Genomic DNA, 57,671 nt, shown 5'->3' on the forward strand with positions numbered 1-57,671 from the left:
ATGCCCACCGCGGCACGTCACCGAACCTCGAATGCCACAGCAGATGATCGTGGTGCGCGTGCGTGGCGAATCCGCCCATCACGTCGAGCCCGCGCGCGTCCAGCCATGCCGCGAGTCCGTCGAGCTCCGCGGGCACCCAACCCGGGTCGACGAGGAATGCCTGATCGGATGCCGCGAGCACGGTCGATGTCGTGTGCATCACCCGGCTCGTGGCGACATGCACGCCCGGTGCGATCTCCTGCAGTTCCCGCATCCGTTCTCCTTCCGCGCAGGCGCCGTCAGTGCAGCGCCCCGCCGGGCACCACGTCGTCCTCCGCCGTGTCGAGTGTCGTCCGCACCGCGATCTCGAGCGCCCGCGCGATCGCGTCCAGCGGCATCTCCGGCTGCCCGCCCGGCGCCTGCCCGGTCGCCCACGGCACATGCACGAACCCGGCGCGGCGCCCCGCGGCGGCGGCCCACAGCGCGGCGCGGAAGAACACGTGGTTGCAGACGAAGCTGCCCGCGGAGAGGGAGAGCTCCGAGCGGATGCCGGCATCCGACATCTCCCGCACGATCGCCTTGGCGGGCAGCGAGGTGAAGACGGCGGGAGGTCCTCCCGGCACCGATTCCGCGTCGACGGGCTGCGCGCCGGCGCTGTCGGGGGTGCGCGCGTCCAGCAGATTCACCGCGACGCGTTCGACGCTGACCGCTGCGCGGCCTCCGGCGAGACCGGTCGCGATCACCGCATCCGGGCCGTGCATGTCGATGAGCCGGGAGAGCTCCTCGGCCGCGCCCGCGAACGTCACCGGCAGCACGGCGGTGACGAGTCGCTCCGGGCCGGTCCACTGCGTCGCCGCGAGCGAGACCGCCTCGCCGGAAGGGTTGTGCGCGTCGCCGGCGAAGGGCTCGAATCCGGTGAGGAGCACGGTGGTCATCGAGCCAGACTATCTCTGTCAACCCCGTCCCCCTCCGGCTCCGACGCCGCTAGCGTGGGAGTCATGAGCACCGTCGAGAAAGCCCAGACCCTTGCCCGCCTGTATGACGCTCCCGAGATCCTCCGCGTGGTGAACGTGTGGGACGTCGTCTCGGCGAAGGCGATCGCCGACCTCCCCGAGACGACCGCGCTGGCCACGGCCGGCCACTCGATCGCCTCGACCTTCGGGTTTCCCGACGGTCAGATCCCGCGTGAGCTCATGATCGACATGGTCGGGCGCATCGCCGCCGCCGTCGACCTCCCGGTCTCCGCAGACCTCGACGACGGCTACGGCGACGCGGGGGAGACCACGCGGCTCGCGATCGGCGCCGGCGTCGTCGGCGCGAACGTCGAGGATCGCTTGAAGCCACTGTCCGATTCGGTCGCCGTGGTCGAGGCGATCGTGCGCGCGGGCGAGGCCGAGGGCGTGCCCTTCGTGCTCAACGCCCGCACCGATGCGATCGTGCGGGGCGGCGACCGTCCGCTGTCCGAGTCGCTGGTGGATGCCGTCGAGCGCGGCCGGGCGTTCCTCGACGCCGGCGCGCACTGCGTCTTCGTCCCGGGCATCCTCGACGTGGAGGCCACCAAGACGCTCGTCGAGGGGATCGGCTACGGCAAGGTCAGTGTGATCGGGCTTCCGGGCGCACTCGCCGCGAACGAGTACGAGTCGCTGGGTGTGGCCCGCATCTCCTATGGCCCGCTGACCCAGCGTGTGGCGCTCACGGCGCTGCAGGATGTCGCGAGCAGCCTGTACGCCGACGGCGTCATCCCCGAGGGGACGCGGGCGCTGAACTGACGCGGCTGCGCCTCACTGCGCGCAGCGCGTTGAGGCGAGCCGGGTCAGGTCGAGCGAGCCCGCGCGCAGCGCGAGTGAGTCGAAACACTCCTGACGGGATGACCAAGGACGTCGGATGCCGAGCGCGCGGTTCACGGCCACGCGAGAAGCGCAGAGCTGACCTGCACGGCCCCGACGCCGTAGCGCTCATCGAGATCCTGCTGGATCGATCCGTTGTCGAAGATGACCTCGACGTGAATCGTGCTCGTCGTGGTGTCCGGCCAGGAGGATAGGAGGTCCGAGCGCTCGGCGGTGATCTTCTCCACGATCCCGCGCAGCTCGGATTCGCTGCGCTCGGCGGCGCTGACGCACAGCATGCCGCCCCAGCGATCCCTGAGCGCCGACTCGGTCCGGGCGACGTCGCCGGTCGTCTTGACGTTGATGATCAGCAGCTCCGGATCGTTCATGCTCAGTTCGATGCGGAGGTTCTCGTCGTCGTCCTCGCCGAGCGGGGCATTGTTCAGCGGGTTGGGCGACTGATCGAGCCAGGCGCCGGCGTAGCCGGCGAGCGTCTCGGCGAGCATGAGCACCTCTTCCATGCTCTCCTCGGTGGTCAGCGCGGGGTCGAGCACGCGCCAGCCGCCCGCGGGCTCGGGGCAGGGCGAGGTGAAGTCGACCTCTCCGACACCGCTCGTGTCGGGCCAGTCATGTTCTTCCGCGGGCTCTGCGTCCTCCACGGCGATGGTGGACTCCCAGGGGTTGTAGTAGCCGGCGACCCAGAACGTCCCCAGCGCACCCCGGAGGCCTCCTCGTAGTGACCCTCCCAGTCGCTCCAGTCCCAGCCGGTGAGCGCAGGACCGCCGCACTGGGGCGGGTGCGACTCCATGACACCGCCGAGGCACAGCTCCGGTCCGCTCCCGTCGTCGAGCACGGTCGCGTGGTACGCGGTCGACACGCCCAGCTGCGTCCCGTCGCCGGGAGGGCTCGTCGGGGCGCCGGCGATGCCACCCGCACAGGACACCAGCGCCGTCGCGCTCAGCAGGGCGGCGGCGATCGCGAGGACGCGTCGTGGGGTCATGGGCTCCATACTCTCCAGTGTCGGATGCCGGCGGATCGTCTCAAAGCCGATCCCGCGCTTTCCGCCTCTCCTGTCGGTCTCACTTGTTGCGGGTGTCTTGCCGCGGAGGTCGCGTTTTGTGAGACACCGACGAGCGCCGGTCTCATTCGTGGTGGCCTTCAGGCATCGGATGCCGCAACAAATGAGACCGCCGCGGTCAGGTGCTGACGAGCCGACGCGCCTCACTAGACTGGCACCGTGGTCACACGTCTCTCCAACTTCTTCCTCCGCACGCTCCGCGACGACCCGGCAGACGCCGAGGTCCGCAGCCACAAGCTGCTCATCCGCGCAGGCTACATCCGCCGTGCCGCGCCAGGCATCTTCACCTGGCTGCCGCTGGGGCTGAAGGTCAAGGCGAGGATCGAGCGCATCATCCGCGAGGAGATGACCAACGCCGGCGCGCACGAGGTGCACTTCCCGGCCCTGCTTCCGCGCGAGCCCTACGAGGCATCCGGTCGCTGGGAGGCCTATGGCGACGGCATCTTCCGTCTGAAGGACCGCAAGGATGCCGACTACCTGCTCGCGCCCACGCACGAGGAGATGTTCACGCTCCTCGTGAAAGACCTGTACTCCTCGTACAAGGACCTGCCGCTGGCGATCTATCAGATCCAGGACAAGTACCGCGACGAGGCGCGCCCTCGCGCGGGCCTGCTCCGCGGCCGCGAGTTCACGATGAAGGACGCCTACTCGTTCGACGCGAGCGATGAGGGCCTCGAGGCGTCGTACCAGGCGCAGCGCGACGCCTATGAGCGCATCTTCCAGCGGCTCGGCCTGGAGTACGTCATCGTCAACGCCGACAACGGCCTGATGGGTGGCGCGCGCTCGGAGGAGTTCCTGCATCCGACGCCCATCGGAGAAGACACCTTCGTCCGCTCGGCCGGCGGCTACGCGGCCAACGTCGAGGCGTTCACCACGGTGGTTCCCGAACCGACCCCGTTCGACGGGCTGCCCGCGCCGGAGATCTTCGACTCGCCCGACACCCCGACGATCGAGACGCTCGTCGCGCACAGCAACGCGGTCCTCGGCGGCGAATACACGGCCGCCGACACGCTCAAGAACGTCGTCCTCGCCCTCACGCACCCGAGCGGCGCCCGCGAGGTCGTCGTCGTGGGCATCCCCGGTGACCGCGACGTCGATGACAAGCGCGCCGAGGTCGCCTTCGCGCCCGCCGACGTCGAGCCCGCCACGGACGAGGACTTCGAGCGGCATCCGCTGCTCGTCCGCGGTTACATCGGCCCCTGGTCCGAGACCGGCCCGATCCTCGGCGAGGAGTCGGCGACCGGCATCCGCTATCTCCTCGACCCCGGGTCGTGGACGGCACGTCGTGGATCACCGGTGCGAACATCGATCAGAAGCACGTGCACTCCCTCGTCGCCGGCCGCGACTTCACGGCCGACGGCTTCGTCGAGGTCGCGGACGTGCACGCCGGGGACCCCGCGCCGGACGGCTCCGGCCCGGTCGAGCTGGCCCGCGGCATGGAGATCGGTCATGTGTTCCAGCTCGGGCGTTTCTTCGCCGAGGCGCTGGGTTTGAAGGTGCTCGACGAGAACGGCAAGCTCGTCACGGTCACGATGGGCTCGTACGGCATCGGCGTCACCCGCATCCTGGCGATCCTCGCCGAGTTGAACAACGACGACAAGGGCCTCCTCTGGCCGGCATCCGTCGCCCCCTTCGACGTGCACGTGGTCGCCACGGGCAAGGATCAGGTCGCCTTCGACCTGGGCGCCCGGCTCTCGGCGGATCTCGAAGCCGCCGGACTCGAGGTGCTCTTCGACGACCGCCCGAAGGTGTCGCCCGGCGTGAAGTTCGGCGACGCCGAGCTCATCGGGGTGCCGCAGATCGTGATCGCCGGGCGGGCTCCGCCGAGGGGCAGGTCGAGCTGTGGGATCGCCGCACGGGGAGCGCGAGGTCGTCGCCGTATCGGATGCCGTGGCGCGCCTGACCGGCCGCTGAGCCGGAGCGCGCAGGCCTCAGGCCTTCATCGAAGGTGTGCACTCGAGAGCACGGAGCGGGGGAGAGGAAGTCGGCGGGTGAACGCGCTCGCCGGCATCCGGCGTGAAAGGGTGGAGGCATGACGGATGAGAGCAATTCCCTGCCGCCCGAGGTGACCGACGCGATCCGCGTCCTGCTCGACGAGGCGGGGGTGACCGCGAACAAGGCGCTCATCGCCCGCATCCTCGCCACCGGGGTCATGCTCGGCACCGACGGCACCTCGCGGCTGGATCTGAAGATCACCTCGGCCGCGATCGCCGAGATGCGCGAGGCCTTCGCGCTCTTCCGTCCCTTCGCCTCCCGGCGCAAGGTGACCGTCTTCGGCTCGGCGCGCACGCAGATGGACTCGCCGTTGTATCACCGGGCGCGCGATGTCGCCGCGGCGCTCGCCGCCCAGGACTGGATGGTCGTGACCGGCGCGGGCCCGGGGATCATGCAGGCCGCGGCCGAAGGCGCCGGGACCGACATGTCCCTGGGCGTGTCGATCCAGCTGCCCTTCGAGGAGAAGCCCAACGACATCGTCGCCGATGCGCCGCGCGTCGAGATGAAGTACTTCTTCACCCGCAAGCTCATGCTCGTCAAGGAGTCGTCGGGGTTCGTGTGCCTGCCCGGGGCTTCGGCACGCTGGACGAGATGTTCGAGCTGCTGACGCTGCAGCAGACCGGCAAGGCCGTGCCGGTGCCGATCGTCCTGCTCGACGAGCCGGGCGGCACTTTCTGGACGGGCCTGGAGCGCTACGTCCACGAGCACATGGTGCCCGCGGGCGTCATCTCTCCCGACGACTTCGAGCGCGTGCTGGTCACGGATTCGGTCGAGGAGGCCGTCGCCGAGATCACCGGATTCTGGCGCAACTACGACTCGCTGCGATGGGTCGGCGACAGGCTCGTGCTCCGGATGAGGCAGGCACCCACCGACGCGCAGCTCGCCGAGCTCAACGAGCGCTTCTCCGGCGTCTGTGCCGAGGGCGGGATCGCCCGGACCGAGGCGCTGCCTGAAGAAGTCGCCGGCCGTGACAAGACGGATCTGCCGCGGCTCGTGCTCGTGCCGAAGCAGCGGCACATCGGGTCGCTGCACCACCTGATCCGCGCGATCAACGACTTCGGGTCGGATGCCGCCGGCTGATCAGCGGCATCCCTCGCCGTCATCGGTGGTCGTCGCGGCCCGTCAGTCCTCCGTGTGGAGACGGTCGCGGTGCTTCTCGTCGCGATCCTCCTTGGTCAGTACGCCCAGGGGACCGGTGACGGTGATCTCGTCCTCCCAGCACTCGATGCCCTTGACCTCGGGCAGCTGATCGCGGGTGAAGACGGGGTCCTTGCCTTCTTTGCGCTGCCGTGAATAGTTGCGGATGAGCTTGAAGGCGATCGGGGAGAGCAGCAGCACGGCGACGAGGTTGATCAGGGCCATGAACCCCATGACGCCGTCGGCGAGGTTCCAGATCAGGTCGGCGCCGGCGATGCAGCCGAGGAAGACCGCGACGATCACGAACCAGCGGAAGATCGTGAGGTAGCGCGGACTCGAGGTGATGAACTGGATGTTCGACTCGCCGTAGTAGTAGTTGCCCAGCACCGAGGTGAAGGCGAGCACGAAGATGATCACGGCCAGCAGGATGCCGGTCCAGTCGCCGAGGGCGCTGGCGAGGGCGTTCTGGGTCAGGTACACGCCGCGCTCCGCGGTGGCGAGGTCGGGTGCGGAGACGAGGATGATGAAGGCTGTGATCGAGCAGACCAGCCAGGTGTCGAAGTAGACGCCGAGGGTCTGTACGAGTCCCTGCTTGACGGGTGGGTGACCGCGGCGGTGGCTCCGGCGTTCGGCACCGAGCCGAGGCCGGCCTCGTTCGAGAACATCCCTCGGCGCACGCCCTCCATGATGATGACGCCGAGCGTGGCCCCGATCACCTGGTTCGGTCCCCACGCGTCGGTGAAGATCGACGCCGCGGCGGCGGGCAGGTGCTCGGCGTTGATGCCGACGATGATGATCCCGATGATGAGGTAGGCGAAGGCGACGGCCGGGATCGCCGCCTGCGAGATCGTCGCGATGCGTCGGATGCCGCCGAAGATCACCAGTGCGGTGAGCGTGGCGACCACGCCGCCGACCACGAAGGGGATCCACGCCGGCGAGGTCTCGCCTCCCGTGACGCCCACGATGGTTCGCGAGAGCGTGTTCGCCTGCAGGGCGTTGAAGGCGAAGGGAAGCAGATGAGCAGGGCGATGGCGAAGACGATGCCGCCCCAGCGCTTGCCCAGGCCCTTCTCGATGTAGTACGCCGGGCCGCCGCGGAACGAGCCTTTCTCGCGCACTTTGAACAGCTGGGCGAGCGAGGACTCGAACAGGCTCGTCGCTCCGACGATGAGTGCCATGAGCCACATCCAGAAGATCGCCCCGGCCCCGCCCGACGACGATCGCGGTGCCCACACCGGCGATGTTGCCGACGCCGACGCGGGAGGCGGCCGACACGGTGAACGCCTGGAACGCCGAGATGGACTGCGGTCTGCCGTGCTCGTCGAGAGGGGAGCGGTCGGTGACCGTGCGGAGCATCTCTGGAATCCAGCGGAACTGGATGAACCCGGTCCGGATGCTGAGATACAGCCCCACGCCCGCGACGAGTGGCGCGAGCACCCAGGTCCAGAGGTTGTTCTGGAAGCTTCCGAGAATGTCTGCGATGACGTCCATGCGCGAAGTATGGCGAAGATCCGCGCCGAGCGGCAGGGGTCGGCCTTCCGGGGTGCCGGAAGGAGCGGTCTTCCTCGCGCGGTGCGCGAGTTCCCGCCCACCGCGGCATCCGGTACCGTAGTACGGATATCCGCAGCGAGCGTGTGCGGATGAGAGCTGAATAGAGGAGAGTGTCATGGACATCGAGCTGAGGCTTCTGCAGACGATCGAGAAGGAGAAGGGCATCCCCTTCGATGAGCTCGTCAGCATCATCGAGCAGGCCGTTCTGACCGCTTACACCAAGCACGTCTCCGCTGACGGTGCGCCTCTGGAGGGCGTGCGCGTCGAACTCGACCGCAAGACCGGTCACGTGGCGGTCATGGAACCCGTCCTCGACGAGGAGGGCGCCGTCATCGGGGAGGCGGAGGCCACGCCTGAGGACTTCGGCCGCATCGGCGCCTTCGCCGCCAAGCAGGTCATCAACCAGCGCTTGCGCGACGTCGCCGACGATGCGGTGCTCGGCGAGTTCCGCAGCAAGGAGGGCGACATCGTCGCCGGCGTCATCCAGCAGGGCCCCAACCCCAAGATGATCCATGTCGACCTCGGCTCGGTCGAGGCGATCCTCCCGCCCGAGGAGCAGGTGCCGGGCGAGGACTACGCGCACGGCTCCCGCATCCGCGTCTACGTCACGAGCGTGGCCAAGGGCGCCAAGGGCCCTCGATCACCGTGTCGCGCACGCATCCCGGTCTTGTCCGCCGGCTCTTCGCGCTCGAGGTCCCCGAGATCGCGACGGGGCTCGTGGAGATCGTCTCGCTGGCCCGCGAGGCCGGTCACCGCACGAAGATCGCCGTGGTCGCCCATGACCCCTCCATCAACGCCAAGGGTGCCTGCATCGGCGAACTCGGTCGTCGCGTGCGCGCGGTCACCGAGGAGCTGGCCGGCGAGAAGATCGACATCGTCGACCACGACCCGGATCTGGCGACCTTCGTCGCCAACGCGCTCTCGCCGGCGAAGGTCACCTCCAGTTTCGTGCTGGATGCGACCACCAAGGCCGTGCGCGCGCTCGTCCCCGACTACCAGCTCTCGCTCGCCATCGGCAAGGAAGGTCAGAACGCGCGTCTGGCCGCCAAGCTGACCGGTGCGAAGATCGACATCCAGCCCGATTCGATCCTTGAGTCGTGACGGATCAATGCCCGGAGGGCGTTGATGCGGCATCGACTCAAGATTGAGCGAGGACGCGCAGCGACCGAGTCGAAGTCTCTCACGGCGCGGAGGGGTAAGATGGAACCCGTACGAACGTGTGTCGGATGCCGCGAACGTGCGCCCCGATCCGCCCTGCTGAGGGTGGTCGCGGAAGATTCCTCCCTCATCGTCGATGAACGGGCGAGTCTGCCGGGAAGGGCGCGTGGGTGCATCCGACCGCGGATTGCATGGAGGCCGCGCTGCGGCGTCGTGCATTCGCACGAGCACTCCGTGTGTCCGAGCCTTTGGACACGCAGACCATCGAGAAACGGCTGAACGGCTATGGAAACAAAGTGAACGGCTCGAGATGAGACCCGTCCGCGACTAGTGGTCTGCCCTGCCTGGGTAGACCGACCCAGACAGGAGAATTGTGGCTGCCAAACCACGTGTACACGAGATCGCCGCTGAACTCGGCGTCGACAGCAAGTTCGCGCTTGCGAAGCTGAAGGAGATCGGCGAGTTCGTCAAGAGTCCCTCTTCGACGATCGAGCCGCCCGTCGCGCGCAAGCTGCGTGCGGCGATCGAGGCCGACGAGTCGGCCAAGCCGGCGGCGAAGCCCGCCGAGAAGGCGGCGCCGAAGAAGCCCGCCGCGGCCAAGCCCGGACCCAAGCCCGGCCCGGCCAAGCCCGCCGCGCCCGCACCGGCCGAACCGCCGGCGAGCGAGCCGGCACCCGCGGCCGAGGCCGCTCCGGCAGCCGAGGCCGCTCCGGCAGCCGAGGCCAAGCCCGCCGCCGCTGAAGGCGGTTCGGCTCCCGCGCCGGCGCCGCGTCCCGGTGCCCCGCGTCCGGGCAACAACCCCTTCTCGTCCTCCCAGGGCATGGGCCAGCGTCCCGCCGGTCCGCGTCCGGGCAACAACCCCTTCGCATCCGCCCAGGGCATGGGCCAGCGCCCGACCCCGGGCAACATCCCGCGTCCCCAGGCGCCGCGTCCCGGTGCCCCGCGTCCGGGCGCTCCGCGTCCCGGTTCGCCCCGTCCCGGCGGCCCCGCGGCGGTCAGGGCGGTCGTCCCGGCGCACCGTTCCAGCAGCGTCCCGGCGGCGCGGGTGGCGGCGGTCGTCCCGGTGGCGGCGGTCCCGGCTTCCAGCAGCGCCCTGGCGGCGGCCCCGGTTTCGGCGGTCGTCCCGGTGGTGGCGGCGGTCGCGGTCGTGGTCCCGGCGGCGGCACGGCAGGTGCCTTCGGCAAGGGTGGCGGCAAGTCCAAGCAGCGCAAGTCGCGGCGGGCGAAGCGGCAAGAGTTCGAGATGCGGGATGCCCCGCAGGTCGGCGGCGTCAACGTCCAGAAGGGCAACGGCGAGATCATCCGCCTGCGTCGCGGTGCATCGATCGCCGACTTCGCCGACAAGCTCGAGGCGCTGAACGGCTACACGGTCCAGCCCGGCACGCTCGTGACGATCCTCTTCAACCTCGGCGAGATGGCCACGGCCACCGAGTCGCTGGACGAGGCGACCTTCGAGGTGCTCGGCGAAGAGCTCGGCTACAAGATCCAGATGGTCTCGCCCGAGGACGAGGACAAGGAGCTCCTGGAGGGCTTCGGTCTCGACCTCGAGAAGGAGCTGGAGGAGGAGAACGAGGACGACCTCGAGATCCGCCCGCCGGTCGTCACTGTCATGGGTCACGTCGACCACGGTAAGACCCGTCTTCTCGACGCGATCCGTCAGACCAACGTCATCGAGGGCGAGGCCGGCGGCATCACCCAGCACATCGGCGCCTACCAGGTATGGACGGAGCACGAGGGCATCGAGCGCGCGCTGACCTTCATCGACACCCCGGGTCACGAGGCGTTCACCGCCATGCGTGCCCGTGGTGCGCAGGTCACCGACATCGCGATCCTCGTGGTCGCGGCCGACGACGGCATCATGCCGCAGACGGTCGAGGCGCTCAACCACGCCCAGGCCGCGGGCGTTGCGATCGTCGTCGCGGTCAACAAGGTCGACAAGCCCGAGGCGAACCCCGCCAAGGTGCGCCAGCAGCTCACCGAGTACGGGCTGGTCGCCGAGGAGTACGGCGGCGACGTCCTGTTCGTGGATGTCTCGGCCCGCCAGGGCACCGGCATCCAGGAGCTTCTGGACGCCGTGCTGCTGACCGCCGACGCAGGGCTCGACCTCACCGCCAACCCCAACAAGGCTGCCCGCGGTGTCGCCATCGAGGCCAAGCTCGACAAGGGCCGTGGTTCGGTCGCGACGGTGCTGATCCAGTCGGGAACCCTCCGGGTCGGAGACGCGATCGTCGCCGGCACCGCCTACGGTCGCGTGCGTGCGATGCTCGACGAGAACGGCGACGCCGTGACCGAGGCCGCCCCCTCGCGTCCGGTCCAGGTGCAGGGTCTGAACTCCGTGCCCCGCGCCGGCGACGTCTTCATCGTCACCGAGGAAGACCGCATGGCGCGTCAGATCGCCGAGAAGCGCGAAGCCGTCGAGCGCAACGCCCTGCTGGCCAAGGCCCGCAAGCGCATCTCGCTCGAGGACTTCACCCGCGCACTCGAAGAGGGCAAGGTCGAGACGCTCAACCTCATCATCAAGGGCGACGTGTCCGGTGCCGTCGAGGCCCTGGAGGAGTCGCTCCTCAAGATCGAGGTCGACGACTCGGTGCAGCTGCGCATCATCCACCGGGGCGTCGGCGCGATCACCGAGTCGGATGTGAACCTGGCGACGATCGACAACGCGATCATCGTCGGCTTCAACGTCCGCCCCGACACGAAGGCCGCGAAGCGGCCGCCCGCGAGGGCGTGGACGTGCGCTTCTACTCGGTCATCTACGCCGCCATCGACGAGATCGAGAACTCGCTCAAGGGCATGCTCAAGCCCGAGTTCGAAGAGGTCCAGTCGGGCGTGGCGGAGATCCGCGAGGTGTTCCGTTCCTCGAAGTTCGGCAACATCGCCGGATGTATCGTGCGCTCGGGCACCATCACGCGCAACGCCAAGGCGCGCATCATCCGCGACGGCGTCGTGGTCGCCGATGGCCTGGCCATCGAGTCGCTGCGTCGCTTCAAGGATGACGTCACCGAGGTCCGCACCGACTACGAGTGCGGTATCGGCCTCGGCAAGTTCAACGACATCCAGGTCGGCGACGAGATCGAGACGACCGAGCTCGTCGAGAAGCCGCGAGTCTGATCGATGGATCGGTGAGGGGCGCCCACGGGCGCCCCTCATTCGTCACGAAGGAGAAGGAAATGGCTGGAGAACGACAGGCACGCCTCGCGGACCGCATCCGCGTGATCCTGGCCGAGCGGCTCGACAAGGGCCTGCGCGACCCGCGACTGGGCTATGTGACGATCACCGACGTGCGTGTGACCGGCGATCTGCAGCACGCCTCGGTCTTCTACACGGTGCTCGGCACCGACGAAGAGCGCGCCTCCTCGGCGGCGGCGTTGAAGGCGGCCACCGGCCTGCTGCGCACCGAGGTGGGCAAGCAGCTCAACACCCGGCTCACCCCCTCGCTGGAGTTCATCCCGGATGCCCTCCCCGAGACGGCGGGGCACATCGCCGAGCTGTTGCGCGAAGCGCGCGAGCGCGATGAGGCCGTGGCTGGTCTCGCCGCCGGCGCGCAGTACGCCGGCGATGCCGACCCCTATGTCGCGCCGCGCGAGGCGGACGAGGAGTAGCGCGCCGCGCGGAGGCGCCGGCACCACGGCATCCGGGCTTTGATCATCCTCGAAACATATGTAAAGTAGCTTGACTTTCACATTCGGATCAGGGGGATCGGAGGGCCGGGTGAAAGAAGCGACGTCGAGGCCGCAGATGGGCATGCCCACTGTCTCGCTCCTCGAACGACCGCTCATCACCCTCGATGATGTCCTGACGCTGCTGCGCGACGATGGGCTGACGGTGGCTCCGCATGTCGCCAGCGCCCTGTCGGCAGCGCTCGCCGGAGACGCGCGCGCCGTGCTCGAGACCGCCCGCATCCTCTCTGCCTCCCAGCGTTCCGGAGGGCGGTTCCTTCCCGATCCTTTGCCGCTGACCGACTCGGTTCGCCTGCGTTTCGAAGACATCGAGCTGGAGGGCTGGGAGCGCGAGGTGCTCCTGGCCGCCTCCGTGTGCGTCGACGATCGTCTCGACGGGATCCTCCTCGGCTTCGGACGCTCGATCGAGGAGCTCGTGACCAGCAGGGTGAGCGCTCTGGTCACCCTCGCGGCCGGCCGCTTCGCCTTCTCCGACGCCCGGACGCGCATCTGGGTGCACGGCACGGCCTCCCTGGAGGAGCGCACCGTGGTCCACGCGCGGCTCGCCGAGGCGTACGGACGCCTGGGCGATTCCGACCGTGCGGCGTGGCATCGCTGCCTGACGGAGTTCGGCGGCGATCCGTGCGTGGTCCCGCAGCTGATCGGGCTCGCCGACGCGGCCGCCCGCAGCGGTGAATCTGCACGCGCGTTCCGCATCGCCCGTGAGGCCGGTGCCCGCGCCCGTGGCGACGACCTGACCCGCGCTCGTGCGATCGCGGCGGATGCGGCGTTGGCCGCCGGGTGCCTCGACGACGCCGTCGAGTTGCTCGAGACGATCGGCGCGACGCATCCGTCCCGGCGCTGGAGCTTCCTGCCCTCGCTGTCGGTGGCCAAGACGCTCCGTTCGGGGCTGGCCCCGACGATGGAGCTGCTGCGCTGGCATCCGGGGGCGGACGGCGACAAGAACTGGGCGTCGTGGGCCACGCGGCCGGACTCGTGGCCGGGCTCTGCGCCGAGCGCGGCAGCCGTACGGAGGCGCGGGAGTGGCTGGCCCGTGCCCGCGATGCCGCGGTCAGGGAACCCTCGGGGCGCGTGCGTCGTGACCCGGCCGAGGCCTGGACGCTGTTCCTCCTCGGTGAGATGCCCGATCCGGAAGAGCCGGTGAGCGTCGGTCTGCTCTCGGGCACGGTCTACCGTGCGCTGCGCGCAGGACTCGAAGGAGACACGAGTGCCGGCATCCGCCTCCTCCGCGACAGCGATGCGCTCGACGAGGTGGGCACCGATCCGCTCGCCGCGGGGTTCGAGCGCACACCGATCGTCCAGGCCTATCGTGCGGTGGCCGAGTCGCTGCTGTGGCTGTGGCAGGGAGATCTCCGGGCGGCTCGCGACGCGCTCTCGCTCGCCGCGGCGAGCTATCCCGTGGCGCTTCCCTTCGCAGGTCTGGGCGTCGCCCTCGCCCGGCGTCTCGAACTGGCCGTCGACGGTCGTATCGGAGTCCTGTCGCGGGCGCTCGCGGAAGTCCTGCCGCCGACGATGCGCATCGACCAGCTGGTCGATCGTGCGCTGAGCGCCTATCTCGCCGGTGAGACGGATGCCGCGGCGGTGCAGATGTCGCTCTGGAAGGAGCGTGGCGCGGTGCAGGGCTGCTTCGCGCTGCCGGGGCTCGACGAGGTCGGCCCGCTGAGCGTGCCGGTGTCGTGGGAGCCTCCGGATGCGGCCGAGGCCCGCCGTCTGCGCGAGGTCGTGCGTGCGGCGCGGGGCGGCTCCTGGGAGCCGGAGCTGCGCAGCGTCGCCGACTCTGGCCGGGCGATCGTCTCTCCCTTCGAACGTGCGCGCGTCGAGGCCCTGCTGGGCACCGCTTATGTGCTGCGCGAGGAGTTCGCCTCGGGGCGGCGTCATCTGCGGGTCGCCCAGAGCCTGTTCGCCGAGGCAGGGGCTGGAGCCTGGGTGCGTGCGGTCGACACACGCCTCACCCGGCTGGCGGAGGCGGAGGCGGCCTCTCTGCGTGTCGAGACCGGTCCGATACCGACGCTGCCGGCGGGTGATCCGCTCGAGCGCTGCCGCATGGCGTGGGCGCCGTTGCTGACCGAGCGGGAGCTCGAGGTGGCCATGCTGATCGCCGGCGGCGCCAGCAACCGTGAGATCGCCGACCGGCTGAAGGTCTCGGTGCGCACGGTGGAGGTGCATGCCGGCCGGGCCTGCACGAAGCTCGACGTGCGCACCCGCGCGAGCCTGACGGTCCTTGCGTACCGCACCGGTCACCACGTCTGAGCGTCGGATGCCGCGGCGACCCGGGAGCGTCACGCCCGGGGCAGCGAGAGGAGCCCTTCGGAGGCTTCGACGAGGCCGTCCGCGATGAGGGAGTCGATCGCGCGATCGCGCTGTGCGGCATCCGGCCAGTCGTGCAGAACCGCGTCCAGGGCGACGGGTTCTGGGGCCGCAGCCCGCAGCGTGCGCAGGGCGGCTCCGCGGGCCTGCCGGTCCGAGCCCTCGTAGCGGGCTTGACGGCGTCGGGTGTCGCCCGTGTCGGGATAGCCCGCGGCGCGCCAGGCGCACATGGTCTGGATCGGGCACGCCTCGCAGCGGGGCGCCCTGGCGGTGCAGACGGTCGCCCCGAGCTCCATGGTCGCGGCGTTCAGCACCGTCGAGTCCTCCTCGATCGCCTCGAGGAAGGACTCCATCGCGACGAGGTCGCGCCGCGCCGGCGGGCGGGCAGAGACCGCCCGTCGATGGCCCGCGCGAGCACGCGGCGGGTGTTGGTGTCGACGACCGGGTGGTGCTCTCCGTAGGCGAAGACGGCGACGGCACGGGCGGTGTAGTCGCCGATGCCGGTAAGTGCGAGGAGGGAGCCCACATCCCGCGGGACGACGCCGTCGTGCCGATCGCGGATCTCGACCGCGGCGCTGCGCAGCCAGAGCGCGCGGCGGGGATAGCCCAGGTTCGCCCACTGCGTCACGGTCTCGGCGGGCGTCGCCGCCGCCTGCGCCGTGGGGTTGGGCCAGCGGGCGAGCCACGCCTCCATGTGCGGAATCACCCGGTTCACGGGCGTCTGCTGCAGCATGAACTCGCTCACCAGCGTGCCCCAGGCTCCGAACTCGGTGTGAAACTCCGCGCGGCGCCACGGCAGATCCCGCGCGTTCTCGCGGTACCAGGCGGCAAGCGCATTCTGAGCGCTTGCTGAGTGCCTTGCATCCGGAGTCATCATGTTTCAGCCTAGGCGGACATTCCGGGGTGCTGCCGCCCGGGTACGAGGGCAAGGAGAACGAGACGATGCGTACACATCGAGCGAGCGTGATGATCGCGGCCGCACTGGCCGCTGTCGCCCTGGCCGGATGCTCCGCGGGATCGCCCGCACCGACCACGCCGATCGAACCCGATCCGGTGCTGACCGATGACCCGGGGGCCGCTGCCGCTCCGGAGGATCCGTCGACCTGGCTGATCGACGACGCCGGGATCGGCCCGGTGGTCATCGGCGGCGACTTCGCGGCGACGCTGGGCGAGCTGCCGGAGGGGTGGAACAACGACGAGCAGTGCGCGTATCTGGCGTACTGGAACGCTCCGGATGCGAGCTACACGGCGTCCTTCTCCCAGGATGCGCAGGACGACAGCGCGCCGATCTCGCTCGTCGCCGTGTCCGTCCCCGCAGACGCGGTGACACCCGTCGGCCCGGTGACCGCCGCCGGCCTGGGCATCGGCGCGACGAAGGAGCAGGTGCGTGCGGAGTATCCGCAGGCCGAGGAGGGAGAGGCCTCGATCGGCGACGGCTCGACGTGGATGCGGGTGCCGTTCGAGGGGGAGGCCGCAATCTTCTTCCAGTACGCGCCCGATGCCGAGGAGGCCTTCGCGGTGGTCGTGACGACGCTCCTCGAGCCGCCCTACGAGCAGTGCGCCTGAGCGCCGTCGGCCGGGACGCACCCCCATTAGGCTGAGGGAGTGACAACCCCGGCATCCTGCTCGTAGACAAGCCCGGCGGCCTGACCAGTCATGACGTGGTGGCCCGCACACGGCGGGCTTTCGGCACCCGCAAGGTCGGGCACGCCGGTACGCTCGATCCGATGGCGACGGGGCTGCTCGTGCTGGGCATCGAGGGCGCGACGCGGCTGCTGACCTATGTCGTCGGCGCCGACAAGACCTATGAGGCGACCATCCGGCTCGGCGCCTCGACGACGACCGACGACGCCGAGGGCGAGACGCTCGCCCATGCCCCCGCCGACGCGTGGGAAGCCGTGACGTCGGAGCGCATCGCGGAGGAGATCGCGGCGCTCACCGGCGACATCTCGCAGGTGCCGAGCGCGGTCTCGGCGATCAAGGTCGACGGGCGTCGCGCCTATGACCGGGTGCGCGCGGGGAGGAGGTCACCCTCCAAGCGCGCGAGGTGACGGTCTCGCGCTTCGAGGTGCTCGCGCGACGGACTTCGGTCCCTGGGCCTTCCCCGGTCCCTGGGTCGTCCTCGGTCCCTGAGCTCGTCGAAGGGCCCGCGTCTTCGGTCCCTGAGCCTGTCGAAGGGCCCGAAGACCCAAGGACAGCCGAGTTCCTCGACCTGGACGTGATCGTCGACTGCTCTTCGGGCACCTACATCCGTGCGCTCGCTCGTGATCTGGGGGCCGCTCTCGGCGTCGGCGGGCATCTGACGGCGCTGCGCCGCACCCGGGTGGGTCCGTTCACGGTGTCGGATGCCGCGGGCCTCGACGATCTCGCGGATGCTGCCCTGCTCACGCCGGCCCAGGCGGCATCCGATGTCCTCGGGGCGATCGAGGTGACCGCGGAGGAGGCGCGCGATCTGCGCCACGGCAAGCGGCTCACCGGGCAGGCGCATCGCCTGACGGGGCGTCACGCGGCGGCGATCGATCCGGACGAGCTGCTCGTGGGGATCGTGGAGCGACGCGGCGATGATCTGAAGAGCGCGATGAACATGCCCGAGGAGGCTCGATGATTCTCTGGTTCACGGTCGTGCAGATCGCCGTGGCGATCGCTGCTGGGATCCTCTGCCTGGTGCTCGGCTTCGCCGGGCGCCGCCCGAGCGACCTGAGCGTCGGGAGTCTGGCGCTGGTCGAGCTGCTGCTGATCGTGCAGGTCGTGATCGCGATCATCGCGCCCTTCGCCGGCAATCCGCCCACCGGTGATCTGCTGGAGTACTGGGTCTATCTGGTCTCTGCCGTGATCCTCCCGGTCGGCGGCGTCATCTGGGCGCTCATCGAGCGCAGTCGCTGGAGCACCGTGATCCTCGGCGTGGTGGCTCTCGCTATCGCCATCATGGTCTGGCGCATGCACGTCATCTGGACGATCCAGATCGCTTGAGCGCGCGGCGAGGGTCCGCCGCCCGCCTAGATGAGTGAGTCCGTTTGCCCTGATCGGCTCTGATGCGGCGTGGACGCTGTTAACGAGGGCGGAGGGCGTTAAGCCCTGTGTGTGAAAACCGACCTCAACACCCTCCTTGTCACACTCTACGTCCATCTCGATGACCGGATCCTCCCGGCGATCGGCTGCTCGCGCGACCACACGCCGGGCCGAAAGCCGGCGCTCAACGATGTCGAGCTGCTCTGCCTGCTGGTCGCGCAGCACCTGCTCGGGATCGCATCGGACCGCAAATGGATCCGGCACGCCCGCGCTCACCTGAGAGGCATGTTCCCGGGTATCCCGAAGCAGTCCGGATGGGGGAAACGTGTCCGCCAGTCCACTGCTTTGCTGTCAGCGGTGATCACCGAACTTGCCCGCGATACCCCGTCGTGGAACGAAGTGACCCGGCTGATCGATTCCACCCCGGTGCCGTGCGGGGCGTCCCGGGAGACCGTGAAACGCTCCGACCTGGCCGGGCACGCCGGCTACGGCTACTGCGCCTCCCACTCCCGGTTCTTCTGGGGTCTCCGGCTCTACCTCGTCTGCGCTCCCGACGGCATGCCGATCATCTGGGGGCTCGCGAACCCGAAGATCGGGGAACGCGAGGCCGCCACCGCGATGCTCGATCACGACCGGCACCTCATCGCGCCGGGGCAGGTGATCGTCGGCGACAAGGGCTTCGCCGGGAAAGAGTTCGAGACCTTCGTCACCGATGACCTCGGCGCGCATCTGGTCCGCCCCGACCGCAAAGACGAGAACCCCGGTTCGGGCGCCTCGGCGGGATCCGGCAATGGATCGAGTCGGTGTTCGACACCCTCAAGGGACAGCTCACCCTCGAACAGCACGGCGGCCGCACACCAGCGGGCGTCTACTCCCGCATCGCCGCACGCCTCCTCGCCCTCGCCGCCGGCATCTGGCACAACTGGCTCAGAGGCGTGCCAGCGAAACGCTCCCTCATCGCCTACGACCACTGAAAGCAAACGGACTCACTCATCTAGGATGGAAGGCGCTATGAGCACCGTTTCCTCGCGCCCTCGGATGACCGGCATCGGCCGCGTCCTGGTGATCGTCTACGCCGTGATGGCCCTCGCCTCGACCGGACGCTCCTTCGTGCAGATCGTGCGCGACTTCGACGCCGCGCCCTTGGCCTACACGCTCTCGGCGGTCGCCGCCGTCGTCTACATCCTCGCCACGCTCGCGCTCATCCTCGCGCACAGGCCCGGCTGGTACACCGTCGCCTGGATCGCGATCGTGTTCGAGCTGACCGGCGTGCTCGTCGTCGGCACCCTGAGCCTGGTCAGCCCCGCCCTGTTCGCCCATGCCTCGGTGTGGTCGTGGTTCGGCATGGGGTACCTGTTCGTCCCCCTCGTCCTGCCGGTGTTCGGCATCTGGTGGCTGGTCTCGCATCGCCCGCAGAAGGCCGGGGCATGATCGTCTTCCGCGACCGCGCGGAGATCCCCGCGGACTTCGGCCCCTCGGCCGTCGCGATCGGCAAGTTCGACGGTGTGCACGTCGGGCATCAGGCCGTCATCGAGCGCTTGAGATCGGATGCCGCGGCATCCGGTGCCCGCGCCGTCGCCGTGACCTTCGACCGCAACCCGCTGGCCCTGCTGCGCCCGGAGCTCTGCCCCGAGAGCATCGTGAGCCTGGAGACCAAGCTCGAACTGCTCGCGGAGCTCGAACTGGACGCGACGCTGGTGCTGACCTTCGACGAGGAGTTCGCTGCACTCGCGCCCGAGGAGTTCGTGCAGAGCTATCTTGTCGACGCGCTCGGTGCGACGACAGTGCTCGTCGGCGACGACTTCCGCTTCGGTCGCGGCGGCGCGGGAAACCCGGCTTTGCTCGCAGAGCTGGGCCCGCAGCACGGCTTTCGCATCGACGTCATCCAGGACGTCCTGCTCCCGGACCTGGAGCGTCGCGTGTCGTCGAGCTGGATCCGCGAGCTGCTCGCCGAAGGCGATGTCGCCGGGGCTGCGCGGGTGCTCGGGCGACCGGTGGCGGTGCGCGGCGAGGTCGTGCACGGGCACAAGCGCGGGCGGGAGCTCGGGTTCCCCACGGCGAATTTGTCGCCCCTGACGGATGCGATCGTCCCGGCCGACGGCGTGTACGCAGGTTGGCTCGACGACCACGACACCGGCATCCGGCATCCGGCGGCGATCTCGGTCGGCACGAACCCGACGTTCGACGATGTGCTCACCCGTCAGGTGGAGGCGCACGTGATCGATCGCGACGACCTCGACCTCTACGGGCACCGCGTGACGGTGGAGTTCGCGCAGCGTCTGCGCGGAATGGTCGCCTTCGAGGGCATCGAAGCGCTCAAGGAGAAGATGAGCGCCGACGTCGTCGAGGCGCGCGAAGTGCTCGCCGCCCGGCCCTGAGCATGTCCGGTCGTTGAGCGAGCACCGCCGGAGGCGACCGAGACGAAACGCCTTGGCGTGTCCGCGATCGACGCCAGGGCGTTTCGTCTCGGTCGCCTTCGGCGTCCTCGCTCAACGACCGGAAAGGGCGCCTCGCTCAACGACCGGGGGCGGGGTTGTGTTGCGCACGCCGGGTGTTGAGCGCGGGGATGCACTGCTCGTGCTCATATGCGCATGCTGGTGCGCGGATGGCGGTGCGCGCCTAGGCTGGTCTTGAAGGAGGTGCGCATGGACGACGAGCTGCTGATGGTCCGGGTGGCCGAACTGACCTACGACCAGGGCAAGTCCCAGGCCGAAGTCGGCGCACTCCTGAAGATCTCGCGATGGAAGGTCGGGCGACTCCTCGCCCGCGCCCGCGAAGAGGGCATCGTGCGCATCGAGATCGTGCATCCGCGGGCGCGCCTGCTGAGCCTCGAACGAGAGTTGAGCGCACGATTCGGCCTCGCCGGCGCCGCGATCGTGCCGGTCTCCGAAGACTCCGAGAGCACACTCGAGCGGGTGGCCGTCGCCGCTGCCGACCTGCTCGCCGCGATTCGCCCGACGCCGCGCGTGCTCGGTGTGAGCTGGGGGCGTACCCTCGCGGCGGTGGCCGAGGCGCTTCCCGAGGACTGGGCGACCGGCATCTCCGTCGTGCAGCTCAACGGCGGAGTCAGCCTCAACCGGCGCTCGGGCGGCGCGGCATCCGTCGCCATGACGATCGCGCAGCGCGGGGGAGGGCAGGCGACGCTGCTGCCGAGCCCCGCGATCCTCGAAAGGGTCGAGACGAAGGAGGCGATCGAGTCCGATCGCACCGTCGCCGGCATCCTCGACGCCGCGGCCCGCGCGCAGGTGCTCCTCTTCTCCGCCGGCCCCTGCGACCACTCCTCGGCGCACATCGAGAACGGCTACCTCAGCCCCGACGACATCGACGAGCTCAGCCGCAGGGGCGCCGTGGGCGACGTGCTGGGCCGCTACATCGACGCCGACGGCAACATCGTCGATCCGCAGCTGGACGCCCGCACGGTCGGCGTCGGCCTCGATCGCCTGCGCGAGGCGACGACCCCCTCGATCTTCGTCACCATGGGCGGCGCGAAGTACGACATTGCGCGTACAGTCGTGACCAGCGGGCTGTGCAGCGTCCTGGTGACCGATGAGATGACGGCCCGAGTCCTGTTGGAGGAGAAGTGACGGTCAAGGAAACCAGCCGCAGCAGCGCCCTGGCGGTGCTCGGCGCCGCCCCGATGAGCAGACGCTGCGGCGTTTCCTGCACGGGCTTCCCGGCGTCGACGCCGTCGGGCTCGAGCAGCGCGCGGCCTCTCTCGGAACCCGCTCGATCAAGACGAGCTCGAAGCAGTGGGCGCTGGAGAAGATCATCCGGCTCATCGACCTGACGACCCTCGAGGGCGCCGACACACCGGGCAAGGTGCGCTCCCTCGTGTCGAAGGCGAAGCATCCGGATGCCGCAGACCCGACCTGCCCGCCCGTCGCCGCGGTCTGTGTCTACGGCGACATGGTCGGGCACGCCGTCGACGCGCTCGGCGCCGCGCACGGCGACCCGGATGACGGCGCGATCTCGGTCGCCGCGGTGGCCACGGCCTTCCCGAGCGGCCGCGCATCGCTCGACATCAAGCTCGCCGACACGGCCGACGCCGTCGCCGCAGGCGCAGACGAGATCGACATGGTCATCGACCGCGGCGCCTTCCTGACCGGCAACTACGGTCTGGTCTTCGATCAGATCGTGCAGGTAAAGGAGGCCTGCCGACGCGCCGACGGCACCTACGCCTCTCTCAAGGTCATCCTCGAGACCGGCGAGCTGAACACCTACGACAACATCAAGCGCGCCTCGTGGCTGGCGATCCTCGCCGGCGGCGACTTCATCAAGACCTCCACGGGCAAGGTGCAGCCGGCGGCGACGCTGCCGACGACGCTCCTCATGCTCGAGACCGTGCGCGACTGGCATCGCCTCACGGGGGAGAGGATCGGGGTGAAGCCTGCAGGCGGCATCCGTTCGTCGAAGGATGCCGTGAAGTACCTCGTCACCGTCGCCGAGACGACCGGCGAGGAATGGCTGCAGCCGCACCTGTTCCGCTTCGGCGCTTCGAGCCTGCTCAACGACGTGCTCCTGCAACGTCAGAAGATCACCACCGGTCACTACTCCGGTGCCGACTACGTCACGATCGACTAAGGGAACGAAAACATGTCATTCCTGGAATATGCACCGGCTCCCGAGTCGAAGGCGATCCTGAACCTCCGTGAGAGCTATGGCCTCTTCATCGATGGCGAGTTCGCAGGCGGCGGCGGCACGCCCTTCCAGACGATCTCGCCGTCCGACGAATCCGTGATCGCCACCGTGTCCGCGGCCGACGAGGCGGACATCGACCGCGCCGTCGCGGCGGCACGTCGCGCCTACGACAAGGTCTGGTCGAAGATGAGCGGCCGCGACCGCGGCAAGTACCTCTTCCGCATCGCCCGTCTCGTGCAGGAGCGCGCTCGCGAGCTGGCCGTCGCCGAAAGCCTCGACAACGGCAAGCCGATCAAGGAGAGCCGCGACGTCGACGTGCCGCTCGTGGCGGCCTGGTTCTTCTACTACGCCGGATGGGCAGACAAGCTCGATCACGCCGGGCTCGGCGCGAACCCGCGGTCACTAGGTGTGGCCGGTCAGGTCATCCCGTGGAACTTCCCGCTGCTCATGCTCGCGTGGAAGATCGCCCCGGCGCTCGCCGCGGGCAACACGGTCGTGCTCAAGCCCGCCGAGACCACGCCGCTGTCGGCGCTGCTGTTCGCCGAGATCCTCCAGCAGGCGGACCTGCCTCCCGGTGTCGTGAACATCGTGACCGGAGCGGGAGCCGCGGGCGCGGCGCTCGTGCGGCATCCGGATGTCGACAAGGTCGCCTTCACCGGCTCGACCGGCGTCGGTCGCGACATCGCCAAGGCGGTCGCCGGTACGCACAAGAAGGTCACCCTCGAGCTCGGTGGCAAGGCCGCCAACATCGTCTTCGACGACGCGCCCCTCGAGCAGGCCGTCGAGGGCATCGTCAACGGCATCTTCTTCAACCAGGGGCACGTGTGCTGCGCGGGCAGCCGCCTGCTCGTGCAGGAGTCCATCCACGACGAGGTCATCGACCGTCTCAAGTCGCGCCTGTCGACCCTGCGGCTGGGCGATCCGCTCGACAAGAACACCGACATCGGGGCGATCAACTCCGCCGCGCAGCTCGACCGCATCCGCGAGCTCAGCGCGATCGGCGAGCAGGAGGGCGCCGAGCGCTGGAGCGCCGACTGCGTCATCCCCGACAAGGGCTTCTGGTTCGCGCCGACGATCTTCACCGGCGTCGAGGCCTCGCACCGCATCGCGCGGGAAGAGGTCTTCGGGCCCGTGCTGTCGGTGCTGACGTTCCGCACGCCCGCCGAGGCCATCGCCAAGGCCAATAACACCCCCTACGGCCTCTCGGCAGGGATCTGGACCGACAAGGGCTCGCGCATCCTCGCCGTGGCCGACAAGCTGCGCGCCGGTGTCATCTGGGCCAACACCTTCAACCGCTTCGACCCGTCGAGCCCCTTCGGCGGCTACAAGGAGTCCGGCTACGGCCGCGAGGGCGGACGCCACGGGTTGGCTGCGTACCTCAAGCCGGCCTCCCGGTCGTTGAGCGAGCCGAAGGCGAGTCGAAACGCAGAGACGAAACGCAGCACCGCGAAGGGAGCACGAGCATGAGCAAGCGCCTCAGCATCCCCAAGACCTACAAGCTCGCGATCGGCGGGAAGTTCCCCCGCAGCGAGTCCGGCCGCACCTACGAGGTGCTCTCCGCCAAGGGCGACTTCCTCGCCAACGCCGCTCTGGCTTCGCGCAAGGACGCCCGCGACGCCGTCGTGGCCGCCCGTGCCGCGGTCAAGGGGTGGTCGGGGGCGACCGCCTACAACCGCGGCCAGGTGCTCTACCGCATCGCGGAGCTGCTCGAGGGGCGCCGTGCGCAGTTCGTCGACGAGATCGTCGCGCAGGAGGGCGTGAGCGCTTCCGCCGCCGGCGCCCAGGTCGACGAGGCCATCGATCGGTGGGTCTGGTATGCGGGCTGGTGCGACAAGTACGCGCAGGTCGCCGGGAACGCCAACCCCGTCGCCGGGCCCTACTTCAACATCTCCGTACCCGAACCCACCGGCATCGTCGCGATCGTCGCGCCGCAGGACACCGCGCTCCTCGGACTCGTCTCGGTCATCGCCCCGGCGCTCGTCACCGGCAATGCCGTCGTCGTGATCGCCAGCGAGCGGCATCCGCTCTCCGCGATCAGCCTCGCCGAGGTGCTGGCGACATCCGATGTCCCCGGGGCGTCGTCAATGTGCTCACCGGCTCGCCCGCCGAGATCGCCCCGTGGCTGGCCTCGCACGCCGATGTCAACGCGATCGACCTCGCCGGGGCGGCGGAGACCGACTGGGTCGACCTTCAGATCGCCGCCGCCGACACCCTCAAGCGGGTGCTCGCGCCCGAGCCCGACACGGCCTCGGTGCCGCTGAGCGTGGACCGGATCACGGCCTTCACCGAGACGAAGACCGTCTGGCACACGAAGAGCCTGGTGTAGAGGCGGCCGCGGTCGGGAGCGGCGATACAGTGCCGACTACAGCCGTAACACTCGCCCCTCGCGGCCAGGACGCGCATAGGCTCGATGCGTCTTGGTGCGTTGCCCGAGTGGTCAGGGAGCGGCCTGCAAAGCCGTGGACACGGGTTCGAATCCCGTACGCACCTCTCTTGCGCGTGAGTGTGTCGCTAGGGTCGAAGCATGGACCTCATCGACAATCCCGCCGCGCGATCACGAGCGGGAGGGCTCGTCGCTGTCGCCGCGCTGGTGGTGCTTCTGACGGGCTGTCAACCCGAACCGCTTCCGACCGACGAACCGACCCTTGAGCCTTCGCCCACGCCGTCGATGAGTGAGAGCCTCCCGGCCGAGCCGGAGGAGATCGCGCTGCCCGGCGACTGCGGCGAGGTGTTCGACGAGGCCTTCACCGCCGACATGGAGTCCGCGAACCTCCCGCTGAACGACCCGGGGCTCACCATGCCGTCCGCAGAGCTTCCCGGAGCGCTCGACCTCCTCGAGACAGTGCCCGCGCTGCGCTGCACATGGGGGACTCCCTCCGAGGTGGGGATCGCGACGACGGTCGCGCTCGTGACACCGGAGCAGGCGTCCGCGCTCCTCACCGAGGCGCAGGCGAACGAGTTCGCGTGCGCGGCGGCCACCGATGCCGAGACCCGGTGCACGTTCCTGCTCGAGGGCGGCGACGACGAATTCGGCACCTTCCGTCAGGGTGGGGAGTACGTCCTGCGCGACAACGTGTGGATCGCGACCCAGTGGCTGAACGTGGAGATTCCGGAATACGCCGACCACGCCGTCGCGATGATCTGGGACTGAGCGCCCCGATGGCGTAAACTGGACGCAGGCTCGATTCCTCGGTGCCGTGCGCTGTCGGCACGGGCGGTGCGAGCTGCTGCCCGCAGTCCTGGCGCACGCCACAAGCGGGCATGGAGTAAGACCCCGACGCCTGCAGGCGTCCTGTGATTCAGGCTCAGGAGGAGCATGCCGACTACGGCACCCGCCGCTCAGCGGCGAAAGAAGACCTCGCGTCGAGACGACGAGGCACCATTGATCCCGATCCTCGCGCGCAAGGTGCGCGAGACCGAGGCCAAGGCCCAGCGCGGCAAGCTGGGCCCGACCAACCGCGTCAAGTTCCAGGTGATCGCCTTCCTGGTGCGTGAGGAGCGCGCCCGCGTCAAGGCCGACACCGAGCTGACGGATGCCGCGCGAGCAGAGCTCCTCAAGCGACTCGACGGCGTGGCGACCATCCTCGCCAAGACCGCGGCCCGAGACACCTCTCTCATCCAGCTGCTCGAGGCCGACCAGGCCACGAGCCCCGTCGCCAAGCGCATGCGACGCGATTGGCTGCTGGAGTCGGGTGCCGAACTGCCGCCCGAGGAGCTCATCATCACCGACGCGGCGCCTGCGGCCAAGGCGCCCGTGGTCCCCGAGGCGCTCGCCGAGCGCCAGGTGATCCCGCCGGCGGTCGAGTCGCGTCAGCTCGCGAACCCCTTCCTGGCCCCCGATCTCACCCCGCGGCCCGCCGCGACCCCCCGCCGTCGTCTGGACGACTGGGAGCTCATGGGCCCCCTGTACAAGGCGTTCGAGACGGGCGCCGGCGGCGCCTCGGCGAGCATGGAGCTGCCCGAACCGCCCGAGTACGACCGACTCTCGCCCAAGGGGCGCGAGATCATGGTGCACCAGTCGCGGTTCCTGGAGTCGGTGCGCGAAGGGCATCGCTCGTTCCTCCTGGCAGATGAGCCGGGCCTGGGCAAGACCGCACAGTCGGTGCTGGCGGCATCCGTCGCCGGTGCCTACCCGCTGCTGGCCGTTGTGCCCAACGTCGTGAAGATGAACTGGGCGCGCGAGGTCGAGCGCTGGACGCCGCAGCGCCGCGCCACCGTCATCCACGGCGACGGCGCCGACATCGACGCCTTCGCCGACATCTTCATCGTCAACTACGAGATCCTCGACCGGCACCTGTCGTGGCTGAGCTCCATCGGCCTCAAGGGGATGGTCGTCGACGAGGCGCACTTCATCAAGAACCTCACCTCGCAGCGCTCGCAGAACGTCCTCGCCCTCGCCTCGCGCATCCGCGAGCAGGTGCGCGATCCGCTCATGCTCGCCCTCACCGGAACCCCGCTCATCAACGACGTCGAGGACTTCGACGCGATCTGGCGGTTCCTGGGCTGGACGACGGGCGACAAGCCCGGCCCCGTCCTCATGGAGAAGCTGGATGCGACCGGCCTCACCCCGCCGACAAGGCCTTCTACGCCGAGGCGCGCGACGCCGTGATCTCGATGGGAATCGTGCGGCGCAAGAAGAAGGATGTCGCCGCCGACCTCCCCGACAAGCTCATCGCCGACCTCCCCGTGGAGCTCGACGACGAGTTCGGGCGCTCGATCCGCCAGGCCGAGCGCGAGCTGGGGAGCGGCTGGCCGCCAAGTACCGCCGCATCATCGAGTCCCGCGGAGACCGCGGGCTGGCTCCCGGCGAGATCGACGACGACATCGTGCGCCTGGTCGCCCACAACGAGCTCGAGGAGTCCAAGGCCGCCGGTGCCGGGGAGACAACGTCTTCACCATGGTGCGCAAGATCGGTCAGGCCAAGGCCGGGCTCGCCGCCGACTACGCCGCGCAGCTGCAGCGCTCGGTGGGCAAGGTCGTGTTCTTCGCGAAGCACATCGACGTCATGGATCAGGCCGAGGCGCACTTCGCGGCCTCCGGCATCCGATCGGTGTCGATCCGCGGCGACCAGACGACCCCCGCCCGCCAGGAGGCCATCGACGCCTTCAACGGCGACGAGAGCGTCGGCATCGCCGTGTGCTCGCTGACCGCCGCCGGCGTGGGGCTGAACCTGCAGGCCGCGTCCAACGTGGTGCTCGCCGAGCTGTCGTGGACCGCCGCCGAGCAGACGCAGGCGATCGACCGCGTGCACCGCATCGGACAGGACGAGCCGGTCACCGCGTGGCGCATCATCGCCGCGCACACGATCGACACGAAGATCGCCGAGCTCATCGACCAGAAGCAAGGACTGGCCGCGCGCGCACTCGACGGCGACACGTCGGATGCCGCGGCAAGCGAGTCCGTGCAGCTCGCCGCTCTCATGCACCTGCTGCGGGAGGCGCTCGGCTCGGCATGACCCCCTCGGCGTGGAACGCCGCGTCCGGATCGTCTAGTGTCTGAAAGGGCACCGTCGCCGCATCCTGTATCCCCCGAATCGTCTATCCCCCGAATCGAAGGAAGCACCTGCATGAAGATCGGCATTCTCACCTCGGGCGGAGACTGCCCCGGACTCAACGCGGTCATCCGCGGCATCGTCCTCAAGGGCACGACCACCTATGACCTGGAGTTCGTCGGCATCCGCGACGGCTGGCGCGGCGTCGTCGACGCCGACTTCTTCCCGCTGACGCGGCACGAGATCAAGGGCCTGTCGAAGGTCGGCGGCACGATCCTCGGCACGAGTCGCACGAACCCCTACGAGGGGGAGCGCGGCGGCGCCGAGAACATCGCCAAGACGCTCTACGGGCACCGCATCGACGGCATCGTCGCGATCGGCGGCGAGGGAACGCTGGCGGCGGCCGACCGGCTCGCCAAAGACGGCATCAACGTCATCGGCGTTCCCAAGACCATCGACAACGACCTGCGCGCCACCGACTACTCCTTCGGCTTCGACACCGCGGTGAACATCGCCACGGATGCGATGGACCGCCTCCGCACCACCGGCGACTCCCACCAGCGCTGCATGGTGGCCGAGGTCATGGGGCGCCACGTCGGCTGGATCGCCCTGCACGCGGGCATGGCTGCCGGCGCCCATGCGATCTGCATCCCCGAGGTGCCCATGTCGATCGACGAGATCTGCGAGCTCGTCACGAGCGCCCACGACCGCGGCCGCGCGCCGCTCGTGGTGGTCTCGGAGGGCTTCACCCTCAAGGGCATGGACGAGGCGTACAGCGACAAGGGCCTGGACGCCTTCAACCGTCCGCGCCTGGGCGGCATCAGCGAGGTGCTCGCCCCGAGATCGAGCGCATCACCGGCATCGAGACCCGCTCGACGGTGCTCGGCCACATCCAGCGCGGCGGCTCGCCCTCGGGCTTCGACCGCGTGCTCGCCACGCGCCTGGGGCTGCACGCAGCCGACGCACTCGTGGACGAGGCCTGGGGCAGATGGTGGCGATGCGCGGCACCGACATCGTGCGCGTGCCCTTCGCCGAGGCGCTGGGCGAGCTCAACACGGTCCCGCTCTACCGCTACGAGGAGGCCGCGGCGCTCTTCGGCTGAGCGCGCGCCCACTCGCTCCTCTCTTCCCCCACTCGGTGCCGGTCTCAGTTGTTGCGGCATCCGTGGCGGTTTTCTCGCATCTTCTGAGACAGCCGACTTTCGCTGTCTCAGAAGATGCGCTCTTCGACGAGCGGATGCCGCAACAACTGAGACCGCCGGTGCGACGTTGGCCGGACTATGCCTCCGCCAGCCCCAGCACGTCGAGGATCCACGCCAGCTCGAAGGCGCGCTCGCGCCAGGAGTTGTAGCGACCGCTCACGCCGCCGTGGCCGGCGACCATCTCGCACTTGAGGAGCACATCGGATGCCGCGGCATCCCGCAGCCGGGCCACCCACTTGGCGGGTTCGACGTACAGCACGCGCGTGTCGTTGAGCGAGGTGACGGCGAGGATGCGGGGGTACTCCACCCCGTCGCGCACGTTCTCGTAGGGCGTGTACGACTTCATGTACGCGTACACCTCGGGGTCGTGCAGCGGGTCGCCCCACTCGTCCCACTCGATCACGGTGAGGGGAGCGAGGGGTCGAGGATCGAGGTGAGCGCGTCGACGAAGGGGACGCCGGCGATGATCCCCGCGAACAGCTCGGGGGCGAGATTGGCGACGGCGCCCATGAGCAGTCCGCCGGCGCTGCCGCCCTCGGCGACCATCCGATCGGGCGTCGTGCAGCCGGTCGCCACGAGGTGCTCGGCGCAGGCCACGAAATCGGTGAAGGTGTTCTTCTTGCGGGTGAGCTTGCCGTCCTCGTACCACTGGCGGCCCATCTCGCCGCCGCCGCGCACATGCGCGATGGCGAAGATCACGCCGCGATCGAGCTCGGAGAGCCGCATGGTCGAGAACGCCGGGTCCATCGAGGCCTCGTACGAGCCGTAGCCGTACAGGTGGAGCGGCCGGGGCGCGTCGCCGGGCGCGCCGAAGGAGCGCTTCCAGACGAGCGAGATCGGCACCCGGGTGCCGTCGGATGCCGTGGCCCACTCCCTGGCCTGCCCGTACGCGGACGGGTCGTAGCCGCCGAGCACCGGCTGCTGCTTGCGCAGCACCAGCTCCCGGGTCGCAAGCTCCAGCTCGTAGACGCTTCCGGGCGTCACGAAGGATCCGTAGCCCAGGCGCAGATAGGGCGAGGCCCACTCCGGGTTGCCGCCGGTGCCCACCGAGTAGAGGGGCTCGTCGAACTCCAGCTCCTCGACGGCATCCGACTCGTAGTCCAGGAGGCCGAGCCGCGTGAGGCCCTCGCGCCGGTACTCGATGGCGGCGTAGTCGCGGAAGCAGTCGATGCCCTCGAGACGTCGTCCGGGCGTGTGGGGGAGGATCACGCGACGCGGGCCGGCAGGATCGGATGCCGCGACACTGACGAGCTCGAAGTCCAGCGCATCCTCGTTGTGCAGGATGAACAGCCGGTCTTCGCCGCCCACGACGGCGTGGTCGACCCCGTACTCGGTGCCTTCGCGGCGCTCCCAGACCAGGCGGGGTTCGCCGATGGGGTCGTCCGCGTCGACGATGTAGTTCTCGCTGGTGATGCTCGATCCGACGCTGATGACCAGGTAGCGACGGCTGCGGGTGAGCCCGGCACCCAGCCAGTAGCGCTCGTCGGGCTCGTGGAAGAGCTTCACGTCGTCTTCGGTCGGCGTCCCGAGGCGGTGCAGCCACAGGGTGTCGGGGCGCCAGGCCTCGTCGATGGTCGTGTAGATGATCCCGGTGCCGTCGGGGGTGAAGAACGCGCCGCCGGTGTTCGGGATCTCGTCGGGAAGGGTCTGGCCGGTCGTGAGGTCGCGCACGTGCACGGTGTAGCGCTCGTCGCCCTCGAAGTCGGTCGACCACAGCAGGAGGGTCGCGTCTTCGGAGGTGCCGAAGGAGCCCAGGGAGAAGAACTCGTGGCCCTCGGCCTCGGCATTGCCGTCGAGCAGGATCTCCTCGCCGGGCACCGGCACACCCGGCTCGAGCACGGGCGGCTCCCACTGGTCGTCTTCCACGGCGGCACGGCAGTGCAGCGCATACTGCGAGCCCTCGACGACGCGGCTGTAGTACCACCAGTCGCCGCGGCGTGCCGGCACGGAGAGGTCGGTCTCGAGCGTGCGGGACTTGATCTCTCCGAAGATGCGCTCGCGCAGGTTCTCGAGGTGCGCGGTGCGCTCCTGCGTGTAGGCGTTCTCGGCTTCGAGATGCGCGATGACCTCCGGGTCCTCCTTCGCGCGCAACCACTCATAGGGATCGTCGAAGGTGTCGCCGTGGTGGCTGCGGACGTGGGAGCGGCGGGCGGCGCGGGGCGCCGGGAGTGCGTCGGAAGTCACCACACCACGTTAGCCGAGCCGGAGTTGACCACGGCGGGTGACGGTGCGACACTTTTTCGGGGCCGGTTAACGGGAAATGAACCCACGGCGAACTCTTCGTTCGCCACGTCGATCACGTCGACACCTCTCTTCCTGCACTCTGACGGAAAGTGAACGGTGGAAACCGCAGCCCTCATAGTTTTGCTGGTGATCGCACTGGCACTCTTCTTCGACTTCACCAACGGGTTTCACGACACCGCGAACGCGATGGCGACGCCGATCGCCACGGGCGCGCTCAAGCCCAAAACGGCGGTGCTCCTGGCAGCGGTCCTGAACCTCATCGGGGCCTTCTTGTCGGTCGAGGTCGCCAAGACGATCTCGGGCGGCATGATCCGCGAGGAGCAACTGGTCGGCACCGACATCTTCCCCTCGCTGATCTTCGCCGGTCTCATCGGCGCGATCTCCTGGAACATGCTCACCTGGCTCCTCGGACTGCCCTCGAGCTCCTCGCACGCGCTCTTCGGCGGTCTCATCGGTGCGACGCTCGTGGGTGTCGGCGCCTCCGGGATCGACTTCGGTGTGGTGCTGTCGAAGGTGATCCTGCCCGCCTTCATCGCTCCGCTGACCGCCGGCATCATCGCGTTCACCGTCACCAAGATCGCCTACGGCATCACCCGGCGCTACGACGGCAAGCCCGACGGGCGCGACGGCTTCCGCTGGGGCAGATCTTCACCTCTTCGCTCGTCGCGCTCGCCCACGGCACGAACGACGCCCAGAAGACCATGGGCGTCATCACGCTCGCGCTCATCTCCGTCGGATGGCAGGTCACCGAGCGAGACGGGGACGGACCGTTCTTCTGGGTCATCGTGGCCTGTGCAGTCACGATCGCCCTGGGCACCTACCTCGGCGGCTGGCGCATCATCCGCACGCTCGGCAAGGGCCTGACCGACGTCAAGCCCGCCCAGGGCTTCTCCGCCGAGGCGTCGACCTCGGCAACGATCCTCGCCTCCTCGGCGCTGGGCTTCGCCCTCTCCACGACCCAGGTCGCTTCCGGCTCGGTCATCGGTTCCGGTCTCGGCCGGCGCGGAGCGGCGGTGCGCTGGCGGACAGCCGGGCGCATCGCGGTCGGTTGGCTGTTCACCCTCCCTGCGGCCGGCGCCGTGGGCGCGCTCGCCGCGCTGCTGGTCGTCGCCTTCGGCGGCTGGGGCATCGCGATCGACGCCGTCTTCGCGGTCGCGATCATCCTCGGCCTGTACCTGTACTCCAAGCGCAACGAGGTCAACGCCTCGAACGCGATGAGCGATGTCGCCGAGTCCGGCCACGCCGTCGACGTTCCCGACGCGCCGCCGCCCACCCGTCGCCAGCGCCGCATCCTGCGCGCCGAGGCGGCCGAGAAGGCGCGCCGGGAGCGGATGGCGAAGAAGGCCGAGAAAGCCGCGAACGCCAAGCCGAAGAAGGTGAAGAAGTGACCATCGCCATCAACTGGGCCGCGTTCGTCCAGGTCTTCGTCGCCTCGATCCTGGGGCCGGGGCCGTCGTCACCTTCTACGCGCTCGGGCTGCGTCTGCTCGTGCGCAGCGGGCGGGCGCCGGTGGTGACTCCCGCGCAGTTCACGGACGCGATCACGATCATCTCGCCCAAGGAGGCCAAGCGCGCGGCGAAGATGGCGGAGAAGGCCGCCAAGAAGAGTCCGCTGACGCCTCGGCAGAAGCAGGTCGCGCTCGTGGGCGCCTACGGCTGCTTCGCGCTGTGCGCGGTCGCGGTGCTCATCGGCATCGTCATCCTCGTCGTCGGACACTGAGCGCGGCATCCGCTGCTCCTGAATAGGCTGAGGGCATGTCCGCACGCTTCGCCTTCGGTCAGCACCCGCCCGCATCGCACACGGTCGTCCATCTGAGCGATCCGCATTTCCTGGCAGGCGGCGCGCGACTGGGCGGGCGGTTCGACGTGGAGACGACGTTCGCGCGCACGCTCGAGGCGATCGCGGAGGCGGCGCCGCACCCGGATGCGCTGGTGATCACCGGGGATCTCGCCGACCTCGGAGAGGCGGATGCCTACCGCCGACTCAAGGGCGCTTTCGAGCCGGTGGCCGAGCGCCTGGGGGCGCCGATCGTGTGGGTCGCGGGCAACCACGACGAGCGCCCGGCGCTGCGGGCCGAGCTCCTCGGGCTCGAGCCGAGCGAGGAGCCTGTGACCGGGGTGTGGAACCTGGGCGGGCTGCGCGTGATCGCCCTCGATACGAGCGTTCCGGGCTGGCACCACGGAGATCTGGATGCCGGACAGCTGGAGTGGCTCGCATCCGAGCTCGCCACGCCGGCCCCGCACGGCACGCTGCTGGCCATGCACCATCCGCCGATCCCCAGTCATATCCCGCTCTTCGGCATCCTGGAGCTGCAGCACCAGGACGCGCTGGCGTCGGTGGTCCGGGGGAGCGACGTGCGCGGAATCCTCGCGGGGCATCTGCACTACTCCTCGCACGGCACCTTCGCAGGGGTGCCGGTGAGCGTGGCGTCGGCCACCTGCTACACGATGAACACCGCCCGTCCTCCGGAGGAGGTCAACGGCATGGACGCCGCCCAGGCGTTCCAGCTGGTGCACGTGTATCCCGACACGATCACGCACACCGTCGTGCCCGTGACGGATGCCGCGACAGGCGATGTCTTCTCCACCGCCTGGGCGGAGGAGATGGCCGTGCGAAGCCCTGCCCAGCGGCTCGAGATCTTCTCGCGGAAGCAGGGTCGCGGCGTAGGATAGAGGCATCCCCCTTCGTGTATCCGCCACCTACCCACAAGGATGTGTCATGGCCGCAGTTGCGCCTGCCCGTACCCGAACCGAATCCGATTCCCTGGGGAGCATGGAGATCCCCGCGGACGCCTATTGGGGTATCCACACCGCCCGTGCCGATGCGAACTTCCCGATCACGAAGCGGCCGATCTCGGTCTACCCCGACCTCATCCGAGGGCTGGCGATGGTCAAGCAGGCCAGCGCCCGGGCGAACCGCGACATCGGCACACTGGATGCCGAGCGGGCGGACCTCATCGACCGGGCCGCGCAGCGCGTCATCGACGGGGAGTTCCACGACCAGTTCACGGTCGGTGTGATCCAGGGCGGGGCGGGCACCTCGACCAACATGAACGCCAATGAGGTCATCACCAACATCGCCCTCGAGATGGCGGGGCACGAGAAGGGCGACTACGCCTTCCTCTCGCCGATCGACCACACCAACCGCAGCCAGTCGACCAACGACGTGTATCCGACGGCGATCAAGATCGGCCTCTCACTGACGTTGCGCTCACTGCTGGAAGAGCTCGACCTGCTGCGACAGTCGTTCCTCGGCAAGTCGCGGGAGTTCCGCGAGATCCTCAAGGTCGGGCGCACGCAGCTGCAGGATGCGGTGCCGATGACGCTCGGGCAGGAGTTCCACGGCTTCGCCACGACCCTCGGCGAGGACCACAGCCGTCTCACCGAGAACGCCTCGCTGCTCTTCGAGATCAACATGGGCGCCACAGCGATCGGCACGGGCATCACGACGCACCGCGACTACTCGGCATCGGTGCTCGGGCACCTTCGCGAGATCACCGGGCTCGACCTCTCCACGGCGACAGACCTCGTCGAATCCACGAGCGACACGGGTGCCTTCATGTCGTTCTCGTCGACACTCAAGCGCAACGCGATGAAGCTGTCGAAGATCTGCAACGACCTGCGGCTGCTGTCGTCGGGTCCGCAGGCGGGGTTCGGCGAGATCAACCTCCCGCCGAAGCAGGCGGGATCGAGCATCATGCCCGGAAAGGTCAACCCGGTCATCCCCGAGGTCGTCAACCAGGTCGCTTTCGCCGTCGCGGGAGCCGACACGACGGTGACGATGGCCGTCGAGGGCGGGCAGCTGCAGCTCAACGCCTTCGAGCCGGTCATCGCCCACTCGATCTTCCAGTCGATCACCTGGATGCGCCAGGCGATGTGGACGCTGCGGGTGAACTGCGTCGACGGCATCACCGCCAACGAAGACCGCCTGGGCGCCATGGTGGGCTCCTCGGTCGGTGTCGTCACGGCGCTGACGCCGTTCATCGGCTATGCCGCATCCGCCGCTCTGGCCAAGACGGCGCTGCTCACGCATCGCAACGTCGCCGATCTGGTCGTCGAGGCCGAACTCATGACCCGCGAAGAGGTCGACAAGCAGCTCTCGCCGGCGCGCCTGTCGGGGCTCGAGGCGGTCACGGCCGCCATCCCGATCATCGCGGACGAAGACCTCGAAAGCTGATCTCTTCTCTGCCACCGGCGAGGACGCTTGCCACCCCGTGCCGTCCTCGCTACGTTCGGGTGGGTCGGTCGTACGTGATCGACTGTACGACTCCCCATCGAGAGAGAGCCTGAGATGACCTATCCCCCACACCGCCGGAGCAGCCCGGTCAGCCCGCCCCGCCCGTCGCCCCTGTTCCGGGAGCCGTGGCCGCACCGGTTCCCGGCAAGACGCTCGGGATCGTCGCGCTCGTCGTGGCCTTCTTCGCGTCGCTGATCGGCATCATCCTCGGCTTCGTGGCGAAGTCGCAGAGCAAGAAGGCCGGCGTCCGCAACACGCCGGCGACCGTGGCGATCGTGCTCGGTTTCGTCTTCCTCGCGATCCAGATCATCGTCGGCATCGTCCTGATCGTGACCTTCGGCAGCCTGGTCGCGCTCTGCGGAGACCTCGGCCCGGGCACGCACATCGTCGATGGCGTGGCCTACACCTGCGGCTGATCTCCGGCCGCCGTCAGCAACGAACGCCCCGCATCCGACCTCGTCGAGCGCGGGGCGTTCTGCGTGTGCCCTCTGAGGTCAGTCCAGGACGCGGCAGTGGGTCGTGAGCGTGCCGATCTCGTCGATGCCCACCGAGACGGTCGAGCGGTCGCGCAGGAAGATCTGCGGGTCGCGCGAGTAGCCGGCACCGCCGGGGCTCCCGGTCGAGATCAGGGTTCCCGGCAGCAGCGTGATCGACGAGGAGAGGTGGGCGATGAGCGTCTCGACGCTGCGCACCATCTGGTTCGTCGAGGCGTCCTGCACCGTCTGACCGTCCACGACCGCCCAGATGTGCAGATCGCCGGGATCGGCGATCTCGTCGGCGGTCACGACGACCGGGCCGGTGGGGGTGAATCCGTCGAAGGACTTGCAGCGCGACCACTGCGCCTCGGAGAACTGGATGTTGCGGGCGGTGATGTCGTTGACGACCGTATAGCCCCACACATTGTCGAGCGCGGCATCCGCTGTGACGTTCTTGGTGGGGCGGCCGATGATGACGCCCAGCTCCGACTCGTAGTCGACGGCCTGACTGAGCTCCCGCGGCCAGGACGTCGTGCCGCCGTGCCCGGCCAGCGAGTTCGGCCACAGCGTGAACACGGTCGGAGCGGCATCCGTCTTCAGCCCCAGCTCACTGGAGTGCGCCGCGTAGTTCAGTCCCACCGCGAGGACCACGGGCGGGTTCAGCACTGCGGAGTCGAACGCGAAGTCCTCGAGCGGATGCCGCGGAGCGGTGCCTGCGGCGAACGCCTCCCGCACCGCGGCGAGGGCGTCGTCACCGCCCTCGATCAGTTCCTGCAGCGTCGCCGGAGGCGCGTCGAGAAGATCGGTGAGGAGGATCGCCTCCGAGCCGTCGACGACCGCGAGACGCGGTGCGAGGTCATCGGGGCGGTGCAAATGGGCAAACCGCATACCGTCTACGCTACCCGGGCGGACAGGGGCAGCGGGTACGCCTTGGAGGATCTTGAGGAAGGATCTTCTAGGCTCGGAGTATGACTTATGTTCCGCCGTCGCCGTCCCCGCAGCCGGGTCCTCCGCAGGGCCAGGCCCGCGGCTTCGTGTCGGCGCTGGAGCAGCCCACCCGCTATCGACCGCCGGCGACGCCGTCCTCCCACCTCGCGCCACTGCCTCTGCAGGTTCCGCCCGCACCCGTGCACGCCCACCGCACCGCTCTGGTGTGGTTCTTCGGCGTGCTCGGTTTCGCCCTGCTCGCGCTGGTCGGCTACTTCGTCACGGCGCTGGGGCTCGTCGCCTCCGGCATCGGACTCGTACTCGCGCTCATCCCGCTGGCGATCGTGCTGGCCGGGGTGCGGCACATCGACCGTTGGGAGCCCGAGCCGAAGGGGCTCGTCGTCTTCGCTCTCGCCTGGGGGCGATCGCGGCGGTCGGGCTGACGCTGCTGGTGGATCTCGCGCTCACCATGGCGGTGGGGCCGCGCTCGAGCGAGTTCGCAGCGGTCGTCCAGGCGCCCATCGTGGAGGAGATCGCCAAAGGGCTCGGAGTGTTCCTCATCTTCGTCATCGCCCGGGCCAACTTCGACGGCCCCGTGGACGGCGTCGTCTACGGGGCCCTCGTCGGCGCCGGATTCGCCTTCACCGAGAACATCCAGTACTTCGCGGTCAGCCTCATCGAGGGCGGGGGAGCTGAGCTGACGGCCACCTTCTTCATGCGCGCGATCATGTCGCCCTTCGCGCATGCGATGTTCACCGCACTCACCGGATTCGCGATCGGCCTCGTCGCCCGGCGCGGCGGTTCTGTCTCCGCCGCCTTCACCGCGGGGCTGGTCGGACTCCTCGGCGCGATCGTGCTGCACGCCTTCTGGAACGGCTCGGCCGTCTACGCCAACTTCTTCGCCCTCTATGTGACGCTGCAGATCCCGCTGTTCGTCGGCTTCATCCTCGCGATCGTCGCACTCCGGCGCGAAGAGGCCCGTCTCACCTACGAGCGGCTCGGCGACTATGCGCACGCCGGCTGGTTCACCCCTCAGGAGGTCACGATGCTCGCGACCAAGCAGGGACGCCGCGCGGGCCTTGCCTGGGCCGCAGCGTTGCGCGGCGACCGCACCGAGCTCATGAAGAGCTTCATCAAGGATGCGACGGCCCTTGCGGCCCTGCGGCAGCGGGCGATCTCCGGCCGCGACCCGCACACGGCCGAGCGCGAGCGGATGCTGCTGGCGCGCACGACCGCGACGCGGCAGGCGCTGCTGGCCTACTGAGGATCGACCTCGTCGGCGATCGTCGAGAGGTTTCGACGCGCTCGCCTGCGGCGTGCTTGCTCAACCTTGCTACGACCGGGCTCAACGCGCTTCGCGCATTGAATCGAAAGGTTGAGGTTTCGACGCGCTCGCCTGCGGCGTGCTTGCTCAACCTTGCTACGACCGGGCTCAAGGCGCTTCGCGCATTGAGCCCGGTCGTAGCAAGACTCAGCGCCCGGTGCTGCGGCGATGCCTGCGAGTCTCCCGGGCGCTGAGTTGAACTGTTTCCAGGGTGCCTCGGAGTTTTCCCTCTGTCAAGACCCTCCTCGTTCGTTTTCACATCGCCGACCGCCACGATGATGTGGAGCAGGCGGCAGCGGTTGCCGCGGCATCCGCACGTCGCATTGACCGCGCCCTGCCGCTCGGGTTGGATGGAACCATGACAGATCGCACCAAGCCCGAGTTCGACGCACCCACCGGTCCCGCTCCGACGGAGCTGAAGATCCGCGACCTCATCGAAGGCGACGGCGCCGAGGCGAAGCCCGGCGACACCGTGACCGTGCACTACGCAGGGGTCGAGTTCGACTCCGGCGAGGAGTTCGACTCGTCGTGGGGGCGCGGCGAGACGATCCAGTTCCCGCTGCGCGGACTCATCCAGGGCTGGCAGGAGGGCATCCCCGGCATGAAGGTCGGCGGGCGTCGCGAGCTGGTCATCCCGCCCCACCTGGCCTACGGCGAGGCGGGCGGGGGCACTTCCTCTCCGGGAAGACCCTCATCTTCATCATCGACCTCGTGGGCGTCGGCTGAACACCGTTCGCCCAGACCCGAGAACCTCGTGGCCCGCTCAGGGCGCGGGGTTCTCCGCGTCGTAGGCGAGGAATCCTCGTGCGCCCCGGACGATCACCGCGACGAGCGCGATGATGACGATGCCGCCCAGCAGAGGGGGGAACCACAGCGCGCCGAAGGCGGACAGCAGCCCGACGTAGAGGGCGCCCAGGCGCGGTCCGCCGGCGACGACGACGATGAAGACCCCCTGCAGCCGGCCGCGCATCGCGTCGGGGACGGAGGACTGCATCATGGTCTGGCGATAGATCGCGCTGACGTTGTCGGCGGCCCCGGAGAGCGCCAGGGCGAGGCAGGCGAGCACGATGAGCGCCAGGTTGGGCGAGGTCTCGCCCACCTCGGGACCCCACACGCCGCACAGCAGGACCACACCGAACAGGAGGATCGCCGCGCCGTAGGCCTGCACGGCGCGGGCGATGCCCCGGCCGTGCCAGCGGTAGCGCACGATCCTGCCCGAGAACAGGCTCGACAGGAACGTGCCGGCGGCCACGGCCGCCGTCAGCAGGCCGGTCGTGATCGCGCCGCCGCCGAGCAGCACGGTGCCGAGGGCGGGGAAGAGCGCGAGCGGCTGGCCGAAGGTCATGGCGATGAGGTCGAGGATGTACTGCATCCGGATGTTCGTCGAACGCTTCAGGAATCTCCAGCCGTCCACGAGCGAGGCCAGGCCTGGTCGCACGGTCTCGCCCTCGGGCCTGAGTGCCGGCAGCGACCACAGACCCAGGAACATCGCGAGCATGAGGAGCACATCGACCGTGTAGGTCCATCCGTAGCCCGTCCAGGCCACCAGAAGCCCGGCGAGGGCGGGACCGACCATGACCATGAGGCCGAAGGTCATCCCCTGGAGGGCGGATGCCGCGGCCAGCTGATCGCGGGGGATGAGCCGGGGCACGATCGCGCTGCGAGTGGCCATGCCGACCGAGTTCGCGGCGGAGTTGATCATGCTGAGTGCGTACAGCCACCAGATCGTCTCCCACTGCGCCCACGTGAGGGCCGCGAGGAGAGCGGTGGAGAGGAAGGTGATGGTCGCGGCGATGAGGGCGATGCGCCGTCGGTCGAAGGCGTCGGCGAGCATGCCGCCGTAGAGGCCGGCGAGGATCATCGGGACCAGGCCCGCCACCGCGACCATCGCGACGGCGAAGGTGCTCCCGGTGAGGGTGAACACGTGCAGCATCACGGTGACGATCGTGAGCTGGCCGCCGAGACCGGCGAGCGTGGATCCCACCCACATCCGGGCGAAGGCCGGACTCGTCTTCAGGGGGCGCAGGTCGATGAAGTGGCCGCGCCGCTCGGCGCTCACTCGTCGACCTCGACGCGCTTGATGCGCGAGGCGTGACCGCGCAGGATCGTCACCCGGGAGGGTGCGACGCTGAAGTGGGCGGCCAGGGTCCGCTCGACCCCTTGTTCGCGGCACCGTCGACAGCGCGCTCGCGGACGAAGACGGTGAGATCGCCCTTCTCGTCCTCCTCGACGAGGGGACCCTTCTTGCTGCCGGGCTTCACGCGGACGGTGTACTGCACCAGACGAGGCTATCGGGGTTCCCGCGGGTCGGGGCTGGTCTGCGGCATCCGATCCCGACTGGTAGACTCTTGTGGTTGCCGTTTGATCGGCCGCGGATAAAGAGAGCCCCACACGCCAGGTGCGGGGCGCCGCGCAACGAGTGAAAGGGGATCGAATCTATGGCACTGGAAGCAGACGTCAAGAAGGCGATCATCGAAGAGTACGCGACGCACCCCGGTGACACCGGATCCCCGAGGTGCAGGTCGCAATGCTGACGCAGCGCATCAAGGACCTCACCGAGCACCTCAAGGAGCACAAGCACGACCACCACTCGCGTCGTGGGCTCTTTCTGCTCGTCGGTCAGCGCCGTCGTCTGCTCGGCTACCTCCAGGACATCGACATCGAGCGCTACCGCTCTCTTATTGAGCGTTTGGGCCTGCGCCGCTAGGCGAAGGCTGCCTTCCGGTTGCTGAGCAGCGACCGGAGGGAGCGTGTCGAAGTACGAGCGCCTCGGACTCCGCCGATAAGGCACCGACCAGCGTTCAATCGCGCAAAACATTCTTGAGAAGGCCGCCCCGGTGGGGCGGCCTTCGTCATTCCCGGCGTCAAGCCATAGATGCAGAGCTGCTCCACGGATGTCGGAGACCCGCCGGAGGAATCTCCGACATCCGCAGGAACTCCCTGCATCCGTGGCGACACGCGGCGGTACAGGGCTGGTGCCTCAGACGGATGCCGCCACAAGGTCGGGGTGGTGAATGGCGGCGACGTTCGGGTGGGCGCGGAGGCGGTAGCGGAGGGCGTTCTCGCCGTACACTCCGTCGATCGGGTTCGAGGACTCATCGCCCACACCGCGGGCCTGGGCCTTCAGGTCGGCGGGCAGCTCGATGACCGGGACCTGTGCGTTCAGCGCCGGGTTGAAGAAGAACGGCACGGAGATGCGATCCTGCGGAGCCCGGGGGAGACGACCCTGTGGTTGGTCGCCTTCAAGTATCCGCCGGTCGCATACTCGAGCATCTCCCCGATGTTGACGACGAAGGTGCCCTCGATCGACGGTGCATCCACCCATGCGCCGTCGCGCTCGACCTGCAGTCCGCCCTTGCCCGGTTCGACCCACAGGAGCGTCAGGACGCCGCCGTCCTTGTGGGCGCCCACCCCTGCTGGGGCTCCGGCGCGTCGGTTCCCGGGTAGCGTACGATCTTGACCAGCGTGGCCGGGTCCTCGAAGCTGGCGTCGAAGTGCGACTCAGGTGCCCCAGCGCCAGCGCCCAGCTGCGCAGCAGCTTGCGGGCGACGCCGCTGAGCTGATCGAACCACTCCTCGACCACTTCGCGCAGCTCTGGCTGTGCATCGGGCCAGAGGTTCGGCCCGGTGAGCCGGTTGTATGTGGCGCCGCCGGAGACGGGTGCTCGTTCTGGCCCGATGTCGATCTGCTCACGCCAGTCGACCTTGCCTTGGGTGAGTTCTCCGCCCGTGCGGGTGTAGCCGCGGAACTGGGGGCTCTTCACGTTCTCGATCGCGAGCTTCTCGGCCTCGGGCAGATCGAAGAACGCGCGTGCGACGGCGTGCAGCCGCTCGAAGAGCTCCGGCGGCACGCCGGTGCCGGTGAGGTAGAAGAAGCCGACCTCATGGGTGGCGGTGCGCAGCTCGGAACGGAAGCGGGCGGCGGCTTCGTCTCCCTGGTCGAGGAGGGACAGATCGAGAACGGGAAGGTCTGGTGTGGACATGACACGAGGCTAAGCGACTCCGGAGCCCGATTCGCGCCATGTTTCACCCGGAATCCGGCTTTGTTACGAAGCGCCGGGACGGGGCTCGTGCCGGTCCGGCTCACCCTGAGCGGCGAGATCCGGTGGGGTCGCTGCGGCGCTCCTCGCGTGCGGCCAGGGCAGGGTCGGCGAACAGCCACGCGGGTCGCGGCTCGATGAGCGGCCGGAACACGGCCCGCACGGGCCTGGACGCCAGAGCGAGCGTGATGAGCACGGAGACGACGATCATCGCCGGCAGCCAGAGCCACGTCGGCTCGAGATAGTGGTGCACGCCGGTCTGCCTCATCGGATAGATCACGAAGGAGTGCAGCAGGTAGACGTACATCGTGTACTGACCGAGCGTCGTCCACCACTGCTTCCGGCGCGGGATGATGATGAAGAACGCCAACGACAGCACGAGGGCGACGGCGATCTGCAGCAGCCGGATGCCACCGGCCCACCACTCGAAGGCGCCCACCGCCTCATAGGACTGGGCGTAGAAGAACCAGCGGACCAGGTCCACGTCCTGCCAGGTGTCCACCCAGAACCACATCACCCAGCCGGCCATGCCGAAGGTGAGGACGGCGAGACCGCGCAGCCACCACGGCCGACGGTCCATCAGCCGGAAGCGTTCGATGATGTCGTGCTCGCGCAGCCACCAGCCGAGCGTGAAGAAGGGCAGGAGTCCGAGGGTGCGGGCCAGGGAGAAGGTCTGGTCGACGTTGGTGAGGTAGCCGACCGCGACCGAGGCCATGACGGTCCAGAGCAGGGGCCACCGCAGCAGCGCGAGGTAGGGGAGCACGAGCCGGAAGATGCCGAGCGCGAGGAGGAACCACAGGGTCCACGAGGGCTTGGTGAGGTTGGGATCGGCATTGCCCTCGACGAGCCACCGGGTCAGCGTCCACAGCATCTCGAAGATGACGTAGGGGAGGATGATGTCGGTGATGATCCTCGCCATCTGGCGCTTGGTGAGCGCGCCCGCCTTGGAGAAGTAGCCCGAGATGAGGGCGAAGGCCGGCATGTGGAAGGCGTACAGCAGCAGGTACAGCGCCATGCTGACATCGGAGTCGAGCGTGAGGCGCTGGATGGCGTGGCCGGTGACGACGAGGGTGATGCAGGCGAAGCGGGCGTTGTCCCAGAAGGGCACTCGGCGGGTGGCGCGCCGCATGGGCCCGGTGACGGGACCTGCGGGCGTGCGGGCGGCATTGCTCATCGTTCGAGCGTACTCGCCGGGAATAATGATGGCGGGGAGCCGTTGCAACAGATACATTCACTTGCATAAATATCGGATGCCGCAGCATCCGAGAGCGGAGAACACGATGACCGAGAACACCCCTCGGGCGGCATGCAGTTCGGCCTCTTCAGCGTGAGCGACATCACGCAGGACCCGACCACCGGCTACACCCCAGCGAGGCCGAGAAGATCCGTGACGCCGTGACGATCGCGAAGCACGCCGAAGAGGCGGGGCTGGACGTCTTCGCCCTGGGCGAGCACCACAACCCGCCGTTCTGGTCCTCGTCGCCCACGACGGCCCTCGCCTACGTCGCGGCGCAGACCGAGCGGCTCATCGTCTCCACCGCGACGACCCTCATCACGACCAACGACCCGGTCAAGATCGCCGAGGACTACGCGATGCTCCAGCATCTCGCCGGCGGCCGCGTCGACCTCATGCTGGGGCGCGGGAACACCGGCCCCGTGTACCCCTGGTTCGGACAGGACATCCGGCAGGGGCTGCCGCTCGCGATCGAGAACTACGCGCTGCTGCACAAGCTGTGGCGCGAGGACGTCGTCGACTGGGAGGGCAAGTTCCGCACCCCGCTCTCGGGCTTCACCTCGACCCCGCGTCCGCTCGACGGTGTGGCCCCTTCGTCTGGCACGGCTCGATCCGCACGCCCGAGATCGCGGAGCAGGCCGCCTACTACGGCGACGGCTTCTTCGCGAACAACATCTTCTGGCCCTCCGAGCACTACCAGCGCCTCATCACCCTCTACCGCGAGCGCTACGCCCACTACGGCCACGGCACCCCCGAACAGGCGATCGTGGGCCTGGGCGGCCAGGTGTTCATGAGCAAGAACTCGCAGGACGCCGTGAAGGAGTTCCGCCCCTACTTCGACAACGCCCCCGTCTACGGGCACGGACCGAGCATGGAGGACTTCACGAAGATGACGCCGCTGACGGTCGGGTCCCGCAGGAGGTCATCGACCGTTACGCGGGCATGCGCGACCTGTTCGGTGACTACCAGCGTCAGCTGTTCCTCCTCGACCACGCCGGGCTCCCGCTGAAGACGGTGCTCGAGCAGATCGACCTCCTCGGGGCCGAGGTCGTGCCGGTCCTGCGCAAGGAGCTGGCCACGGACCGTCCGGCATCCGTCCCGACGCCCCGACACACGCCGCCCGCGTGAAGGCGGCCTACGGCGACGGACCCGCTCGCGAGGCGCGCCCGCGCGCGAACCGCGGCGACAACCTCACCGTCGGGACCCCGTATCAGGACACACCCTCGGCGCCCGGCGCCGCCTTCGGCGCGGTGAAGGAAGGGGCATGATCATGCAGGAACGCCGCATCGCCGTCATCTCGGCCGGGCTCTCCAGCCCTTCCTCGACCCGGATGCTCGCCGATCGCCTCGCACAGGCGACGGCCGACCGGCTCGTCGCCTCAGGAGTCGAGGTCGCGGCCGACACCTTCGAGCTGCGCGACTACGCGCACGACATCACGAACAACATGCTCACCGGCTTCGCGCCGGCGGAGCTGGAGTCGATGATCAACACCGTCGTCTCGGCTGACGCGCTCATCGTCGTGACCCCGATCTTCTCCACGAGCTACTCGGGGCTGTTCAAGTCGTTCATCGACGTGCTCGACCCCGACGCGCTGCGCGGCAAGCCCGTGCTGATCGGCGCGAACGCGGGCACGGCACGGCACTCGCTCGCGATCGACTACGCGATCCGGCCGCTGTTCGCCTACCTGCACGCGGAGCCGGTGTCGACGGGGTGTTCGCGGCATCCGCCGACTGGGGCGCCGGGGGCGACGACGTCGCCACGCTCGCCTCGCGCATCGACAAGGGCGCGGCCGAGTTCGCCGAGGCCATCCTGCGCCGTGAGCCGACCAAGACCCACGACCCCTTCGCCCCGGAGAGCTATCTGGGTGAGGGCCGTTCCTTCGGACACCTGCTGGGCGGACTCGCGGGCGAGTAGGCGGCCGTCTGCCGGAGCAACCCACCCGTCTGTAGGAGCAAACGGCGTTCGCGGGCGTGACACGCCGTGCCACGTGGCCCGACGAGCGGGCTGCTCCTGCGGACGGCGGCGCAGCTCCTGCAGACGGCGGGGCTGCTCACGCGCTCAGGCGTGGGCGGCGAGGCTGGCGAGCGTCTTCGACACGGCATCCGCGAGCTCGCGCCCCTTCACCACGAAGTGACGCGTGAAGTACTCGCGGTGCTCGTCGTGCTCATGGAAGTTGTGCGGGGTGAGCACGCCTGAGAAGACCGGGACGTCGGTCTCGAGCTGCACGCGCATCAGGGCATCGACGACCGTGGATGCCACGAAGTCGTGACGGTAGATCCCGCCGTCGACGACGAGTGCGCTGGTCGCGATGGCCTCGTAGCGCCCGGAGCGGGCGAGGCGACTGGCGTGCAGGGGGATTTCGAACGCACCGGGAACCCGGACGGTGTCGACGTCGTCGCGCCCGAGCTCCGACAGCCGGGCGACGAACGCCTCGACGGCTCGCTCGACGATGTCGTCATGCCACTGCGCGGCGATGATGGCGATTCCAGGCATTGCGGTCTCTCTTCCCGTTCTCTCCCATCCGGACTGTGACCGTCGGCTCCGGAATCGCACTGGATCTGCGTCTCCGCCCTGGAGACTGCTCGCGGGCTTGTGCGGCCAGGCCGCTTCACCGCCGGTAGGGACTCTCACCCTGCCCTGAGAACGTACGATTCGTACGCTAGCACCTCCTGCCCGCCGGCTCCGCGGCCAGGAGTAACCTGAGGGCATGGACATCGCGATCGCCGGGGGAACCGGTGTGCTGGGCAGCGCCGTCGCCACCGTCGCCGAGGGGCGCGGCCACCGCGTGCGCGTCCTCTCGCGTTCGAAGGGCGTCGACGTCGAGACCGGCGAAGGGCTCGCGGATGCCGTCGGCGGCGCCGATGCGCTCGTCGACGCGCTCAGCGTCCAGACGACGAGCGCGAAGAGGGCGGAGGCCTTCTTCGCCACGACGACTCGGGCGCTGCAGGAGGCTGCGCGGGCGGGCGGTGTCGCCCACCACGTGGTCCCGTCGATCGTGGGCGTCGACCGCGTCCCGTACGGCTACTACGCCGGCAAGCTCGCCCAGGAGCGGGCGGTGGAGGCCGGCGAGGTCCCGTGGACGATCCTGCGGGCGACCCAGTTCCACGAGTTCGCCAGCCAGCTCTTCGAGCGTGCGGCGGTCGGGCCGCTGCGGCTCGCGGTGAAGATGCGCACGCAGCCTGTCGCCGTGCGGGAGGTGGCCGAGCGCCTGGTCGATCTGGTCGAGGCCGGCCCCGCCGGACGCGCGCCGGACTTCGCGGGTCCTCGCGAGGAGAGCATGGTCGAGATGATGCGCGCCTGGGCCGCGCGCAGCGGATACGACGGGCGGATGCCGGCGATCGCCCTTCCCGGCGCCTTCGGCCGTGCGATGCGTGACGGCAGCGTCCTGCCCGGTCTCGATGCCGACCACGGCACGGTGACCTTCGAGGAGTGGCTCCAGGCTCAGCCCACGCGCTGAGCGGCCCTGCGCGAGGGAGAGGCGGCCGGGCATGGCGATCCGGGGTTCAACCCCCGTTGCGGGTTACGCGCCGGATCCGGCCGTTCTCAGCCGCTCTTGCGCCGGAACTCCCGCCGCGTCTGCGGGGCGTGCGTCTCGTGGACGGCCGAGTCGCCGTCGAGGTGCGCCTCGCCCTCCCGTTGCTTCGCGTTCTTCTTGTCGAGCGCCTCGCGGAACTTGCGCTTGATGTCTTCGGCACTCGAAGCGTCGTTGCCTTCTTCGTTGCTCATGGGCCCAGCCTAACCACTAGCGGTGCCGGTGGTAACGGATGCCGGTGCAAACGGTGAACTCTCGGTGAGGGAGGTGCGTTTCGTCATCCGGCGACCGATCCGGGCGGGAACCTTGACGTGTGAGAGTCGCGATCGTGGCAGAATCCTTCCTCCCGCACATGAACGGTGTGACCGGGTCGGTCCTCCATATCCTCCGGCACCTGGAGCGCCGCGGGCACGAGGCGCTCGTGCTGGCTCCGCGTGCGGCGGGGATGCCGGACGATGTCCACGGTGCCCGCGTCGAGCCGGTCTCGAGCATGGCGCTTCCCGGCTACCGCGATGTGCGGGTGGGTTCGGCGACCGCCCATCGGCTCGCGGTGTCGCTCGAGCGCTTCGCCCCGGACGTCGTGCATCTGGCGTCGCCCTTCGCGCTCGGCTGGCGGGGTGTGCTGGCCGCGGACAGACTCGACATCGCGACGGTCGCCGCCTATCAGACCGATGTCGCCGGCTACACGGAGCGCTACCGGCTCCCCGCCACCACGACGATCGCGCAGAGCCACGTCTCGCGCCTGCACCGCCGGGCGACCCTCACGCTCTCGCCGTCGAGCGCCTCCGACGACGACCTCGTCCGCTGGGGCGTGGACCGCGTGCGCCGCTGGGGAGAGGGGTCGACGCCGAGCGCTTCCACCCCGCCCGCCGCAACGACATGTGGCAGCGATCGGATGCCGCAGACGTCGTCATCGGCTACGTCGGCCGCCTCGCCGCCGAGGAACAGGTCGACGATCTGCGCGTGCTGCAGGACATCCCGGGGGCGAGGCTCGTGATCGTCGGGGACGGTCCGCTGCGTCCGCGGCTGGAGACGCTGCTGCCCGCGGCGACGTTCCTCGGCCACCAGAGCGGCGAGGCGCTCGCCGAGGCGATGGCGTCCTTCGACATCTTCGTGCACCCGGGCGAGAGCGACACCTTCGGGCAGACGCTGCAGGAGGCCCATGCGAGCGGTGTGCCGGTCGTCGCGACCGGCCGCGGTGGCCCGCTCGACCTCGTGCGGATGGGCATCGACGGCTGGCTCTACACGCCGGGCGACCTCGCCGACCTGCGGATGCGCGTGGCCGACCTCGCCGGCGACGCCGCCAAGCGCCGCGCCTTCGGTGCGGCAGGACGCGAGGCCGTCGAGGGCAGGTCGTGGGAGGCGGTCTGCGATCAGCTGCTCGGCCACTTCGCCCAGGCGCAGGAGCTGCGGCGGGTCGATCGGATGCTGCGCGCCCGGCGCGAGAGGCGTCCCGAGCTGCGTCCGGAGCGCCCGCTGGGCGGCTGGCGCCGCTACGTCGCCCTCGGCGACTCGCTGACCGAGGGGCTGTGCGATCCGGCACCCGACGGGACGCTGCGCGGCTGGGCCGACCGCCTCGCGTACCTCCTGTCGGCCCGCGGCGGCCTGCACTACGCCAATCTCGCCGTGCGTTCCCGCCGCGTGCGCGATGTGTGCGGCGAGCAGCTGGCGCGCGCCCGGGAGCTGCGGCCCGACCTCGTCTCGATCCTCGTCGGCGCGAACGACCTCGTGAAGCGCACGGTGGACGTGCCGGCGCTCGCCGCGAGTCTCGAGCAGGCCGTGCAGACGCTGCGCGACGACGGCGCCGACGTGCTGCTGGTGACGCCGTTCCTCCCCGACCGGCGGCTGGCGGGGATCTACGCCGGACGGTTCTCGGCCTTCGCGAGTCGCCTGGCCGACATCGCCGAGCGCACGGGCGCGATCCTCATCGACACCGACCTGTTCCCCGCGCTCGCCGACCGGCAGAACTGGGGAGAGGACTTCGTCCACCTCGGCAGCCGCGGTCACCGTTTCCTCGCCTACCGGGCGGGCGAGGCGCTCGGCGTCCCGCACGCCGAGGAGCTGGGCGCGCTCGACGAGGTGTTCCACGCCGAGGCGACGGCGGGGAGCGCGCATGGTGGCGCACGCACGCGCTGCCGTGGATGTGGCGTCGGATGCGGGGCCGCACGGCCGGCGATGGGCTCTCCGCCAAGCACGACGGCTACGTCTGGGTGGGCCGTTCCTCGTCGATGAGCGGCGTTCCCGTCCCGAGTCCCGGTCGTTGAGCGAGCACGGCCGCAGGCCGCGCGAGTCGAAGCGTCACAGCGAGGATGCCGCGGTCTCTCTTCCCGTATCCGGGCCGTCGCGAAACGGGGCGCGCCTCCGCCTAAGGCCGCCCCATCCCGTGGTACCGCCAGCCGGCGGCCCGCCATGCCGCGGAATCCAGGCAGTTGCGCCCGTCGACGATCACCCGGTCCGCGACCAGTGCGCCGGCGGCATCCGGGTCCATCTCCCGGCGGTACAGATCCCACTCGGTGACGATGATCACGGCCTCGGCGCCGCGCAGCGCCTCGTCGCGCTCGGCCGCGTACTCGAGCTGCGGATGCCGCCTGCGGGCGTTCTCCAGCGCGGCGGGATCGGTCACGACCACATCGGCGCCGAGCCCCTTCAGCCGCACGGCGACCTCGAGCGCGGGGAGTCGCGGATGTCGTCGCTGAAGGGCTTGAACGCCGCGCCCAGCACGGCCACGCGCCGGCCGAACACCGATCCGTCGAGCGCGTCGATCACCAGCTGCACTGCCCGGTCGCGCCGGCGGAGATTGATCTGGTCGACCTCGCGGAGGAAGCCGACCGACTCGCCGCGGCCGAGCTCCTCGGCGCGGGCGGCGAAGGCGCGGATGTCCTTGGGCAGGCATCCGCCGCCGAAGCCGATGCCCGAGCCGAGGTAGCGGCGGCCGATGCGGGTGTCGTGCCCGATGGCATCGGCGAGAAGGGTGACATCGGCGCCGGAGGCCTCGGCGATCTCGGCCATCGCGTTGATGAAGGAGATCTTGGTCGCCAGGAACGCGTTGGCCGCCCCTTGACGAGTTCGGCTGTGGCCAGGTCTGTCACCAGGTAGGGGATGTCCGCCTCGACCGCCGGCGCGTAGACCTCGCGCAGGATGGCGGCGGCACGCTCGCCCTCGTCACCGGCGGGCACGCCCACCACCAGCCGGTCGGGGGTGATCGTGTCGTGCACCGCCCAGCCCTCGCGCAGAAACTCCGGGTTCCACACGAGCGTCGCGCCCGTGGGCTCGAGGCGATCCGCGAGGCGCGCAGCGGTGCCCACCGGGACCGTCGACTTGCCGACCACGAGGTCTCCCGGCTTAACATGGACGAGGAGCGCATCGACGGCGGCGTCGACGTAGGTGAGGTCGGCGGCATGCCCGCCCTGCTGCTGGGGGTGCCGACGGCGATGAAGTGGACGCCGGCATCCGACACCTCGCTCATGTCGGTCGTGAAGCGCAGGGTCCCTCCTTCCAGCCCTTCTGCCAGCAGCTCCCCGAGTTGCGGCTCGAAGAACGGCGGCCTCCCCGCGGAGAGGGAGGCGATCTTCCCCTCGTCGACGTCGACGCCGGTGACATCGTGACCGATGGAGGCCATTGCGGCGGCGTGGACGGCACCGAGGTACCCGCAGCCGATCACAGACATGCGCATGGGCTCATCCCAGCCCGCTTCGGATGCCGGTCGCTGAACCGCGCATGAACGACGCGTGGACGGATGCCGAACCCTCACCTCCTCGCCGAGCCCTCATCCGGACCGCATCGGTGCGGCAGTGGCACCCCGTTCCCAGGGCACGCTGGTAGGGTGAGGGTGGATATCCCTGCGATATCCGACAATTGAACACAGATCAACGGAGCGGTCGGCTGAGAAGCTGGTCCCTGTGGTGGGTTCCTCGGCACGTCGGATGTCGGGTGGTCTTCTACTGGTGGCCAGCGCCGGTGAGACACGCGGGGCATTTCCGCACGCCGAAATCTGCCCGAATCCGCTCCTTCATGAACGCTCGTGCGTCACACGGACCTGCGAGCCTAAAAAAAGAAGGAGAGACCTCTTGGAAGGTCCTGAAATCACCGCCACTGAGGCCGTTCTCGACAACGGCCGCTTCGGCACCCGCACCGTCCGCTTCGAAACCGGCCGCCTCGCTCAGCAGGCGCAGGGATCGGTCGCGGCCTACCTCGACGGCGAGACCATGCTGCTGTCGGCAACCTCCGCGGGCAAGCACCCGCGCGAGGGCTTTGACTTCTTCCCGCTGACCGTCGACGTCGAGGAGCGCTCCTACGCCGCCGGCAAGATCCCCGGTTCGTTCTTCCGTCGCGAGGGCCGCCCCTCGACCGAGGCGATCCTCGTCTGCCGTCTGATCGACCGTCCGCTGCGTCCGTCGTTCGTCGACGGCCTGCGCAACGAGGTCCAGATCGTCATCACCGTGCTCTCGATCGCGCCGGGCGAGTTCTACGACGCGCTCGCGATCAACGCGGCATCCGCCTCGACCCAGATCTCGGGTCTGCCGTTCTCCGGCCCCATCGCCGGCGTGCGCCTCGCGCTCATTCCCGGCCAGGGCGAGCACGAGGACCAGTGGGTCGCGTTCCCGACCGTCGAGCAGGTCGAGCAGGCCGTGTTCGACATCATCGTCGCCGGCCGTGTCGTCACCGACAAGAACGGCAACGAAGACGTCGCGATCATGATGGTCGAGGCCGAGGCCACCGAGGGCAGCTGGAACCTCATCAAGGCCGGCGCCACCAAGCCGAACGAAGAGGTCGTCGCGGCAGGTCTCGAGGCCTCGAAGCCCTTCATCGCGCAGCTTGTGAAGGCACAGGCCGAGCTCGCCGCCTCCTCCTCGAAGGAGCCCGGTGTCTACCCGGTCTTCCTGCCCTACTCCGAGCAGAGCTACGACTTCGTGGCCGCGCGTGCCTACGACGAGCTCGTCGGCATCTACCAGATCGCCGACAAGACCGAGCGTCAGAACGCCGACGACGCCGTCAAGGAGCGCGTCAAGGCCGAGTTCGCCGCCGCCGTCGAGGCCGGGGAGATCCCCGCCGAGGCCGCCGGAGAGTTCGGTGGCGCGTACAAGGCCGTCACGAAGAAGATCGTCCGCGGTCGCATCCTCGCCGAGGGCGTCCGCATCGATGGCCGCGGCCCTGCCGACATCCGTCCGCTCGACGCCGAGGTGCAGGTCATCCCGCGCGTGCACGGCTCGGCGATCTTCCAGCGCGGTGAGACCCAGATCATGGGCGTCACCACGCTGAACATGCTCAAGATGGAGCAGCAGATCGACTCGCTCTCGCCCGTGACGAGCAAGCGGTACATGCACCACTACAACTTCCCGCCCTACTCGACCGGTGAGACCGGTCGCGTCGGCAGCCCCAAGCGTCGCGAGATCGGGCACGGCTTCCTCGCCGAGCGCGCCCTCGTGCCGGTGCTGCCCACCCGCGAGGAGTTCCCGTACGCAATCCGTCAGGTCTCCGAGGCGCTGGGCTCCAACGGCTCGACCTCGATGGGCTCGGTGTGCGCGTCGACCCTGTCGCTGCTGAACGCGGGTGTGCCGCTGCGCGCCCCGTCGCCGGCATCGCGATGGGCCTGGTCACCGATGAGGTGAACGGTGAGACCCGCTACGCGGCGCTCACCGACATCCTCGGTGCCGAGGACGCCCTCGGCGACATGGACTTCAAGGTCGCAGGCACCTCGGAGTTCATCACAGCGATCCAGCTCGACACGAAGCTCGACGGCATCCCCTCCGAGGTGCTCGCAGGGGCACTGACCCAGGCGAAGGACGCACGTCTGACGATCCTGAACGTCCTCAACGCCGCGATCGACGCGCCGGACGAGATGGCTTCGACGGCTCCGCGCGTGATCAGCGTGCAGATCCCGGTCGACAAGATCGGCGAGCTCATCGGACCCAAGGGCAAGACGATCAACGCGATCCAGGACGAGACCGGCGCGCAGATCTCCATCGAGGAGGACGGCACCGTCTACATCGGCGCGACCGACGGCCCTCGGCCGAGGCCGCCCGCGCGCAGGTCAACGCGATCGCCAACCCCACCAACCCGGAGGTCGGCGAGCAGTTCCTGGGCACCGTCGTGAAGATCGCCACCTTCGGCGCCTTCATCTCGCTGCTTCCCGGCAAGGACGGCCTGCTGCACGTCAGCGAGGTCCGCAAGCTCGCCGGCGGCAAGCGCGTGGAGAACGTCGAAGACGTGCTCGGCGTCGGCCAGAAGCTCCTGGTGCGCATCACCAAGATCGACGACCGCGGCAAGCTCTCGCTCGAGCCGGTGCTGGAGGAGGCGTCCGAGGACGCCGCCGCCGAGCCGGTCGCGGAGGGCGCCGAGGCCTGATCCTCGTCCCGTACGAGAACCCGGTCGTCCCCGGAAACGGGGCGGCCGGGTTCTCGGCGTTCCAGCCGTGATCAAAGCGTTATGTCGTATTTGGCTGTTCGTCACCTGAATGGCCCGATCACGAGGCTTTACCACGTACCCTCAAAGTACGCACCGGGGGTGCAGAGAAGAGTCCTCAGAGGGACAGTCGCTCTGACGGGCGGGGTGGTTGGTATGCGGTTCTTCGGCGTTGGCACAGCCGTCGCATCATCGAGCCTTTCCGGTCATCCCTCCGCACCGATTCCCGTCACCGGTCCCGGAGTGGGCGAGGGCATCCGGGTCGAGCTCGGCGAGACCGGCATCTCCGTCTTCCCGCTCATGCTCGGCACCGGCGAGTTCGGCTGGAACGTCAACCAGTCGACCGCGAACGCGATCCTGGACCGCTACATCGACTTCGGCGGCAATGCGATCCATACCGCCGACGGCTTCTCCGGCGGGCGCAGCGAGTACTTCGTCGGCCAGTGGCTGAAGGCCCGCAGCGCCCGCGACGGCGTCGTGCTGGGCGCGCGGATCGGTGCCCACGCCGACAACCCCGGGCTCGATCCGGTCAATCTCGTCCGCGCCGTCGACGCGAGTCTCGGTCGTCTCGGAACAGACGTCATCGATGTGCTCTACCTCGACGCCTCGCTCGATGAGACATCGAACCTCGAAGACACCCTCGCCACGGTCGAGTGGCTGCGCGAGGCCGGCAAGATCCGTGCGGTCGGCGCCTACCGCTTCCGCGCCGAACGCCTGGTCGAGGCCCGCATCCTCAGCGCTGCCGGCTATCCGCGCATCGAGGTGCTCGACGAGCCCTACAACCTGATCCGCCGCATGCCGTTCGAGGGCGATCTGCGCCTCGTCGCCGGGGCGCAGAGCCTCGCGGTCACGCCTTCGCACGCCCTGGAGCACGGGTTCCTGTCGGGCCGGCACCGTTCGAAGTCGGATGCCGCGCAGAACGTCCGCGGCGAGCAGATCCGCGAGAACCTGAACCGCCGCGGCATCCGGGTCCTGAGGGCGCTGGACGTCGTAGCGCAGGAGCAGGGCGCGCCGGTCGCCGCCGTCGCGGTGGCCTGGCTGCTGGCGCAGCGCTCCGTCGTCGCGCCGATCGTCAACGCCTTCGCCGCCGAGCACGTCGAGGAGCTCGTTCAGGGCGCGGGCGTGACGCTCACGCGCGGGCAGCTCTCCGAGCTCACCCGCGCCGGCAACTGACCTTCTTCGGCCCGCACCGGTCGCCGACACGAGCCCTGCCGAGCCGAGCACTCCGGTCGTACCGGGACGTCGTTCGCCCCGGTGACGTAGGCTGGAGAGCGCGTGCCCGCGCTGATGCCGGTGCGCGAGGAGTGAGCGGTAGTGACGCATTACATATACCTGGTCAGACACGGCGAGCATCAAGATGCTGAGCACGGATTGACCGACGGACCCCTTTCTCCCCGAGGACAGCGTCAGGCCGAGGCCATCGCCGCGCGCCTGTCGGGTCTGCCGCTGGACGCCGTGTGGCATTCTCCGCTGCTGCGCGCCGCCGAAACGGCCCGCACGATCGCCGAGCGGCTCCCGTCGGTCGAGCCCGAGCCCTCCGCGCTGCTTTTCGATTGCGTGCCCACAGGCCCGACCGAGGAGACCCCTTCCGCGTACGAGCCCTTCTTCGGGTCGGTGACGGATGCCGAGATCGAGGCCGGTCGCGCACAGATGATCGACGCGATCGGCGAGTTCCTCGTGCGCAAGACCGGAGACGTGCACGAGGTGCTCATCACCCACAACTTCGTCATCGCGTGGTTCGTGCGCGAAGTGCTCGGCGCGCCCGAGTGGCGGTGGATGACCCTCAACCAGGCCCATTGCGGACTCACGGTGATCGCGCAGAAGCAGGGCGCCCGTGGTCGTTGCTCACGCACAACGACCTCGGCCACCTGCCCTTCGAGCTGCGCACCGGCATGCCCGAGGCCGTCCCCGCGTGACCCGCGGCATCCGGCGCTGCATGTCCGCAGCGGAATAGACTGAGGACATGACGACACAGGTCGCCCTCGTCGGCGGAACAGGAAAGCTCGGTGGCATCATCCACCGGGTGATCGACGAGACCGAGGGCTTCGAGGTGGGCCGGGTGCTCACCTCCCGCAGCAGCGTCGACGAGCTCGACGGCGCCGGTCTCGTCGTCGACGCCTCCACGCCCTCGGTCAGCATCGACATCGTGCGCGCGGCCGTCGAACGCGGCACGAACGTGCTCGTGGCCACCTCGGGCTGGTCGGCCGAGCGGATCGCGCTCGTGCGCCCGCTCGTGGAGGCGGCCGGCACCGGGGCGGTGTTCATCCCGAATTTCTCCCTGGGCTCCGTGCTCGGATCGGCGCTGGCGGCAGCGGCCGCACCGTTCTTCGGCTCCGTCGAGATCATCGAGGCCCATCGCGAGACGAAGATCGACTCGCCCAGCGGCACCGCGGTGCGCACGGCCGAGCTCGTCGCCCAGGCGCGGGCCGATCGCGGGCCGATCGACGCGCCCCACGCCGATCAGCGCGCCCGCGGCCAGCAGGTCGCCGGCGTGCAGGTGCACTCGCTGCGGCGCCCCGGCGTCGTCGCCCGGCAGGATGTCATCCTCTCCGGTGCGGGGGAGTCGCTCACGATCACCCATGACACGATCGTCTCTGCCGACGCCTATGCGCCCGGCATCCGGCTCTCGCTGCCCTTCGCCCGTGACGCCCGCGGCGTGTTCGTGGGGCTGGAGAGCATGATCGACATCGGGATCGGTCACGCCCCGTGATCTCGCGCGTCGGCGTCGCGGTGATGGGCGCGGCACTGCTGCTCTACGTCGTCGTGGCGGCGTGGCTGGCCGTGCAGTTCCTCCTCGCGGGAACGCCGGCCGGCATCGGGATGGGCATCGCGCTCGCCGTGCTCGCGCCGCTGGGCGGCTGGGCGCTCGCACGTGAGCTGGTGTTCGGCTTCCAGGCCGATCGGCTCGGGCGCACCCTCGAGGCAGAGGGCGGCATGCCCGCAGAGGAGGTCGCGCTCACCCCGAGCGGACGCGTCGTGAAGGACGAGGCCAGTCCGCTCGTGGCGAAGTACGCCGAGGCCGCGGCATCCGACGACGACTGGCGCGCGCACTACCGGCTCGGCATCGTTCAGGATGCCGCGGGCGAGCGCAAGGAGGCTCGGGCGAGCATCCGTGAGGCGATCCGCCGCGAGAGGGCCGCGCGCAGCGCTTAGGCCAGCGTCGCCTCGAGCGTGATCTCCACGCCCGCGAGCGCCTGTGAGACGGGGCAGCCGGTCTTGGCGCCTTCGGCGAGCTCCTGGAACTTCTCCGGCGACAGCCCGGGCACGACCGCGTTGACGTTGAGGTGACTGCCGGTGATGCCGACGCCGGGCTTGAAGGTCACCGAGGCGGAGGTGTTGACCTGCTCGGGCGGAGTGCCGTTCTCGGTCAGCGCGTGCGAGAGCGCCATGCTGAAGCACGAGGAGTGCGCCGCGGCGATGAGCTCCTCGGGGTGGTGACGGTGTCGGACCCCTCGCTGCGCGCCTTCCAGTTCAGGGGGAAGGTGCCCAGCTGCGAGGAGGAGAACGAGACGGCGCCCTGCCCTTCGGCGAGACTCCCGTTCCAGGTCGCGGTGGCTTCACTTGTCACGGGCATGGGTCCTCCAGAGCTCGCAGGTGTGGGCCCAGCCTACCCAGCAATCGGATGCCGCGGAACCGCTGAACCTAGGCCGTCGTGCGCCCCAGCACGCCCGCCCGCTGCAGCAGCAGGTAGATCTGGCAGCCGAGGCAGAAGGCGAAGGCGGCGTTGAGGAAGGCCGCGATGAACGCGGCGGCGGTGGCGATCGGCAGCGCCCACGGCACACCGACCAGGTGCAGCACGATCCCGACGGTCACGACGAACAGCCCGACGCCCTGCGCGAAGCGCGGCGGACGCGGGTCTTCCAGCTCGGTGGGCGGCGAGAGGCGCGGCTGCAAGACACGGCGGTAGAGAACACTCCACGGCGAGGTGCGCGGAGACAGCACGCCCCACAGGAACAGCAGGGCGATCACCACGGTGAGCAGGAACCCGGGGTCCGAGGCGCGAACGGCGAACGTCGCTGCCGCGATGCCCGGCGTGAACACGGCGCCGGACACGGGCTGATACGCGAACCATCCGAACGAGGCCGAGCCGGAGGCCGTGGAGATGCCGATGAGTCCCAGCACCGTCGCGATCAGAAGCAGGGCGGCGGTGATCGTCGCGGCGAAGCGCGGGCCGCGCGGATCGATGCCGGCGGGAGTGGTCACAGGGTG

At 69.3% G+C, this 57,671-nt stretch carries 35 protein-coding genes, 1 tRNA gene, 24 pseudogenes and 1 riboswitch; of the genes and pseudogenes, 43 read left to right on the forward strand and 17 right to left on the reverse strand.

The window, feature by feature from the left end; genetic code table 11:
• Nucleotides 1-278: 278 nt before the first annotated feature.
• Entirely contained in the window at nucleotides 279-914 is a 636-nt protein-coding gene (locus KAE78_RS12445; protein WP_223171056.1) for a pyroglutamyl-peptidase I, read from the reverse strand.
• A 63-nt stretch (nucleotides 915-977) separates the two neighbouring features.
• Between KAE78_RS12445 and KAE78_RS12450 the strand changes: the two genes are divergently transcribed.
• Nucleotides 978-1,748, forward strand: coding sequence for an isocitrate lyase/phosphoenolpyruvate mutase family protein (locus tag KAE78_RS12450; protein WP_223171057.1), 771 nt, complete (start codon nucleotides 978-980; stop codon nucleotides 1,746-1,748).
• 131 nt (nucleotides 1,749-1,879) lie between these two features.
• Here the strand turns inward: KAE78_RS12450 and KAE78_RS12455 are convergent, their stop codons facing one another.
• Nucleotides 1,880-2,359 (reverse strand): hypothetical protein, encoded by a 480-nt coding sequence (locus tag KAE78_RS12455; RefSeq protein WP_223171058.1) that lies wholly within the window; start codon nucleotides 2,357-2,359, stop codon nucleotides 1,880-1,882.
• On the reverse strand, nucleotides 2,341-2,805 hold the full coding sequence (locus tag KAE78_RS12460) for a hypothetical protein (protein ID WP_223171059.1): 465 nt from the start codon (nucleotides 2,803-2,805) through the stop codon (nucleotides 2,341-2,343). The genes KAE78_RS12455 and KAE78_RS12460 overlap by 19 nt, the downstream gene beginning before the upstream one ends.
• Nucleotides 2,806-3,042: 237 nt before the next feature.
• On the opposite strand from KAE78_RS12460, the pseudogene KAE78_RS12465 reads away from it, so the two are divergent.
• Nucleotides 3,043-4,797 (forward strand): annotated as a pseudogene (locus KAE78_RS12465) (proline--tRNA ligase).
• A gap of 118 nt (nucleotides 4,798-4,915) precedes the next feature.
• Nucleotides 4,916-5,958 (forward strand): annotated as a pseudogene (locus KAE78_RS12470) (TIGR00730 family Rossman fold protein).
• A gap of 42 nt (nucleotides 5,959-6,000) precedes the next feature.
• On the opposite strand, the pseudogene KAE78_RS19870 reads toward KAE78_RS12470, so the two are convergent.
• Both KAE78_RS19870 and KAE78_RS19875 read right to left on the reverse strand, forming a co-directional pair.
• Nucleotides 6,001-6,977, reverse strand: a pseudogene (locus tag KAE78_RS19870) (alanine:cation symporter family protein).
• Nucleotides 6,893-7,757 (reverse strand): annotated as a pseudogene (locus KAE78_RS19875) (alanine:cation symporter family protein). The pseudogenes KAE78_RS19870 and KAE78_RS19875 overlap by 85 nt, the downstream one beginning before the upstream one ends.
• Here KAE78_RS19875 and nusA point away from each other — a divergent pair.
• The 6 genes and pseudogenes from nusA to KAE78_RS12505 all read left to right on the forward strand — a co-directional run bounded on the left by nusA (nucleotide 7,681) and on the right by KAE78_RS12505 (nucleotide 14,652).
• A pseudogene (gene nusA, locus KAE78_RS12480) lies at nucleotides 7,681-8,666 on the forward strand (transcription termination factor NusA). The pseudogenes KAE78_RS19875 and nusA sit on opposite strands and share 77 nt — an antisense overlap.
• Before the next feature lie 99 nt (nucleotides 8,667-8,765).
• Nucleotides 8,766-9,037 (forward strand): annotated as a pseudogene (locus KAE78_RS12485) (YlxR family protein).
• Nucleotides 9,038-9,096: 59 nt separating this feature from the next.
• A pseudogene (gene infB / locus KAE78_RS12490) lies at nucleotides 9,097-11,833 on the forward strand (translation initiation factor IF-2).
• Nucleotides 11,834-11,892: 59 nt separating this feature from the next.
• On the forward strand, nucleotides 11,893-12,324 hold the full coding sequence (gene rbfA / locus KAE78_RS12495) for a 30S ribosome-binding factor RbfA (RefSeq protein ID WP_223171060.1): 432 nt from the start codon (nucleotides 11,893-11,895) through the stop codon (nucleotides 12,322-12,324).
• 136 nt (nucleotides 12,325-12,460) lie between these two features.
• Nucleotides 12,461-13,546: a hypothetical protein gene (locus KAE78_RS12500; protein ID WP_223171061.1), complete on the forward strand. Its 1,086-nt coding sequence runs from the start codon at nucleotides 12,461-12,463 to the stop codon at nucleotides 13,544-13,546.
• Nucleotides 13,474-14,652 carry a helix-turn-helix transcriptional regulator gene (locus KAE78_RS12505; RefSeq protein ID WP_223171062.1) on the forward strand — a complete coding sequence of 393 codons (1,179 nt, stop codon included), beginning with the start codon at nucleotides 13,474-13,476 and terminating at the stop codon, nucleotides 14,650-14,652. The genes KAE78_RS12500 and KAE78_RS12505 overlap by 73 nt, the downstream gene beginning before the upstream one ends.
• A 29-nt stretch (nucleotides 14,653-14,681) precedes the next feature.
• Here the strand turns inward: KAE78_RS12505 and KAE78_RS12510 are convergent.
• Nucleotides 14,682-15,583: pseudogene (locus KAE78_RS12510) on the reverse strand (A/G-specific adenine glycosylase).
• Between the two features lie 29 nt (nucleotides 15,584-15,612).
• On the opposite strand from KAE78_RS12510, the gene KAE78_RS12515 reads away from it, so the two are divergent.
• The 14 genes and pseudogenes from KAE78_RS12515 to KAE78_RS12580 all read left to right on the forward strand — a co-directional run bounded on the left by KAE78_RS12515 (nucleotide 15,613) and on the right by KAE78_RS12580 (nucleotide 28,949).
• Entirely contained in the window at nucleotides 15,613-16,275 is a 663-nt protein-coding gene (locus KAE78_RS12515) for a hypothetical protein (RefSeq protein WP_223171063.1), read from the forward strand.
• A gap of 53 nt (nucleotides 16,276-16,328) precedes the next feature.
• Nucleotides 16,329-17,314 (forward strand): annotated as a pseudogene (gene truB / locus KAE78_RS12520) (tRNA pseudouridine(55) synthase TruB).
• A complete protein-coding gene (locus KAE78_RS12525; RefSeq protein WP_223171064.1) occupies nucleotides 17,311-17,679 on the forward strand; it encodes a hypothetical protein in 369 nt (122 codons plus the stop codon). The pseudogene truB and the gene KAE78_RS12525 overlap by 4 nt, the downstream one beginning before the upstream one ends.
• Nucleotides 17,680-17,790: 111 nt before the next feature.
• Nucleotides 17,791-18,692: pseudogene (locus KAE78_RS12530) on the forward strand (IS982 family transposase).
• Between the two features lie 64 nt (nucleotides 18,693-18,756).
• Nucleotides 18,757-19,149: a hypothetical protein gene (locus KAE78_RS12535; protein ID WP_223171065.1), complete on the forward strand. Its 393-nt coding sequence runs from the start codon at nucleotides 18,757-18,759 to the stop codon at nucleotides 19,147-19,149.
• Nucleotides 19,146-20,096, forward strand: coding sequence for a bifunctional riboflavin kinase/FAD synthetase (locus KAE78_RS12540; RefSeq protein WP_223171066.1), 951 nt, complete (start codon nucleotides 19,146-19,148; stop codon nucleotides 20,094-20,096). The genes KAE78_RS12535 and KAE78_RS12540 overlap by 4 nt, the downstream gene beginning before the upstream one ends.
• Before the next feature lie 267 nt (nucleotides 20,097-20,363).
• Nucleotides 20,364-21,302: a sugar-binding transcriptional regulator gene (locus KAE78_RS12545; protein WP_223171067.1), complete on the forward strand. Its 939-nt coding sequence runs from the start codon at nucleotides 20,364-20,366 to the stop codon at nucleotides 21,300-21,302.
• Nucleotides 21,303-21,366: 64 nt separating this feature from the next.
• Nucleotides 21,367-22,299: a deoxyribose-phosphate aldolase gene (gene deoC, locus KAE78_RS12550; RefSeq protein ID WP_317451928.1), complete on the forward strand. Its 933-nt coding sequence runs from the start codon at nucleotides 21,367-21,369 to the stop codon at nucleotides 22,297-22,299.
• 12 nt (nucleotides 22,300-22,311) lie between these two features.
• Nucleotides 22,312-23,823: an aldehyde dehydrogenase family protein gene (locus KAE78_RS12555; protein WP_223171068.1), complete on the forward strand. Its 1,512-nt coding sequence runs from the start codon at nucleotides 22,312-22,314 to the stop codon at nucleotides 23,821-23,823.
• Nucleotides 23,820-24,682: pseudogene (locus KAE78_RS12560) on the forward strand (aldehyde dehydrogenase family protein). The gene KAE78_RS12555 and the pseudogene KAE78_RS12560 overlap by 4 nt, the downstream one beginning before the upstream one ends.
• Before the next feature lie 93 nt (nucleotides 24,683-24,775).
• Nucleotides 24,776-24,846: transfer RNA gene (locus KAE78_RS12565), tRNA-Cys, on the forward strand.
• 34 nt (nucleotides 24,847-24,880) lie between these two features.
• Nucleotides 24,881-25,507 carry a hypothetical protein gene (locus tag KAE78_RS12570; RefSeq protein ID WP_223171069.1) on the forward strand — a complete coding sequence of 209 codons (627 nt, stop codon included), beginning with the start codon at nucleotides 24,881-24,883 and terminating at the stop codon, nucleotides 25,505-25,507.
• A 165-nt stretch (nucleotides 25,508-25,672) separates the two neighbouring features.
• A pseudogene (locus KAE78_RS12575) lies at nucleotides 25,673-27,811 on the forward strand (DEAD/DEAH box helicase).
• 111 nt (nucleotides 27,812-27,922) lie between these two features.
• Nucleotides 27,923-28,949: pseudogene (locus KAE78_RS12580) on the forward strand (ATP-dependent 6-phosphofructokinase).
• Nucleotides 28,950-29,124: 175 nt separating this feature from the next.
• Here the strand turns inward: KAE78_RS12580 and KAE78_RS12585 are convergent.
• Nucleotides 29,125-31,232 (reverse strand): annotated as a pseudogene (locus KAE78_RS12585) (S9 family peptidase).
• A gap of 246 nt (nucleotides 31,233-31,478) precedes the next feature.
• Here KAE78_RS12585 and KAE78_RS12590 point away from each other — a divergent pair.
• From KAE78_RS12590 to KAE78_RS12610, 6 genes and pseudogenes are all read left to right on the forward strand, one after another.
• Nucleotides 31,479-32,680 (forward strand): annotated as a pseudogene (locus KAE78_RS12590) (anion permease).
• Nucleotides 32,677-32,808 (forward strand): hypothetical protein, encoded by a 132-nt coding sequence (locus tag KAE78_RS19880; RefSeq protein WP_411155945.1) that lies wholly within the window; start codon nucleotides 32,677-32,679, stop codon nucleotides 32,806-32,808. The pseudogene KAE78_RS12590 and the gene KAE78_RS19880 overlap by 4 nt, the downstream one beginning before the upstream one ends.
• A complete protein-coding gene (locus tag KAE78_RS19885; RefSeq protein ID WP_411155946.1) occupies nucleotides 32,802-33,011 on the forward strand; it encodes a hypothetical protein in 210 nt (69 codons plus the stop codon). Before KAE78_RS19880 ends, KAE78_RS19885 begins: the two co-directional genes overlap by 7 nt.
• 35 nt (nucleotides 33,012-33,046) lie before the next feature.
• Nucleotides 33,047-33,964: a metallophosphoesterase gene (locus tag KAE78_RS12600; protein WP_223171070.1), complete on the forward strand. Its 918-nt coding sequence runs from the start codon at nucleotides 33,047-33,049 to the stop codon at nucleotides 33,962-33,964.
• Between the two features lie 46 nt (nucleotides 33,965-34,010).
• Nucleotides 34,011-35,468, forward strand: a complete 1,458-nt coding sequence (locus KAE78_RS12605; RefSeq protein ID WP_223171071.1) for an aspartate ammonia-lyase — start codon at nucleotides 34,011-34,013, stop codon at nucleotides 35,466-35,468.
• Nucleotides 35,469-35,653: 185 nt separating this feature from the next.
• A complete protein-coding gene (locus tag KAE78_RS12610) occupies nucleotides 35,654-35,944 on the forward strand; it encodes a DUF4190 domain-containing protein (protein ID WP_223171072.1) in 291 nt (96 codons plus the stop codon).
• Between the two features lie 78 nt (nucleotides 35,945-36,022).
• Here KAE78_RS12610 and KAE78_RS12615 read toward each other — a convergent pair whose 3' ends face one another.
• On the reverse strand, nucleotides 36,023-36,892 hold the full coding sequence (locus KAE78_RS12615) for a fumarylacetoacetate hydrolase family protein (protein ID WP_223171073.1): 870 nt from the start codon (nucleotides 36,890-36,892) through the stop codon (nucleotides 36,023-36,025).
• An 80-nt stretch (nucleotides 36,893-36,972) separates the two neighbouring features.
• On the opposite strand from KAE78_RS12615, the gene KAE78_RS12620 reads away from it, so the two are divergent.
• The 3 genes and pseudogenes from KAE78_RS12620 to KAE78_RS12630 all read left to right on the forward strand — a co-directional run bounded on the left by KAE78_RS12620 (nucleotide 36,973) and on the right by KAE78_RS12630 (nucleotide 38,981).
• Nucleotides 36,973-37,374, forward strand: a complete 402-nt coding sequence (locus KAE78_RS12620; protein WP_223171074.1) for a hypothetical protein — start codon at nucleotides 36,973-36,975, stop codon at nucleotides 37,372-37,374.
• 8 nt (nucleotides 37,375-37,382) lie between these two features.
• Entirely contained in the window at nucleotides 37,383-38,195 is an 813-nt protein-coding gene (locus KAE78_RS12625) for a PrsW family intramembrane metalloprotease (protein ID WP_262927664.1), read from the forward strand.
• Between the two features lie 418 nt (nucleotides 38,196-38,613).
• Nucleotides 38,614-38,981 (forward strand): annotated as a pseudogene (locus tag KAE78_RS12630) (FKBP-type peptidyl-prolyl cis-trans isomerase).
• Between the two features lie 37 nt (nucleotides 38,982-39,018).
• Here KAE78_RS12630 and KAE78_RS12635 read toward each other — a convergent pair.
• Entirely contained in the window at nucleotides 39,019-40,245 is a 1,227-nt protein-coding gene (locus tag KAE78_RS12635) for an MFS transporter (RefSeq protein WP_262927868.1), read from the reverse strand.
• Between the two features lie 118 nt (nucleotides 40,246-40,363).
• Nucleotides 40,364-40,534, reverse strand: coding sequence for a DUF167 domain-containing protein (locus KAE78_RS12640; RefSeq protein WP_223171077.1), 171 nt, complete (start codon nucleotides 40,532-40,534; stop codon nucleotides 40,364-40,366).
• A gap of 159 nt (nucleotides 40,535-40,693) precedes the next feature.
• Between KAE78_RS12640 and rpsO the strand changes: the two are divergent.
• Nucleotides 40,694-40,962 (forward strand): annotated as a pseudogene (gene rpsO, locus KAE78_RS12645) (30S ribosomal protein S15).
• 273 nt (nucleotides 40,963-41,235) lie between these two features.
• On the opposite strand, the pseudogene KAE78_RS12650 reads toward rpsO, so the two are convergent.
• Both KAE78_RS12650 and KAE78_RS12655 read right to left on the reverse strand, forming a co-directional pair.
• Nucleotides 41,236-42,237 (reverse strand): annotated as a pseudogene (locus KAE78_RS12650) (isopenicillin N synthase family dioxygenase).
• 100 nt (nucleotides 42,238-42,337) lie between these two features.
• Nucleotides 42,338-43,468 carry an acyltransferase family protein gene (locus tag KAE78_RS12655; protein ID WP_223171078.1) on the reverse strand — a complete coding sequence of 377 codons (1,131 nt, stop codon included), beginning with the start codon at nucleotides 43,466-43,468 and terminating at the stop codon, nucleotides 42,338-42,340.
• Nucleotides 43,469-43,600: 132 nt separating this feature from the next.
• On the opposite strand from KAE78_RS12655, the pseudogene KAE78_RS12660 reads away from it, so the two are divergent.
• Nucleotides 43,601-44,796: pseudogene (locus tag KAE78_RS12660) on the forward strand (LLM class flavin-dependent oxidoreductase).
• Between the two features lie 2 nt (nucleotides 44,797-44,798).
• Nucleotides 44,799-45,442 (forward strand): annotated as a pseudogene (locus tag KAE78_RS12665) (FMN reductase).
• Nucleotides 45,443-45,586: 144 nt separating this feature from the next.
• Here the strand turns inward: KAE78_RS12665 and KAE78_RS12670 are convergent.
• A complete protein-coding gene (locus KAE78_RS12670) occupies nucleotides 45,587-46,021 on the reverse strand; it encodes a 6,7-dimethyl-8-ribityllumazine synthase (RefSeq protein ID WP_223171079.1) in 435 nt (144 codons plus the stop codon).
• A 12-nt stretch (nucleotides 46,022-46,033) separates the two neighbouring features.
• Nucleotides 46,034-46,177, reverse strand: a riboswitch (FMN riboswitch).
• A gap of 58 nt (nucleotides 46,178-46,235) precedes the next feature.
• On the opposite strand from KAE78_RS12670, the gene KAE78_RS12675 reads away from it, so the two are divergent.
• Nucleotides 46,236-46,985 (forward strand): SDR family oxidoreductase, encoded by a 750-nt coding sequence (locus tag KAE78_RS12675; protein WP_223171080.1) that lies wholly within the window; start codon nucleotides 46,236-46,238, stop codon nucleotides 46,983-46,985.
• Between the two features lie 86 nt (nucleotides 46,986-47,071).
• Here KAE78_RS12675 and KAE78_RS12680 read toward each other — a convergent pair whose 3' ends face one another.
• Nucleotides 47,072-47,254: a DUF5302 domain-containing protein gene (locus KAE78_RS12680; RefSeq protein ID WP_223171081.1), complete on the reverse strand. Its 183-nt coding sequence runs from the start codon at nucleotides 47,252-47,254 to the stop codon at nucleotides 47,072-47,074.
• A 158-nt stretch (nucleotides 47,255-47,412) separates the two neighbouring features.
• Here KAE78_RS12680 and KAE78_RS18860 point away from each other — a divergent pair, with 158 nt between their 5' ends.
• Together KAE78_RS18860 and KAE78_RS18865 are read left to right on the forward strand one after the other, a co-directional pair.
• The gene (locus KAE78_RS18860) at nucleotides 47,413-48,057 is read left to right on the forward strand and encodes a glycosyltransferase (protein ID WP_317451776.1); all 645 of its coding nucleotides are present in this window, start codon (nucleotides 47,413-47,415) and stop codon (nucleotides 48,055-48,057) included.
• A complete protein-coding gene (locus KAE78_RS18865; RefSeq protein WP_317451777.1) occupies nucleotides 47,940-49,292 on the forward strand; it encodes a GDSL-type esterase/lipase family protein in 1,353 nt (450 codons plus the stop codon). The genes KAE78_RS18860 and KAE78_RS18865 overlap by 118 nt, the downstream gene beginning before the upstream one ends.
• Before the next feature lie 133 nt (nucleotides 49,293-49,425).
• On the opposite strand, the pseudogene KAE78_RS12695 reads toward KAE78_RS18865, so the two are convergent.
• Nucleotides 49,426-50,733, reverse strand: a pseudogene (locus KAE78_RS12695) (UDP-glucose dehydrogenase family protein).
• A gap of 394 nt (nucleotides 50,734-51,127) precedes the next feature.
• Here KAE78_RS12695 and KAE78_RS12700 point away from each other — a divergent pair.
• The 5 genes and pseudogenes from KAE78_RS12700 to KAE78_RS12720 all read left to right on the forward strand — a co-directional run bounded on the left by KAE78_RS12700 (nucleotide 51,128) and on the right by KAE78_RS12720 (nucleotide 56,615).
• Nucleotides 51,128-53,405: pseudogene (locus tag KAE78_RS12700) on the forward strand (polyribonucleotide nucleotidyltransferase).
• A gap of 213 nt (nucleotides 53,406-53,618) precedes the next feature.
• Nucleotides 53,619-54,635, forward strand: coding sequence for an aldo/keto reductase (locus KAE78_RS12705; RefSeq protein ID WP_223171082.1), 1,017 nt, complete (start codon nucleotides 53,619-53,621; stop codon nucleotides 54,633-54,635).
• 141 nt (nucleotides 54,636-54,776) lie between these two features.
• Nucleotides 54,777-55,378 (forward strand): annotated as a pseudogene (locus KAE78_RS12710) (histidine phosphatase family protein).
• Nucleotides 55,379-55,425: 47 nt separating this feature from the next.
• Nucleotides 55,426-56,172, forward strand: a complete 747-nt coding sequence (dapB, locus tag KAE78_RS12715; RefSeq protein ID WP_223171083.1) for a 4-hydroxy-tetrahydrodipicolinate reductase — start codon at nucleotides 55,426-55,428, stop codon at nucleotides 56,170-56,172.
• Entirely contained in the window at nucleotides 56,169-56,615 is a 447-nt protein-coding gene (locus KAE78_RS12720) for a hypothetical protein (RefSeq protein WP_317451778.1), read from the forward strand. The genes dapB and KAE78_RS12720 overlap by 4 nt, the downstream gene beginning before the upstream one ends.
• Here the strand turns inward: KAE78_RS12720 and KAE78_RS12725 are convergent.
• Nucleotides 56,612-57,036 (reverse strand): annotated as a pseudogene (locus KAE78_RS12725) (OsmC family peroxiredoxin). The gene KAE78_RS12720 and the pseudogene KAE78_RS12725 sit on opposite strands and share 4 nt — an antisense overlap.
• Nucleotides 57,037-57,104: 68 nt before the next feature.
• Nucleotides 57,105-57,665, reverse strand: a complete 561-nt coding sequence (locus KAE78_RS12730; protein ID WP_223171084.1) for a DUF4395 domain-containing protein — start codon at nucleotides 57,663-57,665, stop codon at nucleotides 57,105-57,107.
• Between the last annotated feature and the right edge of the window lie 6 nt (nucleotides 57,666-57,671).

This window comes from Microbacterium sp. NIBRBAC000506063, assembly GCF_017968845.1.
In the GTDB taxonomy this organism is placed as follows: domain Bacteria; phylum Actinomycetota; class Actinomycetes; order Actinomycetales; family Microbacteriaceae; genus Microbacterium.

Excerpts from the sequence above, each read along its gene's own strand:
- KAE78_RS12445 (WP_223171056.1), bottom strand. The coding sequence starts at position 914 with ATGACCACCGTGCTCCTCACCGGATTCGAGCCCTTCGCCGGCGACGCG.
- KAE78_RS12450 (WP_223171057.1), top strand. The coding sequence starts at position 978 with ATGAGCACCGTCGAGAAAGCCCAGACCCTTGCCCGCCTGTATGACGCT.
- KAE78_RS12460 (WP_223171059.1), bottom strand. The coding sequence starts at position 2,805 with ATGACCCCACGACGCGTCCTCGCGATCGCCGCCGCCCTGCTGAGCGCG.
- rbfA (WP_223171060.1), top strand. The coding sequence starts at position 11,893 with ATGGCTGGAGAACGACAGGCACGCCTCGCGGACCGCATCCGCGTGATC.
- KAE78_RS12500 (WP_223171061.1), top strand. The coding sequence starts at position 12,461 with ATGGGCATGCCCACTGTCTCGCTCCTCGAACGACCGCTCATCACCCTC.
- KAE78_RS12525 (WP_223171064.1), top strand. The coding sequence starts at position 17,311 with ATGATTCTCTGGTTCACGGTCGTGCAGATCGCCGTGGCGATCGCTGCT.
- KAE78_RS12535 (WP_223171065.1), top strand. The coding sequence starts at position 18,757 with ATGACCGGCATCGGCCGCGTCCTGGTGATCGTCTACGCCGTGATGGCC.
- KAE78_RS12540 (WP_223171066.1), top strand. The coding sequence starts at position 19,146 with ATGATCGTCTTCCGCGACCGCGCGGAGATCCCCGCGGACTTCGGCCCC.
- KAE78_RS12545 (WP_223171067.1), top strand. The coding sequence starts at position 20,364 with ATGGACGACGAGCTGCTGATGGTCCGGGTGGCCGAACTGACCTACGAC.
- KAE78_RS12555 (WP_223171068.1), top strand. The coding sequence starts at position 22,312 with ATGTCATTCCTGGAATATGCACCGGCTCCCGAGTCGAAGGCGATCCTG.
- KAE78_RS12570 (WP_223171069.1), top strand. The coding sequence starts at position 24,881 with ATGGACCTCATCGACAATCCCGCCGCGCGATCACGAGCGGGAGGGCTC.
- KAE78_RS12600 (WP_223171070.1), top strand. The coding sequence starts at position 33,047 with ATGTCCGCACGCTTCGCCTTCGGTCAGCACCCGCCCGCATCGCACACG.
- KAE78_RS12605 (WP_223171071.1), top strand. The coding sequence starts at position 34,011 with ATGGCCGCAGTTGCGCCTGCCCGTACCCGAACCGAATCCGATTCCCTG.
- KAE78_RS12615 (WP_223171073.1), bottom strand. The coding sequence starts at position 36,892 with ATGCGGTTTGCCCATTTGCACCGCCCCGATGACCTCGCACCGCGTCTC.
- KAE78_RS12620 (WP_223171074.1), top strand. The coding sequence starts at position 36,973 with ATGACTTATGTTCCGCCGTCGCCGTCCCCGCAGCCGGGTCCTCCGCAG.
- KAE78_RS12635 (WP_262927868.1), bottom strand. The coding sequence starts at position 40,245 with ATGTGGGTGGGATCCACGCTCGCCGGTCTCGGCGGCCAGCTCACGATC.
- KAE78_RS12655 (WP_223171078.1), bottom strand. The coding sequence starts at position 43,468 with ATGAGCAATGCCGCCCGCACGCCCGCAGGTCCCGTCACCGGGCCCATG.
- KAE78_RS12670 (WP_223171079.1), bottom strand. The coding sequence starts at position 46,021 with ATGCCTGGAATCGCCATCATCGCCGCGCAGTGGCATGACGACATCGTC.
- KAE78_RS12675 (WP_223171080.1), top strand. The coding sequence starts at position 46,236 with ATGGACATCGCGATCGCCGGGGGAACCGGTGTGCTGGGCAGCGCCGTC.
- KAE78_RS12680 (WP_223171081.1), bottom strand. The coding sequence starts at position 47,254 with ATGAGCAACGAAGAAGGCAACGACGCTTCGAGTGCCGAAGACATCAAG.
- KAE78_RS18860 (WP_317451776.1), top strand. The coding sequence starts at position 47,413 with ATGAACGGTGTGACCGGGTCGGTCCTCCATATCCTCCGGCACCTGGAG.
- KAE78_RS18865 (WP_317451777.1), top strand. The coding sequence starts at position 47,940 with ATGTGGCAGCGATCGGATGCCGCAGACGTCGTCATCGGCTACGTCGGC.
- KAE78_RS12705 (WP_223171082.1), top strand. The coding sequence starts at position 53,619 with ATGCGGTTCTTCGGCGTTGGCACAGCCGTCGCATCATCGAGCCTTTCC.
- dapB (WP_223171083.1), top strand. The coding sequence starts at position 55,426 with ATGACGACACAGGTCGCCCTCGTCGGCGGAACAGGAAAGCTCGGTGGC.